Annotated in this window: 59 protein-coding genes and 1 rRNA gene (1 of these 60 running past the window's edge); 38 read left to right on the top strand and 22 right to left on the bottom strand. The window is 72.1% G+C overall.

Annotation, left to right across the window (positions count from 1 at the left end; all coding sequences use genetic code 11):
* The 3 genes from ACH427_RS00300 to ACH427_RS00290 form a co-directional block, all read left to right on the top strand.
* Nucleotides 1-508 carry the 3' portion of a class II aldolase/adducin family protein gene (locus ACH427_RS00300; RefSeq protein WP_398867098.1) on the top strand. 188 nt of this gene lie to the left of the window's left edge, so only the last 508 of its 696 coding nucleotides appear in the window; its start codon lies beyond the left edge, outside the window; the stop codon is at nucleotides 506-508.
* 200 nt (nucleotides 509-708) lie between these two features.
* Nucleotides 709-1,836, top strand: a complete 1,128-nt coding sequence (locus ACH427_RS00295; protein WP_398867097.1) for an alpha/beta hydrolase — start codon at nucleotides 709-711, stop codon at nucleotides 1,834-1,836.
* A gap of 111 nt (nucleotides 1,837-1,947) precedes the next feature.
* Nucleotides 1,948-3,369 (top strand): hypothetical protein, encoded by a 1,422-nt coding sequence (locus ACH427_RS00290; protein ID WP_398867096.1) that lies wholly within the window; start codon nucleotides 1,948-1,950, stop codon nucleotides 3,367-3,369.
* A 145-nt stretch (nucleotides 3,370-3,514) separates the two neighbouring features.
* Here the strand turns inward: ACH427_RS00290 and ACH427_RS00285 are convergent, their stop codons facing one another.
* On the bottom strand, nucleotides 3,515-4,402 hold the full coding sequence (locus ACH427_RS00285; protein ID WP_398867095.1) for a neutral zinc metallopeptidase: 888 nt from the start codon (nucleotides 4,400-4,402) through the stop codon (nucleotides 3,515-3,517).
* Nucleotides 4,403-4,714: 312 nt separating this feature from the next.
* Here ACH427_RS00285 and ACH427_RS00280 point away from each other — a divergent pair, with 312 nt between their 5' ends.
* The 3 genes from ACH427_RS00280 (at nucleotide 4,715) to ACH427_RS00270 (ending at nucleotide 7,866) form a co-directional block, all read left to right on the top strand.
* Nucleotides 4,715-6,313: an ABC-F family ATP-binding cassette domain-containing protein gene (locus ACH427_RS00280; protein WP_398867094.1), complete on the top strand. Its 1,599-nt coding sequence runs from the start codon at nucleotides 4,715-4,717 to the stop codon at nucleotides 6,311-6,313.
* Between the two features lie 409 nt (nucleotides 6,314-6,722).
* Nucleotides 6,723-6,944: a helix-turn-helix domain-containing protein gene (locus tag ACH427_RS00275; RefSeq protein WP_030366669.1), complete on the top strand. Its 222-nt coding sequence runs from the start codon at nucleotides 6,723-6,725 to the stop codon at nucleotides 6,942-6,944.
* A gap of 130 nt (nucleotides 6,945-7,074) precedes the next feature.
* Nucleotides 7,075-7,866, top strand: a complete 792-nt coding sequence (locus ACH427_RS00270; protein WP_398867093.1) for an enoyl-CoA hydratase/isomerase family protein — start codon at nucleotides 7,075-7,077, stop codon at nucleotides 7,864-7,866.
* Between the two features lie 33 nt (nucleotides 7,867-7,899).
* Here the strand turns inward: ACH427_RS00270 and ACH427_RS00265 are convergent, their stop codons facing one another.
* A complete protein-coding gene (locus tag ACH427_RS00265; protein WP_398867092.1) occupies nucleotides 7,900-8,565 on the bottom strand; it encodes a hypothetical protein in 666 nt (221 codons plus the stop codon).
* A 195-nt stretch (nucleotides 8,566-8,760) separates the two neighbouring features.
* Entirely contained in the window at nucleotides 8,761-9,510 is a 750-nt protein-coding gene (locus tag ACH427_RS00260) for a hypothetical protein (protein WP_398867091.1), read from the bottom strand.
* A 186-nt stretch (nucleotides 9,511-9,696) separates the two neighbouring features.
* Between ACH427_RS00260 and ACH427_RS00255 the strand changes: the two genes are divergently transcribed.
* From ACH427_RS00255 to amaP, 5 genes are read left to right on the top strand one after another with little or no spacing between them, the layout of a single operon-like run.
* A complete protein-coding gene (locus tag ACH427_RS00255; protein ID WP_398867090.1) occupies nucleotides 9,697-10,119 on the top strand; it encodes an Asp23/Gls24 family envelope stress response protein in 423 nt (140 codons plus the stop codon).
* A 10-nt stretch (nucleotides 10,120-10,129) separates the two neighbouring features.
* The gene (locus tag ACH427_RS00250; RefSeq protein WP_366008410.1) at nucleotides 10,130-10,321 is read left to right on the top strand and encodes a hypothetical protein; all 192 of its coding nucleotides are present in this window, start codon (nucleotides 10,130-10,132) and stop codon (nucleotides 10,319-10,321) included.
* A gap of 41 nt (nucleotides 10,322-10,362) precedes the next feature.
* A complete protein-coding gene (locus ACH427_RS00245; protein WP_398867089.1) occupies nucleotides 10,363-10,719 on the top strand; it encodes an Asp23/Gls24 family envelope stress response protein in 357 nt (118 codons plus the stop codon).
* Nucleotides 10,716-11,330: a DUF6286 domain-containing protein gene (locus tag ACH427_RS00240; protein WP_398867088.1), complete on the top strand. Its 615-nt coding sequence runs from the start codon at nucleotides 10,716-10,718 to the stop codon at nucleotides 11,328-11,330. Before ACH427_RS00245 ends, ACH427_RS00240 begins: the two co-directional genes overlap by 4 nt.
* 7 nt (nucleotides 11,331-11,337) lie before the next feature.
* On the top strand, nucleotides 11,338-11,934 hold the full coding sequence (gene amaP / locus ACH427_RS00235; RefSeq protein WP_398867087.1) for an alkaline shock response membrane anchor protein AmaP: 597 nt from the start codon (nucleotides 11,338-11,340) through the stop codon (nucleotides 11,932-11,934).
* 319 nt (nucleotides 11,935-12,253) lie between these two features.
* Here amaP and ACH427_RS00230 read toward each other — a convergent pair whose 3' ends face one another.
* The 3 genes from ACH427_RS00230 to ACH427_RS00220 are packed head-to-tail and all read right to left on the bottom strand — an operon-like array spanning nucleotide 12,254 to nucleotide 14,915.
* On the bottom strand, nucleotides 12,254-13,003 hold the full coding sequence (locus tag ACH427_RS00230; protein WP_398867086.1) for an SDR family oxidoreductase: 750 nt from the start codon (nucleotides 13,001-13,003) through the stop codon (nucleotides 12,254-12,256).
* Nucleotides 13,004-13,057: 54 nt separating this feature from the next.
* Entirely contained in the window at nucleotides 13,058-13,876 is an 819-nt protein-coding gene (locus ACH427_RS00225; protein ID WP_398867085.1) for an SURF1 family protein, read from the bottom strand.
* Between the two features lie 46 nt (nucleotides 13,877-13,922).
* On the bottom strand, nucleotides 13,923-14,915 hold the full coding sequence (locus tag ACH427_RS00220; protein WP_398867084.1) for a DEDDh family exonuclease: 993 nt from the start codon (nucleotides 14,913-14,915) through the stop codon (nucleotides 13,923-13,925).
* 233 nt (nucleotides 14,916-15,148) lie between these two features.
* On the opposite strand from ACH427_RS00220, the gene ACH427_RS00215 reads away from it, so the two are divergent.
* From ACH427_RS00215 to ACH427_RS00205, 3 genes are read left to right on the top strand one after another with little or no spacing between them, the layout of a single operon-like run.
* Nucleotides 15,149-16,042, top strand: a complete 894-nt coding sequence (locus ACH427_RS00215; protein WP_398867083.1) for a sterol desaturase family protein — start codon at nucleotides 15,149-15,151, stop codon at nucleotides 16,040-16,042.
* Nucleotides 16,039-16,719, top strand: a complete 681-nt coding sequence (locus ACH427_RS00210; protein WP_398867082.1) for a lysoplasmalogenase family protein — start codon at nucleotides 16,039-16,041, stop codon at nucleotides 16,717-16,719. The genes ACH427_RS00215 and ACH427_RS00210 overlap by 4 nt, the downstream gene beginning before the upstream one ends.
* Before the next feature lie 33 nt (nucleotides 16,720-16,752).
* Entirely contained in the window at nucleotides 16,753-17,811 is a 1,059-nt protein-coding gene (locus tag ACH427_RS00205) for a zinc-dependent alcohol dehydrogenase family protein (protein WP_398867081.1), read from the top strand.
* Between the two features lie 206 nt (nucleotides 17,812-18,017).
* Here ACH427_RS00205 and ACH427_RS00200 read toward each other — a convergent pair whose 3' ends face one another.
* Both ACH427_RS00200 and ACH427_RS00195 read right to left on the bottom strand, forming a co-directional pair.
* The gene (locus ACH427_RS00200) at nucleotides 18,018-19,523 is read right to left on the bottom strand and encodes a S8 family peptidase (protein ID WP_398867080.1); all 1,506 of its coding nucleotides are present in this window, start codon (nucleotides 19,521-19,523) and stop codon (nucleotides 18,018-18,020) included.
* Nucleotides 19,524-19,674: 151 nt separating this feature from the next.
* On the bottom strand, nucleotides 19,675-19,815 hold the full coding sequence (locus ACH427_RS00195; protein ID WP_398867079.1) for a hypothetical protein: 141 nt from the start codon (nucleotides 19,813-19,815) through the stop codon (nucleotides 19,675-19,677).
* Between the two features lie 322 nt (nucleotides 19,816-20,137).
* Here ACH427_RS00195 and ACH427_RS00190 point away from each other — a divergent pair, with 322 nt between their 5' ends.
* The 3 genes from ACH427_RS00190 to moaA all read left to right on the top strand — a co-directional run bounded on the left by ACH427_RS00190 (nucleotide 20,138) and on the right by moaA (nucleotide 23,176).
* The gene (locus ACH427_RS00190) at nucleotides 20,138-20,425 is read left to right on the top strand and encodes a DUF485 domain-containing protein (RefSeq protein WP_398867475.1); all 288 of its coding nucleotides are present in this window, start codon (nucleotides 20,138-20,140) and stop codon (nucleotides 20,423-20,425) included.
* Nucleotides 20,422-22,038: a cation acetate symporter gene (locus ACH427_RS00185; protein WP_398867078.1), complete on the top strand. Its 1,617-nt coding sequence runs from the start codon at nucleotides 20,422-20,424 to the stop codon at nucleotides 22,036-22,038. The genes ACH427_RS00190 and ACH427_RS00185 overlap by 4 nt, the downstream gene beginning before the upstream one ends.
* A 148-nt stretch (nucleotides 22,039-22,186) precedes the next feature.
* On the top strand, nucleotides 22,187-23,176 hold the full coding sequence (gene moaA, locus ACH427_RS00180; protein WP_398867077.1) for a GTP 3',8-cyclase MoaA: 990 nt from the start codon (nucleotides 22,187-22,189) through the stop codon (nucleotides 23,174-23,176).
* On the opposite strand, the gene ACH427_RS00175 is transcribed toward moaA, so the two are convergent.
* Nucleotides 23,159-23,383 carry a hypothetical protein gene (locus ACH427_RS00175; protein WP_398867076.1) on the bottom strand — a complete coding sequence of 75 codons (225 nt, stop codon included), beginning with the start codon at nucleotides 23,381-23,383 and terminating at the stop codon, nucleotides 23,159-23,161. The two genes, moaA and ACH427_RS00175, sit on opposite strands and share 18 nt — an antisense overlap.
* Nucleotides 23,384-23,614: 231 nt before the next feature.
* Nucleotides 23,615-24,133, bottom strand: a complete 519-nt coding sequence (locus tag ACH427_RS00170) for a DUF3099 domain-containing protein (protein ID WP_398867075.1) — start codon at nucleotides 24,131-24,133, stop codon at nucleotides 23,615-23,617.
* A gap of 93 nt (nucleotides 24,134-24,226) precedes the next feature.
* On the opposite strand from ACH427_RS00170, the gene ACH427_RS00165 reads away from it, so the two are divergent.
* Nucleotides 24,227-24,505 carry a GlsB/YeaQ/YmgE family stress response membrane protein gene (locus ACH427_RS00165; RefSeq protein WP_398867074.1) on the top strand — a complete coding sequence of 93 codons (279 nt, stop codon included), beginning with the start codon at nucleotides 24,227-24,229 and terminating at the stop codon, nucleotides 24,503-24,505.
* A 57-nt stretch (nucleotides 24,506-24,562) separates the two neighbouring features.
* Here ACH427_RS00165 and tyrS read toward each other — a convergent pair whose 3' ends face one another.
* From tyrS to ACH427_RS00150, 3 genes are all read right to left on the bottom strand, one after another.
* Nucleotides 24,563-25,975, bottom strand: a complete 1,413-nt coding sequence (tyrS, locus tag ACH427_RS00160; protein ID WP_398867073.1) for a tyrosine--tRNA ligase — start codon at nucleotides 25,973-25,975, stop codon at nucleotides 24,563-24,565.
* 139 nt (nucleotides 25,976-26,114) lie between these two features.
* A complete protein-coding gene (locus ACH427_RS00155) occupies nucleotides 26,115-27,512 on the bottom strand; it encodes a metallopeptidase TldD-related protein (RefSeq protein ID WP_398867072.1) in 1,398 nt (465 codons plus the stop codon).
* Nucleotides 27,513-27,680: 168 nt separating this feature from the next.
* A complete protein-coding gene (locus tag ACH427_RS00150; protein WP_398867071.1) occupies nucleotides 27,681-29,216 on the bottom strand; it encodes a TldD/PmbA family protein in 1,536 nt (511 codons plus the stop codon).
* Between the two features lie 223 nt (nucleotides 29,217-29,439).
* On the opposite strand from ACH427_RS00150, the gene fabG reads away from it, so the two are divergent.
* From fabG to ACH427_RS00135, 3 genes are all read left to right on the top strand, one after another.
* On the top strand, nucleotides 29,440-30,159 hold the full coding sequence (fabG, locus tag ACH427_RS00145; protein WP_366007512.1) for a 3-oxoacyl-[acyl-carrier-protein] reductase: 720 nt from the start codon (nucleotides 29,440-29,442) through the stop codon (nucleotides 30,157-30,159).
* 5 nt (nucleotides 30,160-30,164) lie between these two features.
* A complete protein-coding gene (fabI, locus tag ACH427_RS00140) occupies nucleotides 30,165-30,935 on the top strand; it encodes an enoyl-ACP reductase FabI (protein WP_398867070.1) in 771 nt (256 codons plus the stop codon).
* A 147-nt stretch (nucleotides 30,936-31,082) separates the two neighbouring features.
* A complete protein-coding gene (locus ACH427_RS00135; RefSeq protein WP_398867069.1) occupies nucleotides 31,083-31,415 on the top strand; it encodes a hypothetical protein in 333 nt (110 codons plus the stop codon).
* A 3-nt stretch (nucleotides 31,416-31,418) separates the two neighbouring features.
* On the opposite strand, the gene ACH427_RS00130 is transcribed toward ACH427_RS00135, so the two are convergent.
* Nucleotides 31,419-32,090, bottom strand: a complete 672-nt coding sequence (locus ACH427_RS00130; protein ID WP_398867068.1) for a FadR/GntR family transcriptional regulator — start codon at nucleotides 32,088-32,090, stop codon at nucleotides 31,419-31,421.
* Between the two features lie 39 nt (nucleotides 32,091-32,129).
* Here ACH427_RS00130 and ACH427_RS00125 point away from each other — a divergent pair, with 39 nt between their 5' ends.
* From ACH427_RS00125 to ACH427_RS00110, 4 genes are all read left to right on the top strand, one after another.
* Nucleotides 32,130-33,422: a CynX/NimT family MFS transporter gene (locus ACH427_RS00125; RefSeq protein WP_398867067.1), complete on the top strand. Its 1,293-nt coding sequence runs from the start codon at nucleotides 32,130-32,132 to the stop codon at nucleotides 33,420-33,422.
* A 41-nt stretch (nucleotides 33,423-33,463) separates the two neighbouring features.
* Nucleotides 33,464-33,586, top strand: a complete 123-nt coding sequence (locus ACH427_RS00120) for an SGM_5486 family transporter-associated protein (RefSeq protein ID WP_361528238.1) — start codon at nucleotides 33,464-33,466, stop codon at nucleotides 33,584-33,586.
* 165 nt (nucleotides 33,587-33,751) lie between these two features.
* The gene (locus ACH427_RS00115) at nucleotides 33,752-33,955 is read left to right on the top strand and encodes a hypothetical protein (RefSeq protein ID WP_398867066.1); all 204 of its coding nucleotides are present in this window, start codon (nucleotides 33,752-33,754) and stop codon (nucleotides 33,953-33,955) included.
* A 78-nt stretch (nucleotides 33,956-34,033) separates the two neighbouring features.
* A complete protein-coding gene (locus ACH427_RS00110) occupies nucleotides 34,034-34,552 on the top strand; it encodes a SixA phosphatase family protein (protein ID WP_398867065.1) in 519 nt (172 codons plus the stop codon).
* A 289-nt stretch (nucleotides 34,553-34,841) separates the two neighbouring features.
* On the opposite strand, the gene serB is transcribed toward ACH427_RS00110, so the two are convergent.
* Nucleotides 34,842-36,074 carry a phosphoserine phosphatase SerB gene (gene serB / locus ACH427_RS00105; RefSeq protein WP_398867064.1) on the bottom strand — a complete coding sequence of 411 codons (1,233 nt, stop codon included), beginning with the start codon at nucleotides 36,072-36,074 and terminating at the stop codon, nucleotides 34,842-34,844.
* A gap of 83 nt (nucleotides 36,075-36,157) precedes the next feature.
* On the bottom strand, nucleotides 36,158-37,819 hold the full coding sequence (locus ACH427_RS00100; RefSeq protein ID WP_398867063.1) for a streptophobe family protein: 1,662 nt from the start codon (nucleotides 37,817-37,819) through the stop codon (nucleotides 36,158-36,160).
* 220 nt (nucleotides 37,820-38,039) lie between these two features.
* On the opposite strand from ACH427_RS00100, the gene ACH427_RS00095 reads away from it, so the two are divergent.
* Nucleotides 38,040-40,640, top strand: coding sequence for an FHA domain-containing protein (locus ACH427_RS00095; RefSeq protein WP_398867062.1), 2,601 nt, complete (start codon nucleotides 38,040-38,042; stop codon nucleotides 40,638-40,640).
* 79 nt (nucleotides 40,641-40,719) lie between these two features.
* Here the strand turns inward: ACH427_RS00095 and ACH427_RS00090 are convergent, their stop codons facing one another.
* Nucleotides 40,720-41,433 (bottom strand): transglycosylase SLT domain-containing protein, encoded by a 714-nt coding sequence (locus ACH427_RS00090; protein WP_398867061.1) that lies wholly within the window; start codon nucleotides 41,431-41,433, stop codon nucleotides 40,720-40,722.
* A 343-nt stretch (nucleotides 41,434-41,776) separates the two neighbouring features.
* Nucleotides 41,777-42,478 (bottom strand): nitroreductase family protein, encoded by a 702-nt coding sequence (locus ACH427_RS00085; RefSeq protein WP_398867060.1) that lies wholly within the window; start codon nucleotides 42,476-42,478, stop codon nucleotides 41,777-41,779.
* Between the two features lie 204 nt (nucleotides 42,479-42,682).
* Between ACH427_RS00085 and ACH427_RS00080 the strand changes: the two genes are divergently transcribed.
* From ACH427_RS00080 to ACH427_RS00065, 4 genes are all read left to right on the top strand, one after another.
* Nucleotides 42,683-43,828 (top strand): GAF domain-containing sensor histidine kinase, encoded by a 1,146-nt coding sequence (locus ACH427_RS00080; RefSeq protein ID WP_398867059.1) that lies wholly within the window; start codon nucleotides 42,683-42,685, stop codon nucleotides 43,826-43,828.
* Nucleotides 43,821-44,474 carry a response regulator gene (locus ACH427_RS00075; protein WP_398867058.1) on the top strand — a complete coding sequence of 218 codons (654 nt, stop codon included), beginning with the start codon at nucleotides 43,821-43,823 and terminating at the stop codon, nucleotides 44,472-44,474. The genes ACH427_RS00080 and ACH427_RS00075 overlap by 8 nt, the downstream gene beginning before the upstream one ends.
* 152 nt (nucleotides 44,475-44,626) lie before the next feature.
* Nucleotides 44,627-44,863: a chaplin gene (locus ACH427_RS00070; RefSeq protein ID WP_398867057.1), complete on the top strand. Its 237-nt coding sequence runs from the start codon at nucleotides 44,627-44,629 to the stop codon at nucleotides 44,861-44,863.
* A 179-nt stretch (nucleotides 44,864-45,042) separates the two neighbouring features.
* Complete coding sequence (locus tag ACH427_RS00065) at nucleotides 45,043-45,297, top strand: chaplin (protein ID WP_398867056.1); 255 nt, start codon at nucleotides 45,043-45,045, stop codon at nucleotides 45,295-45,297.
* Between the two features lie 74 nt (nucleotides 45,298-45,371).
* Here ACH427_RS00065 and ACH427_RS00060 read toward each other — a convergent pair whose 3' ends face one another.
* Nucleotides 45,372-46,166, bottom strand: coding sequence for a hypothetical protein (locus ACH427_RS00060; protein ID WP_398867055.1), 795 nt, complete (start codon nucleotides 46,164-46,166; stop codon nucleotides 45,372-45,374).
* A 123-nt stretch (nucleotides 46,167-46,289) separates the two neighbouring features.
* Between ACH427_RS00060 and ACH427_RS00055 the strand changes: the two genes are divergently transcribed.
* The 4 genes from ACH427_RS00055 (at nucleotide 46,290) to ACH427_RS00040 (ending at nucleotide 49,573) form a co-directional block, all read left to right on the top strand.
* Entirely contained in the window at nucleotides 46,290-47,081 is a 792-nt protein-coding gene (locus tag ACH427_RS00055) for an ABC transporter ATP-binding protein (protein WP_366007904.1), read from the top strand.
* A gap of 69 nt (nucleotides 47,082-47,150) precedes the next feature.
* Nucleotides 47,151-47,573, top strand: coding sequence for an NfeD family protein (locus tag ACH427_RS00050; protein ID WP_398867054.1), 423 nt, complete (start codon nucleotides 47,151-47,153; stop codon nucleotides 47,571-47,573).
* A 147-nt stretch (nucleotides 47,574-47,720) separates the two neighbouring features.
* On the top strand, nucleotides 47,721-48,677 hold the full coding sequence (locus tag ACH427_RS00045) for an SPFH domain-containing protein (RefSeq protein WP_398867053.1): 957 nt from the start codon (nucleotides 47,721-47,723) through the stop codon (nucleotides 48,675-48,677).
* Nucleotides 48,678-48,799: 122 nt separating this feature from the next.
* Nucleotides 48,800-49,573 carry a sulfite exporter TauE/SafE family protein gene (locus tag ACH427_RS00040; protein ID WP_398867052.1) on the top strand — a complete coding sequence of 258 codons (774 nt, stop codon included), beginning with the start codon at nucleotides 48,800-48,802 and terminating at the stop codon, nucleotides 49,571-49,573.
* 50 nt (nucleotides 49,574-49,623) lie between these two features.
* On the opposite strand, the gene ACH427_RS00035 is transcribed toward ACH427_RS00040, so the two are convergent.
* Together ACH427_RS00035 and ACH427_RS00030 are read right to left on the bottom strand one after the other, a co-directional pair.
* The gene (locus ACH427_RS00035; RefSeq protein ID WP_398867051.1) at nucleotides 49,624-50,133 is read right to left on the bottom strand and encodes an HNH endonuclease; all 510 of its coding nucleotides are present in this window, start codon (nucleotides 50,131-50,133) and stop codon (nucleotides 49,624-49,626) included.
* A gap of 361 nt (nucleotides 50,134-50,494) precedes the next feature.
* Nucleotides 50,495-51,034, bottom strand: a complete 540-nt coding sequence (locus ACH427_RS00030) for a YbhB/YbcL family Raf kinase inhibitor-like protein (protein ID WP_398867050.1) — start codon at nucleotides 51,032-51,034, stop codon at nucleotides 50,495-50,497.
* An 82-nt stretch (nucleotides 51,035-51,116) separates the two neighbouring features.
* On the opposite strand from ACH427_RS00030, the gene ACH427_RS00025 reads away from it, so the two are divergent.
* On the top strand, nucleotides 51,117-51,596 hold the full coding sequence (locus ACH427_RS00025) for a ribonuclease domain-containing protein (protein WP_398867049.1): 480 nt from the start codon (nucleotides 51,117-51,119) through the stop codon (nucleotides 51,594-51,596).
* Nucleotides 51,593-52,024, top strand: coding sequence for a barstar family protein (locus ACH427_RS00020; RefSeq protein ID WP_398867048.1), 432 nt, complete (start codon nucleotides 51,593-51,595; stop codon nucleotides 52,022-52,024). Before ACH427_RS00025 ends, ACH427_RS00020 begins: the two co-directional genes overlap by 4 nt.
* A 62-nt stretch (nucleotides 52,025-52,086) precedes the next feature.
* Here ACH427_RS00020 and ACH427_RS00015 read toward each other — a convergent pair whose 3' ends face one another.
* Nucleotides 52,087-52,869, bottom strand: coding sequence for a sporulation protein (locus ACH427_RS00015; protein ID WP_398867047.1), 783 nt, complete (start codon nucleotides 52,867-52,869; stop codon nucleotides 52,087-52,089).
* 62 nt (nucleotides 52,870-52,931) lie between these two features.
* Here ACH427_RS00015 and ACH427_RS00010 point away from each other — a divergent pair, with 62 nt between their 5' ends.
* A complete protein-coding gene (locus tag ACH427_RS00010) occupies nucleotides 52,932-53,582 on the top strand; it encodes a DNA-3-methyladenine glycosylase (RefSeq protein ID WP_398867046.1) in 651 nt (216 codons plus the stop codon).
* A 589-nt stretch (nucleotides 53,583-54,171) separates the two neighbouring features.
* Nucleotides 54,172-54,263, top strand: a 16S ribosomal RNA gene (locus tag ACH427_RS00005); the annotation flags it as partial.

The following is a 54,263-nucleotide window of genomic DNA, read 5'->3' as shown; positions in this document are numbered from 1 at the left end:
GTACGACCGGCTCCGCCCCGAGGACGCGGTCGGCGTCGACCTCGACGGCCGCCAGGTCCTCGGCGAGCTGACCCCCACCAGCGAGCTCCCCATGCACCTGGCCGTCTACCGCTCCACCGGCGCGGCGGCCGTCGTGCACACCCACGCCGTCCACGCGACGGCGGCCGCGGGCCTGGTCGACGAGCTGCCGCTGGTCCACTACATGGCGGGGGCGCTGGGCGGTCCGGTGAGGGTCGCCGACTACGCGCTCTACGGCACGGACGAACTCGCCCGCAACATGCTCCGGGCCCTGGAGGGCCGCACGGGCTGCCTCCTGCGGAACCACGGCACGGTCGTCCACGGCGCGACCCTCGACGAGGCGTACGACCGGACCGCTCAGCTGGAGTGGATGTGCCGGGTGTGGCTGACGTCGGCGGCGGTGCCGGGGGGTGGGCCGGCGCTGCTGACTCTCCCGCAACTCGACGAGGCGATGGGGAAGCTCCGGGGGTACGGGCAGGGGAAGGGGTAAGTCCTCGGGCGGGTGGGCCGGCGCCCGCGACGGGGCTTTCTCCCCTACCCGCCTACCCGCCTACCCGCCCCTTCCCGGCCGCACATCCGATGCGGCCGGGAAGGGGCGGGGCTGGGGAAAAAGCGCCGCAGGCACAAAAAGGGGCCGCCGGGCGGAGCCCCCCACTGGCCAGAGCCTCACCGCGCGCTCACACTGAAGACGTGCACCCTGCGAGAGCGGCGGCCCTGGCCGCCACGACCGTACTAGGTGCCGGAGCGGCCGCCATAGCGGCCGGACGGTACGCCTCCGACGCTGCGCTCAAACCCCGCCCGGGCAGCCCCCCGCCGGACGCGCCGGAGCTCGTCGTCCACGCCGTCGGCAACGACACCGTCACCCTGACCCGCAGCGTCGAGGCGCAGCGCCCGGGGGTGTACGGCCTCGGCGCACCCGGTGTGCACGCCGTCGTCGGAGGGCCCGTCGCGGGCGAGCCGCACCCCGCCGACTGCGTCGTACGCCGCCTGGAGCGCGTGACGCACGGCGTGCTGGAGCCCGGGGCGCGCGTGCGGCTCACGCCGCAGGTGTACGTGGGCAACCCCCGCGACGCCCTCGGTCTCGACCACGCCGACGTCGAGGTGCCGGGGGAACTCGGCCCGCTGCCCGCCTGGTTCGTGCCGGGCGACCGCGCCACCTGGGTGATCGCGGTGCACGGCCTCGGCGCGACCCGCGAGCACCCCATGGTCGTCATGCCGTTCCTCGGCCGGATGCGGCTGCCCGTCCTCGCCCTCGGCTACCGCGGTGACCCCGGCGCCCCCCGCCCAACGGAAGGCATCAGCCATTTCGGCGCCGCGGAATGGCGTGATCTCGACGCCGCGATCCGCTACGCCGTGCGCTACGGGGCCCGCAGGATCGTCCTGCACGGCTGGTCCACGGGCGCCACCATGGCGCTCCTCGCCGCCCTCGACTCGGCGCTGTCGCAGCGCGTCGCGGGCGTGGTCATGGACTCCCCGGTCCTCGACTGGCAGGCCCTCGTCCGCGCCTGCGCCGCCTGCCGCCGCACACCGGCCGCACTGCTTCCGCTTGCGGTCCGGGCCGCGGAGGGGCGGACGGGGCTGGGCGCCGGCACCCTCTTCGCCGCCACCGACCCCGCCCGGCTGACCGTTCCCGTATTGCTCCTGCACGGCCCCGACGACACCCTCGCGCCCTGGGCGCACTCCCGTGAACTCGTCGCGCGGCGACCGGAACTGATACACCTGCGCGCCGTCCGGCACGCCCCGCACGCCGGGATGTGGAACGCCAATCCAGCGGCTTACGAAGAGGCTCTCCGCCGCTTCCTCACGCCCCTGATGTGAGCGGTTCCACCGGTCGTTACCGGCCCTTTCCGAACGCCTTGCGGCGCTGGTCCGAAGGTGGACAGTTGATTCCGATTGGGTTTTCGGAGCGTCAACGGCAAGACTGCTCCTGTGACGTCCCGTACTCCGCGCGACTCCCGGCTCAGACTGGTCCCCCGACAGCCGATCGCCGCTGCCCGCCGGGCCGTGGCGAACCGAGGCTCCCGCCCGGCGCCCCGCCCGCCCGCGGGCACTCCGGCACCGGCGGAACTCGCCCAGCAGGCGAGAGGCAGCCTCACGGGCGCGGTCCGCGTCGCCCGCTGGGCGGCCGACGAGCGCGGCCGCGGCACGACCCTGCGCCCGGCCACGGCCGGGGGCCTCGCGGAGAGGGCGGCCGAGCGGGCCGCCGACGCGCTGCGGCTGACGGCCCACCAGGTGCGCACCGACTGGGACCGCGCCCGCCTCGCCGGGCTCATCGAGCTGCACGGCGACACCGCGCGTCCGGGCTGGCGCCTCCAGGCGTGGGACCGTGACGACGGCGCCGTGCTGCGCGGCTGGGTCGCCCTCTTCGACGCGTGGTCGCTCGCCCACCCGGTGCCCGCGGGCACGGACGCGACGATCGCCGCCGAGGTCGTGGAGGCCGCCCCGCAGCTGCTGTCCGTGATGCATCTCTCGGCGGGGCCCGTCTCCGTGGCGATGCTCCTGGACCTCCTCCAGCAGCGCGTCGCCGAGATCCGCGCCGAGCGCTGCGAGATCCCGTACGACGGCCCGGAACCGGCCGCCGGACCCGCCGCGCCCCCCGCCCCGGGCGGTGGCGACCCGCTCGCCGGGCTGCTCGACTGGGCGCTCGAAGGGCTCGCCGCCGTCGGCGCGCTCGTCATGCGGGAGGGCGCCAGCGACAGCCCGGAGGCCGTCCTGACCCCGCTCGGCAACTGGGCGGTCTGGGTCAAGCTCGAACAGATCTGTGTGGCCGCGCAGAGCCCGGCCGGGCACATCGAGCTGTCCGCCGAGGCGATGCTGCGCGGCTGCGCCGACCTCACACCGGGCCCGGCCCGCGCCGAGTACCGCGCCTGGCTCGCCGCCCGGTCCACGCGCAGCGCCCTCAGCGAGCTCCTCGACGCCGCGCGCGGTGACGACGCCCTCGTCCGCGGCCTGGCCTTCGAGGCCCTGCGCGCGGTGGGCGCCCCCGCCGAGCCCGCGGTGCGGGCTGCCGCCGAGGAACCGTGCCTGCGTCCGTACGCCCTGCTGTGGCTCGCCGAGCACGAGGGCCGGGACCCGGAGCAGGCGGCCGAGGTCCTCACCCGCGAGGAGGCGACCTGGCTGTGGGTCGACACGGCCGCGGCCGTCGCCGACCACGGCGAGAGCCGCCTGCTGGTCCGCCACCTGGACTCGGCGGTCCAGGGCACGGTCCCGGGCCTCCTGGAGGAGGTACGGGCGGTGGGCCACCCCCGCACGGTCCAGGTCCTGGTGGCCCTGGCAGCGGCCCACCCGGACCCGGCCTTGGCGAAGGCGATGCGCAGAGCGGCCTTCCAGGTCCATGTGGGAGGGGCGTGACGGTGTCCGCCAATCGCCGGACGGGCTGGATGTGCGGGCTACGGTCCGCGAAATCCAGCCCGTCCGGCGATCGAGGACGCGGCCGCAGGCCGCTCCCGCCGCAGGCGGCGACAGAGCCGCACCCGGAATTCGGCCAGGCTCGCGGCTAGCGGAACGTGTCGCAGCGCGCCATATCGCCCGTGCTGTACCCCGTCGTGAACCACTGCTGCCGCTGCGCCGCGGACCCATGCGTCCAGCTCTCCGGCGTGACCCGCCCCTGGAACTTCTCCTGGATCCGGTCGTCGCCGACGGCGGCCGCCGCGGAGAGCCCGTCGTCGATGTCCGTCTTCGTCAGCCGGGTGAGCAGCGGGCGCCCGGTGGACTTCTCGGGCGTCGTGGTGGCGTGCTTGGCCCACACCCCGGCGTAGCAGTCGGCCTGGAGCTCGACCTTGACGGAGTTGCTCCCCGCGCCTGTCTTGCGGTCCTGCGCGCGGCCGAGCGTGCCCAGCAGGTTCTGGATGTGGTGCCCGTACTCGTGTGCGACGACGTACGCCTGGGCGAAGGGCCCGCCGCTGGCCCCGAACTTGCTGTGCAGCTCGTTGAAGAAGCCCAGGTCGAGATAGACCTTGTGGTCGCCGGGGCAGTAGAACGGGCCGACCGCCGAGGTCGCGGCCCCGCAGGCGGTGTCGGTCCGGCCGGTGAAGAAGACGGTCGACGCCGGGGTGTAGGTGCGCGAGCGGCGGGCGAGCTCCTGGGTCCAGAAGGACTGGGCGCTGTTGACCACGGCGACGATCCGGCAGTCCTCCTTGGTGTTGGCGTCGCGCCCGGTGCGGCAGTGCTGGGAGACCTGCTCGCCGGTGCTCGAACTCGCCGACGCCGACGGCCCGGAGGAGAGCCCGAGCTCCTGCGGGCCGATGCCGAAGAAGAGCCCCAGCACCAGGGCGATCAGCCCCACGATCCCGCCGCCGATGGTCAGGCCGCCGCCCGGGATGCCACCGCCCCGGGAGTCCTGCACCTGGGACGTGTCCAGGTCCGCGTCGTCGTCGAACTGCATGCGGTTACCGCCTCTCCACCCCGAGTATCCGTGCGCCGTCCGTTGTGTGCCCTTCCGGGGTGGCGTCGTGGGCACCGGCGGCCGGTCGCGCCCATGCCTACCCCGACGGCCCGCCGGACCGCCACGGGCACACCGGGAAACCTGCTTGCGCGCCCCCGTTAGACTGGTCCGTATGGCATTCCTCCTCGTGCATTAGACGGCGCCGGTCCCCGCCCCGCCGCCCGGCCCCGCGCATGACCGCGCGGGCGAGCTCGCGTGTGGGTGTGTTCACCCCCGTCCCCACCGCCGTCCCTTCCGCCCAGGAGTAATCCCGTGATCACCGCTTCCGGCATCGAGCTGCGCGCCGGCGCCCGCGTCCTCATCGAGTCCGCTTCCTTCCGCATCGCCCGTGGCGACCGCATCGGCCTCGTCGGCCGCAACGGCGCGGGCAAGACGACCCTCACCAAGTGCCTCGCCGGCGAGGGCATGCCGGCCGGCGGCACCATCACCCGCTCGGGTGAGGTCGGCTATCTGCCGCAGGACCCGCGCACCGGCGACCTCGACGTCCTCGCCCGTGACCGGATCCTCTCCGCCCGCGGCCTCGACTCCGTCCTGCGCAAGATGCGGGAGAACGAGGAGCGCATGGCCAACGGCAAGGGGGCCACGCGCGAGAAGGCGATGAAGAAGTACGAGCGCCTGGAGACCGAGTTCCTCACCAAGGGCGGGTACGCCGCCGAGGCGGAGGCCGCGACCATCGCCGCCAGCCTCGGCCTGCCCGACCGGATCCTCGGCCAGCCGCTGCACACGCTCTCCGGCGGTCAGCGCCGCCGCGTGGAGCTGGCCCGGATCCTCTTCTCGGACGCCGACATCCTGCTCCTCGACGAGCCCACCAACCACCTCGACGCCGACTCGATCGCCTGGCTGCGGGACTACCTCAAGACCTACCGCGGCGGCTTCATCGTGATCTCCCACGACGTCGACCTGGTCGAGACGGTCGTCAACAAGGTCTTCTACCTCGACGCGAACCGCTCCCAGATCGACGTCTACAACATGGGCTGGAAGCTCTACCAGCAGCAGCGCGAGGCCGACGAGAAGCGCCGCAAGCGCGAGCGGCAGAACGCTGAGAAGAAGGCCGCGGCCCTCAACTCGCAGGCCGACAAGATGCGCGCCAAGGCCACCAAGACGGTCGCCGCGCAGAACATGGCCAAGCGCGCCGAGAGGCTGCTCTCGGGCCTGGAGGCGGTGCGCGCCTCCGACAAGGTCGCCAAGCTCCGCTTCCCGGAGCCCGCGCCCTGCGGCAAGACCCCGCTCACCGCCGAGGGCCTGTCGAAGTCCTACGGCTCGCTGGAGATCTTCACCGACGTCGATCTGGCCATCGACAAGGGCTCCCGCGTGGTCATCCTGGGCCTCAACGGCGCGGGCAAGACCACGCTGCTCCGGCTGCTCGCCGGTGCCGAGAAGGCCGACACCGGCCAGGTCACCCCCGGCCACGGCCTCAAGCTCGGCTACTACGCCCAGGAGCACGAGACGCTCGACCCGGACCGCACGGTCCTGGAGAACATGCGTTCCTCCGCCCCCGACCTCGATCTCGTCGAGGTCCGCAAGACGCTGGGCTCCTTCCTCTTCTCCGGCGACGACGTCGACAAGCCCGCCGGCGTGCTCTCCGGCGGTGAGAAGACCCGCCTGGCCCTGGCCACCCTGGTCGTCTCCTCCGCCAACGTCCTCCTGCTGGACGAGCCCACCAACAACCTCGACCCGGCCAGCCGCGAGGAGATCCTGGGCGCGCTGCGCACCTACAAGGGCGCCGTGGTCCTGGTGACCCACGACGAGGGCGCCGTCGAGGCACTGGAGCCGGAGCGGATCATCCTGCTCCCGGACGGCGTCGAGGACCTCTGGGGCCCGGACTACGCGGACCTCGTCGCCCTCGCCTGACCCGCGTCCGACCCGAGCCGGACCCGGTCGGCCCCGCCCCGGCGGGGCCCCGCCGGGCGCTTGATCGGCGTCCGCTCGGTGCTGTCCCGATCATTCGGCCGACAGGTGATCCATCATCTGAGTGAGTAGGGCTCGTACCGCGGTGCCGTCGAGCGCTCCGGCGCACGCCCAGTGCCGTGCGCCGGGGTGTTCGCACCACGGAACGCGGGTGCCCCGCCTGACCTGCCGCTTCGTTCAGCCACCCGTACGGCCGTACGACCAGGACTCTTCGGAATCACCTGTTCCAAGCCCTGTCGCGGCCCGAAAACGGGGAAACCTCATCTCATGGACCTTGTCGAATGGGTGGCCAGGAGGCCGCGTAGGGGTGATCATGAGAGTCAAGAGGCGCATCTCCCATGAGGAGGCACGGGTGGCCGAGACTCTGAAGAAGGGCAGCCGGGTAACCGGCGCCGCGCGCGAGAAGCTCGCGGCAGACCTGAAGAAGAAGTACGACTCCGGTGCGAGCATCAGGGCGCTGGCCGAAGAGACCGGCCGCTCCTACGGCTTCGTCCACCGGATGCTCAGCGAATCCGGCGTGATCCTTCGCGGTCGCGGCGGAGCGACGCGCGGCAAGAAGGCCGCCTCGGCCTGACGTCGCGCACCCCAAGGGCACCGTCGGTGTGGGCAGTGCCACCCGGTCGGTCGAGCAGTCGACCGGGTGGTTACTGTGCAGTCAACATAGCGCGAACCGCTGCGCGACTGCTGCCGATTCGGAGGCCCCGATGACCGCCCCCAAGACCCTGCTCGACCAGGACGGCATACAGCTCACCGTGGATGACGCGGTGGCCACCGTCACTCTCACCAACCCCGCCAAGCGCAACGCTCAGTCGCCCGCGCTGTGGCGGGGGCTGGCCGAGGCCGGACGGCTGCTGCCGGGGAGCGTGCGGGTCGTGCTGCTGCGCGCGGAAGGCAAGTCCTTCTCCGCGGGCCTCGACCGGCAGGCGTTCACCCCCGAGGGCTTCGACGGTGAGCCGTCCTTCCTCGATCTCGCGCGCGGCTCCGACGAGGCGCTCGACGCCGAGATCGCCACCTACCAGGAGGCGTTCACCTGGTGGCGGCGGAACGACATCGTCTCCATCGCCGCCGTGCAGGGCCACGCCATCGGCGCGGGCTTCCAGCTCGCCCTCGCCTGTGACCTGCGGGTCTGTGCGGACGACGTCCAGTTCGCCATGCGCGAGACCAGCCTGGGCCTGGTGCCGGACCTCACCGGCACCCACCCGTTGCTGTCGCTGGTGGGCTACGCCCGCGCCCTGGAGATCTGCGCCACGGGCCGCTTCGTCCACGCCGAGGAGGCCGAGCGCACGGGCCTCGCCAACCTCGTCGTCCCGGCCGCCGAGCTCGACGCCGCCGCCTCGGACCTGGCCGCGGCCCTGCTGGCCGCGCCCCGCGACGCCGTCGTCGAGACCAAGGCCCTGCTGCGCGACGCCGCCGGCCGTACATACGAGGCGCAGCGCGCCGCCGAGCGCCAGGCCCAGGCCCGGCGGCTGCGGGACCTCGCCGGGCTGGGGGAGTGAACCCGAGCGTGCGGGGGCCCGGCCCCCGCACGCTCAGCCCCGGACGCGTACCCCGTAGCGCGTCCGCAGATGGTGCAGCTCCCAGCAGGAGACGGCCGTGACCGACAGCGGTCCGCCGAGGAACGCGGCGATCTTCACCAGTAGCGGCCCGTTCGGCAGCCCGTCGCCCAGCGAGACCAGATTGAGCACCCAGACCAGCACCACGGTCAGCACGGCCGGGAGGGCCGCGTGCACATCGGCGGTGTTGAAGGCGTACCGCGCGGCCGCGCCGGACGAGAAGAAGAGGAACGCCGCCATCCACAGCAGGACCGGCAGCAGCACGAGCGGTACCACCGCCGCGCCCAGCATTCCGGCGGTGCCGCCCAGCATCGCCATGTAACGGCCGCTCTGGCTGACGGTGCAGAGGCAGGCCACGGAGGCGGCCACCGCGCCCATGTACCAGCAGACGGCTTTCAGCGGATGGCGCAGCCGGGAGCGCAGCAGCGGGCGGTGCTCGGCCGGGGCGTAGCGGATGAAGCCCACGATCACGAGCGGCCCCACCAGAATGAGGATCAGCGGGGCCAGGAAGAGCTTGCTGACGCCGTCCTTGAAGACGCCGCTCCAGCCGCCGTCTATGCCGTACGTCCAGATCAGCAGGAACGAGGCCACGGTGCCGGCGATGGCGCGTCCCTTCTGCACCCTGTCGATCGTCGGGTCCATGACACGACCGGGGCCGGAGGCGGTGAAGATCGAATCGGCCTTGACCCGTGCGGACCGGAGAAAGGCACCGAGGCAGCCGCTCCGGCGGTTCGGCACCCGGGGCATCGGCGGAGAGCTCGGCCCCCACTGCGGCTGACGTGGACGCGGCCGGCTTCTCGCCATCGGTAACCCCCCTTGATCAACAACCCGGGAAGTTTATCCGCGGAAAGGACCACCACGTCCGGCGTTCGAGGGCCGGGAGGACCGGGCGGGGAGCACCCCCGTGACCACCGCGGCCACCGTCACCGGGCCGGACGTACGCCCCGCCAGCACCCCGGCCACGGCCGCCCGCACCTCACGCACCGTCTCCAGCGCGCGGCGCCCCTCCGTCACGGCGAACTGCGCCTGCGCGTGGCACTTCCCCTCGCCGTCGTCGATCCGCACCGCCCGCCCGAAGAGCGGCACCAGGCCCGCCACGCCCGGCACGGAAAGCACGGCCCGGACGACCCCCGCGTCCCCCTCGGGTTCGGGAGGCTCTTCCTCCGGAACGGCCGTTCCGGCCGTCAGGCCCTCCAGCAGCTCCGTCGCCCGCAGGTCGACCGACTCGACCACCGCCCCGAGCGTCCCCGAGGCCGCGGTCCGTACCGCCCTGCGCAGCTCGTCCGCGACCACCGGCAGCGGCCGGTCGGGCGCGGCCGCGAAGTCCGCCACCACGCGCAGCGGTCCCACCGCGAGGGCGCTCGGCGGGGGCGGTACGGCGGGCCCGGCCGCCGACGCCGGGTCGGCGAGCGAGAGCCGGAGCGTGTCGAGGCGGGCGTCCGGCACGGCCGTGGCCGCCGCCCGGCGCAGCGCGCCCGCCGCGGCGGACTCCACGATCCAGGCGCCGTCCGCGACGCCGCCGAGCGGCAGCAGTCTGCCGGGCGCGAGCTGCCCGCGTACGGCCTGTGTCCATCGGTCCGCGTCCACCGTCACCTCTCAGCCGTCAGGTGAGCCAACGGATCCAGCCTGCCGTACGCCGCGGCGCCCGCCCGTACGACTCACTCGGGCGGCAGCTTCCCCGGATCTCCCGAGCGCGACGGGTGAACCCCACCTATGGTGGCAAAAGGACCCGTGGACCGTGATGTCCTCCCCCCGGGAGAGAGGCGATCGACGATGACCGACACCACACCGAAGGAGCCGCTGGGCGCACCGGCCGACCGGGGCCGTACGACCATCGCCGACGGAGTCGTGGAGAAGATCGCCGGGCTCGCGGCCCGTGACGTGGTCGGTGTCCACGCGATGGGCGGCGGCCTCGCGCGCACCTTCGGCGCCGTGCGGGACCGGGTGCCGGGCGGCGCGAAGTCCGTGGCCCGGGGGGTGAAGGCGGAGGTCGGTGAGGTGCAGACCGCGCTCGATCTGGAGATCGTCGTGGATTACGGGGTCGCCATCGCGGATGTCACCCGCGCTGTGCGGGAAAACGTCATCTCGGCGGTGGAGCGCATGACCGGCCTGGAGGTCGTCGAGGTCAACATCGCCGTGAGCGACGTCAAGCTGCCCGATGAGGAAGACGACGAGCCGGAGCCGAGGCTCCAGTAAGGAGCGCACGATGAGCATGGCCGTGGTGGGCATGATCGCCGGCATGGCGCTCGCATTCGCCGGGTACTTCGGTGGGTTCGGGGCGTTCCTTCTGGTGGCGGCCCTGGGCGCGATCGGTTTCGTGGTGGGCCGCTTCCTGGACGGCGATCTGGACCCCGGCGACCTCTTCCGTTCGCGGGAGCGGGACGACCGGCGGCGGTGAGGGGCCCGTGGACCGGGCGAGGGGTGCGGTGAGGACACGTGGTGGAAGCTGCTGAGCGCGGTGCGACCCATATCGCCGACCGCGTCGTCGCGAAGATCGCTTCGCAGGCGGCGCGCGAGGCGCTGCACGGCACGGGACCGGGGGCAAAGGACCCGGAGGGGGAGGACCGCAGGCCGCCGTACGCCACGGTGGCCGTGCGCGACGACTCCGCGCGCGTACGGGTCTCGGTGGAGCTCGGCTATCCCTCGGACATCCGCGCGCAGTGCGGTGCGGTACGCCGCCGGATCGCCGAGCGGCTGGGGGAGCTGGCGGGCATGGACGTGCCCGAGGTGGCCGTCACCGTCGAGCGGCTGCACTCGGCGCACACGCGGCGCGCGGGGCGGGAGAGGGTGCTGTGAGCGGGGACGGACTCGGCACCGAGGGCAGCGCGCCGGCGGTCGAAGCCGCGGAGGCACAAGGCGACGCCGCCCGCGCCGGACGGTTCTGGTCCACCCGGCGGCTGCCCGCCGCGCTGGTCGCCGCGGTGGTGCTGGCCGCCGCCGGGCTCTTCCTCTACGACGTGGCCGCCGTCCGCGCCCACCGCCCCGCGATGGGCTGGCGCCGGCGGCTCGCCCACGAGCTGGCCACCCGGCAGCTCGGGAACGCCTGGGTCGTCGCCTGCGCGGCCGTCGCCGTGCTCGCCGGGCTGTGGCTGATCGCGCTCGCCGCCACCCCGGGCCTGCGCGGCGTGCTGCCCATGCGCCGCGGCACCCCTGACGTGCGGGCCGGGCTCGACCGCCGGGCGGCGGCGCTGGCGCTCCGGGACCGCGCGATGGAGATCTCCGGCGTGCAGTCCGTACGCGTCGACGTCGGCCGCCGCCGGGTGCGGGCCCGCGCCGTCTCCCACTTCCGCGACCTGGACGACGTACGCGAGGACCTCGGCACCGTACTGGCCGACGGCGTACGTCAGTTGGGCCTCGCCCGGAGCCCCGGGCTCTCGGTGCACGTGCGACGACCGGTGAAGAGGTGAACCCGCGGTGTTGAGGACCGTCAACCGGGTGCTGGTGGGGCTGGCCGGGGTCGTGCTCGTCGCCCTCGGCGCCGCCGTGCTCGTCGGCTCCCTGGACCTGCAACGGCACTGGCACTTCTCCCTGCCGTCCGCCTGGCCCTTCGACGGGCCGCACGACGTGCTGCTCGGCGAGTCCGCGCGGCGGAAGTGGCGGGGGGAGGGCTGGTGGTGGCCCGCGGTGATCGCCGTGCTGGGCGTGGTGGTACTGCTGGCCCTGTGGTGGCTGCTGGCGCAGCTGCGGCGGCGCCGGCTGCGCGAGGTGCTGGTGGACAGCGGCGGGGGTGAGGCGGCGGTCGTACGCGGCCGGGCGCTGGAGGAGGCGCTCGCCGCGGAGGCGGAGTCCCTGCCCGGCGTCGACCGGGCCCTGGTCCTCCTCTCCGGCCGCCGCTCGGCACCGGAGGCGACGGTCTCCCTGACCCTCGCTCCTCACGCGTCACCGTCGGCGGCGCTGCTCGCGCTGGACGACGAGGTGCTGGCGCATGCGCGCGCTTCGACGGGCCTGGAACGGCTGCCGGCGCGGATCCGCTTGGGGGCGGTGCGGCACCGGGCTGAGCGGGTGGAGTAGGGGGACGAGCCGGGGCGCGTGCCCCGGCCCTCCGGCTGCGGCGGCCTGTTTCCCCGGTCCCGCCCCTTCGCGGCCGCGTCTGATGTGCGGCTCCGCCGCGTGGGGGCCGCGCCCCAGACCCAGCGACACGGCTTCGCCGCGTTGTCCTCGAACTCCCCCGGCTGGCACCCCCACGGGCTGGATTCGGCTGATGTGGGTGCGCAATTCAGCCCGTCCGGCGTTTGAGGACGCCCCCCAGACTTCGTCCGGGGGCCCCCAAGGGCGCTCCCGCCGCAGGCGGCAAACGCACCCGCACCCAGATGAAAGGGGCAGCGGCCTGCTAAGGAAGCACGCCGCCATCCACCGGAATCATCGCCCCCGTCACATACGACGCCGCAGGCGACAGCAGAAACGCCGCCGCCCTCCCGAACTCCTCCGGCGCCCCGTACCGCCGCAGCGGAATCGTCGCCTCACTGGCCGCCCGCACACCTTCCGCATCACCCGAGAGCGCGTCGAGTTCACGCACGCGGTCCGTCTCGACGCGCCCGGGGAGCAAGCCGATCACGCGGATGCCGCGCGGGCCCACCTCCTGGGAGAGGGACTTGGCGAAGCCGGCGAGGCCCGGGCGGAGGCCGTTGGAGATGGTCAGGCCGGGGATGGGGGTGCGGACCGAGCCGGAGAGGACGAAGCCGATCACGCCGCCGTCGGAGAGTTCGGCCGCGGCCGTGCGGGCCGTGCGGACGGCGCCGAGGAAGACGGATTCGAAGGCGGCCCGCCACTGCTCGTCGGTGTTGTCCGCCGCGGACCCGGGCGGCGGGCCGCCCACGCTGATGAGGATGCCGTCGAAGCGGCCGAACCGCTCGCGCGCGGTGGCGATGAGGCGGGCGGCGGCCCCGGGGTCCGCGTTGTCCGCGGCGACGCCGAGCGCGCGGGGCCCCAGTTCCTCCGCGGCGGCCGTCACGGACTTCTCGTCCCGCCCGGTGATCACCACCTTCGCACCGTCGGCGACGAGTTCCCGGGCCGTGGCGTTGCCCAGGCCGCGGCTCGCGCCGGTGAGTACGTACACCCGGTCCTGCAGTCCAAGATCCATGCGCTCAGTCTGCCCTGCGGGGCCCCGGAAGGGCGAGGGCGGGGCGAGAGGTGACTACTCGGCGGCGGTCGCCGTCCGGGCCGCCTCGGGGTCCGGGCCGTCCGCCGACTGCGCGGCCTTGGCGGCCTCCGCGTCCCGGTCCTTGCGCTCGCGGCGGACCAGGATCACCCAGCCGACGGGCACGAACGCGGAGAACAGCCACCACTGCACGGCGTAGGCCATGTGCGGCCCGATGCTGTCGTGGTCGGGCTCGGGCACGAGCTGGGGGCCCTTGTCGCCCGGGTCGGGGGCGGTGAGCTCGACGTAGCCGCCGAGCACCGGCCGGCCGAGGGCCTGCGCCTGGGTCTGGCTGTTGATGCGCATGACCTGGCGGGGCGGCAGGCCCCTGGTGTTCTTGATGCCGCTGGAGTCCGTCTCGTCGGCCTTGAGGCGGCCCGTGACGGAGACCTTGCCGGACGGCGGCGCGGGGACGGGGGGGAACTTCGTCAGGTCGTCACCCGCCGGGATCCACCCGCGGTTGACGATGAGCGTCTGTCCGGCGTCGGTCACCAGGGGGGTGAGGACGTAGTAGCCCTGCCGCTGCCCGTCCTTGTCGGTCCGCTGCCGGACCACGACCTCGCCCTTGGCGTCGTACGTCCCGTGGGCCGTGACCCGCCGCCATACGTCGTCGCCCGGCACGGGCCGGCCGGGCTTCGTCAGCTCGGTGACGGGGACCGGCTCGGCGGCCAGGCTGCGGGCCACCAGGTCGTTGTGCGCGACCCGGTTCTCATGGCGGTGGAACTGCCAGAAGCCCAGTTTGATCATCACCGGGATGAGGACGAGCCCCACGAGTGTGAGGATCACCCACTGCCGGGACAGCAGGAAGCGGTACACGCATTTGACGGTACCTGGCGGGGTTCGCCCCCCGGGCATCGGGTGCTTATTTGCTCTCGCGCGCCGGGACCACATGCAGCAGGAGCTGCATGAACGCCGCCTCGTCGATCACCGGGGTGCCGAAGGAACGCGCCTTGGCGGTCTTGGAGGTGGGCGAGCCGGGGTCATTGGTCACCAGCAGGCTGGTCAGCCGGGACACGCTGGTGGCGATGTGCAGCCCCGCCTCGATGGCCCGGTCCTCCAGCAGCTCGCGGTCGATGGAGGTGTCACCCGAGATCGCCACCCGCATGCCCTGAATGAGCTGTTCGCCCTCTTTGTACCTGCCGGGGTTGGGATACGGGCACGCCGGGCGCTTGCGGCTGGCCCGCCAGGTGCCGGAGCGGTACGAAGGCTGGTAGCCGATGCCGGCGGAGCGCGTGGGGGCGGGCGCGTCGGACCACTCGGTCAGCGGCTGGCAGGCCAGCAGCGGCAGCCGCAACCCGGTCTCGGCGGCGAGCTCCAGGCTCGGGCGGAAGGTCTCGGCGAGCACGCGCGCGTCGTCGAGGGCGTGGTGGGCGCGCTGCTGCACGACGCCGTAGTGCGCGGCGAGCGACTCCAGCTTGTGATTGGGCAGCGGCAGCCCCAGCTCCTTGGAGAGCGCGATGGTGCACAGCCGCTGCCGCACGGGAGCGGTGACCTTCGCCCGCGCGTACTCCCGGGCGAGCATCGACCAGTCGAACGCGGCGTTGTGCGCGACGAGCACCCGTCCGTCCAGCCGCTTCGCCAGCTCGTCGGCGATCTCCGGGAAGAGCGGCGCGTCCGCGAGGACTTCGGTCGTGAGCCCGTGGATCCACACCGGCCCGGGATCGCGCTGCGGGTTGACCAGCGTGTACCACTGGTCCTCCACCTGCCCCCGCCCGTCCAGCTGATAGACGGCGGCCGACACTATCCGGTCGTCACGGGCGAGCCCGGTGGTCTCCACGTCGACGACCGCATACCCCTCGGGATACGCGGCCGGCCACGGGGTCGGCGATTCGTCGGCGGCAGGGTCTACGAGCATGGTCACAGAGAATACGGGGCCGCACTGACAGCGTGGGTGGAGTGGGGCGGGAATGGGGCGGGTTGGGAGTCGCGAGGGTGATTTGGGTCACCCGGAAGAGAGTTGGCGAGTGCTGAGGGCCGCTCGCCCCACCCCCGCCCTTCCCGGCCGGCGGAACCCCCGGTAACAGTCAGGAGTAACCCGTGGGTAACAACCCCTAGCGCCCCGCCCGGCGGCGCGTTTATCGTGCGGCCATGCCGCACCTTCCCGATGTCGTGCTGTGGTCCATACCCGCCTTCCTCCTGCTCACCGCGCTGGAGTTGGTGAGCTATCGCCTGCACCCGGCCGAGGAGAGCGGAGCCGCGGGGTACGAGGCCAAGGACGCGGTCACCAGCGTCGGCATGGGGCTCGGCAGCCTCGTCTTCGACGCGCTGTGGAAGATCCCGATCGTCGCCGTCTACACCGCCCTCTACGAGCTCACCCCGCTGCGCGTGCCCGTGCTCTGGTGGACGCTGCCGCTGATGCTGCTCGTCCAGGACTTCTTCTACTACTGGTCCCACCGCGGGCACCACGTCGTGCGGATCCTCTGGGCGTGCCACGTGGTGCACCACTCCAGCCGGAAGTTCAACCTCACCACCGCGCTGCGCCAGCCGTGGACCACGCTCACCGTGTGGCCGTTCTACCTGCCGATGATCGCGCTAGGAGTGCACCCGGCGGCGCTGGCGTTCTGCTCGTCGGCCAACCTCGTCTATCAGTTCTGGGTGCACACCGAGCGCGTACGGAAGCTGCCGCGGCCCTTCGAGTACGTCCTCAACACGGCCTCCCACCACCGTGTGCACCACGCCTCGCAAGGCGGCTATCTCGACCGCAACTTCGGCGGCATCCTCATCGTCTGGGACCGGCTCTTCGGCTCCTTCGTGCCGGAGGCCGAACCCCCGGTCTACGGGCTGACCAAGAACATCGACACCTACAACCCGCTGCGCGTGGCCACCCACGAATACGCGGCCATCCTGCGCGACCTGCGGGCCGCGAGGAGCTGGCGGGAGCGGGCCGGGCGGGTGTTCGCGGGGCCCGGCTGGCAGCCGGAGCCGGCCGTGTCCGAGCGGCCGTCCGGGACGCCGGCCCGCGCCCACGAGCGGGCCGCGTGAGCGGCGGCCGCGGAGCCCGCGCGCTCCAGGCCGCCTTCTTCGCCGTCGCCGCCGCCCATCTCTGCGCGCTGCTCGCCGGTTCCGTCGTCGCGTCCCTCACCAAGCCCGCGCTCATGCCGCTCCTCGCCGCGGCCGTGCTCGCGCGCGGCGGGCCGCGGCTCCTCGCCGCGGCGCTGCTGTTCGGCTGCGGTGGTGACACCCTGCTGGGCGTCGGCGGTGACACCGTCTTCCTGCTCGGCATGGCGTCCTTCGCCGCCGGGCACGTCTGCTACCTCGCGCTCTGGGCCCGGCACGGGAACCCGCGCGGCGGGCGGACGTACGCGCTGGCCGGTGCGTACGGCGCGGCCTGGCTCGGCACGGTGGCGCTGCTGTGGCCCGATCTGGAGGCGCGGCTGCGGATCCCCGTCGCGCTCTACAGCCTGCTGCTGACCGCGATGGCGCTCGGCGCGACCCGCGCCCGCGCGGCGGCCGCGGCGGGCGGGCTGCTGTTCCTGCTGTCGGACACGCTCCTCGCCACCGGCCTGGCCGACTGGCCACAGGCGCCCGTGCCCCAGTTCTGGGTCATGCTGACCTACCTCGCCGCGCAGTTCCTGCTGGCGGAGGGGCTCCTGAGGGCGGTGCCCGCGTCCGCGTCGCGGGAGGCTCCCGCGTACCGTGAGATGCGTACGACCTCCTGAGCACCACGACTTGAGCCGGCAAGGACGAGCACCATGCGCGCGACGACCATCCACGCTCCCCACGACATCCGGGTCGAGGACGTCCCGGACCCCCGGATCCAGCGGCCCGGGGACGCGATCGTGCGGGTGATGCGGGCCTGCATCTGCGGCAGCGACCTGTGGGCCTACCGCGGTGAGGCGGCCCGGGAGCCCGGGCAGCGCATCGGCCACGAGTTCCTCGGCATGGTCATGGAGACCGGGTCCGAGGTGACCTCGCTCAAGGCCGGGGAGCTCGTCGTGGCGCCCTTCATGTGGTCGGACGGCGTGTGCGACTTCTGCGTCGAGGGGCTGACGACCTCCTGCGAGCACGGCGGCTTCTGGGGCGCGCCGGGCTCCGACGGCGGCCAGGGCGAGGCGGTCCGCGTGCCGTTCGCCGAGGCCACGCTGGTCCGGATCCCCGCCGGACTGGCCCCCGACACCCCGTACGGCGACAGCCGGCTGCTGGACGCGGTCCTCACGCTGTCGGATGTGATGGGCACCGGCCACCACGCGGCGCTGGGCGCGGGCGTGCGCCCCGGGGCCACGGTCGCCGTGGTCGGTGACGGCGCGGTCGGCCTCTGCGGGGTGCTGGCCGCCAAGCGGCTCGGCGCGGAGCGGATCATCGCGCTCGGCCGGCACGAGGCGCGGACGGCCATCGCGCGGAAGTTCGGCGCCACCGACGTGGTCGCGGAGCGCGGCGAGGCGGCGGTGGCCGCGGTACGGGAGCTGACGCGCGGCCAGGGCGCGCACGCCGTGATCGAGGCGGTCGGCACCGAGCAGTCGATGCGGACGGCGCTGGGCATCACCCGGCCCGGCGGGGCCGTCGGTTACGTCGGCGTCCCGCACGGCAGCGGCGGCGGCCTCGACCTCCGGCTGATGTTCGACAACAACATCGCCGTCCGCGGCGGCGTCGCGCCCGTCCGCAGCTACATCCCCGAGCTGCTCCCGGACGTCCTGGACGGCACGATCGACCCGTCCCCGGTCTTCGATCTGACGGTGGACCTCGACGGCGTGCCGGACGGCTACCGCGCGATGGAGGACCGTACGGCCCTGAAGGTCCTGATCAAGCCGTGACGCTGCCCGCTGTGGGGTGACCGGCCTTCCGGGGCCTGCCCCGGCCCCCGGCTGTTGCGCTGCTGCCTCCCCCGGACCGAGTCCGGGGGAGGCAGCCAAGGGAGTTCGCGGACAACGCGGCGGAGCCGTGTCGCGGGGTCCGGGCGCGGCCTCTCACGCGGCGGAGCCGCACATCGGACGCGGCCGGGGACGGACCGGCCCGGGGATCAGTCCTGGACCGCGGCGAGCGCGTCGACGATGCCGTAGCCGTAGAAGCCGTTCACCCGCGGCGTACCCGCGCAGCCCGCGTCAGCGGCCCCGCAGCCGGGGTTGTGCGCCTGTGCCTTGAGGATCCACTGGATCTCCTGCGGCGTCGACCGGGGGTGCGTGCTCTTCAGCAGCGCTGCCACGCCCGCCACGTGCGGACCGGCCATCGACGTGCCCTGGAGGAAGCCGTAGTCGCCGCCGGGCAGCGTGGAGAGGATGCGGCCGTCCTTTCCGGGCAGTTCGGGCAGCTGGTACTTGTCACCACCGGGGGCCGCCACGTCGATCTGGCCCAGGCCGTAGTTGGAGTAGTACGCCTTGGCCGACTTCGCGCCGGTCGCGGCGACCGTGACGACACCGGGGAGCTGCGCGGGGACGTCGAGGCAGACCGAGGGGTCGATCTTGCGGGTCAGCGGTGACGTGGCGTCGTTGGGGCTGGACGCGTCGGTGAGCTCCTTGGCCGCCAGGTCGAAGCCCGAGTTGCCCGCGGAGGCGACGTTGACCGTGCCCTTGCTCTCGGCGTACTTCGTGGCGCGGCCGATGGACTCGGCTATGGCCTTCTGGTCGGGATCGTCCGTGCAGTTGAACATCCACGGGTCGACGTAATAGCTGTTGTTCGTCACCGCGATGCCGTGCTCCGCGGCGAAGACGAACGCGCAGACCACGCTCTCCGCGTAGAAGGAACTGGTCTTCGGCTGCGAGACCTTGATGGCCGAGACCCGCACGCCCGGCGCGACGCCGGCCACGCCGATGCCGTTGCGGGCGGCGGCTATCGTGCCCGCCACGTGCGTGCCGTGGTAGTCCTTCGCCGGGTCGGAGGGGCGCCAGGCGCCGGGGCTGGTGTCGGCCTTGCCGGTGACGCAGCTCGCGGACTGGCTCCTGGAGAAGTTGGGGGCGAGGTCGGGGTGGGTGTCGTCCACGCCGGTGTCGATGACCCCGACGGTGACCTTCCGGCTGCCGCCGTCGACCTTCGCCGCCTCGTCCGCCTTGATGGCGGGCAGGTCCCACTGGAGGCCCTCCAGGGGCTCCTTGCCGGAGGCGAGCGAGCGGGAGGCGCTCAGGGCGTTGCTCTTCGGGGCCTGGACCTTCTCGGGCGGGCCGACATCGGTGGTGGCGGCCGGGACGATCGGCGCGGTGCGGGTGGCGCCCGCGGACCGCACGCCCGGTACGGCCCGAAGTGCCGCGGCGAAGCCGGGGTTCGCGGAGTGGGCGACGATCACGCCGATGCGCTCGTAGGAGGTCAGCACGCTGCCCCCGGCCGTGGTGACCGCCTTGCGCACCCGGGCGACGGTGGCCCGGTCGGCGGTGGTGTTGACGACGTACGACAGCACGGGCCCGTCCGTGGTGACGGGGGTCCTCGACGGTGGGGCGGCCGAGGCCGTGCCGGGGAGGAAGCCGAGCGAGGCGGTGAGGGCGAGCCCGGCGGGGAGGGCCAGCAGGCGGTGACGTCTGGAACGCGGGTGGGCCATGGGGTCTCCACATCATCCGAAAACCGCCGTGCGCCTGCCGCGCACGGACGGGTACATGACGAGTGAAGCTAGCGCCGACCCCGGCCCCGGGCAATGAACCGCCCGCACAACGCCCTGATGATGCCGCTCTCCGACGGCATATGACGCTCCGTCAGGGCGGGGGCGGCAGGCTCGGGTCGCGCAGCCCGTCATAGCTCAGCGGAGGCAGCGGCACCCGCGGCCCGTACCAGCGGCCCGCGCGCGGGACCGTGGCCGACCGCCCGGTCGGCACCGCCGCTATGGGGGCCGTCAACCTGACGATCCCGAACGGTCGTCGGCCCGGGGGCCGCGGGGGAGGAAGTGGCTCATCGCTCACACCAGGGTCAACGAGGGTGCGGGCGGCCGGTGTCGCACCGCGCGCCCGCCCGCCCCGAATTTGCCGACGCTCCCCCTGTCGCATACTTCGACCTGCCTCTACGATGCGTGATCCAGATCACAGGCCAACGGTTCGCGCCTTCGTGTCACCCCCATCAGGAGAGACCGTGGATACCGCACCCACCACCGCCCAGGAACCGGAAGAGCCCGGCAGTCCCGACCTCGCCGTCGCCTCCGCCGAGCCCGACCCCTATCTCGCGATGCAGGCGAGCCCGGAATTCGGTGAACTGCGCCGCGCCCAGCGCTCGTTCGCCTTCCCCCTCACCATCGCCTTCATCACCTGGTACCTGCTCTACGTGCTGCTCTCCAACTACGCGGGCGGCTTCATGGGCACCCAGGTCGTCGGCAACATCAACATCGCCTTCGTCTTCGGCCTCGCCCAGTTCCTCACCACCTTCCTGATCGCCTGGTGGTACTCCCGGCACGCCGCCGAGAAGCTCGACCCCCGCTCCGAGGCCCTGCGCACGCGACTGGAGGCCGGGGAATGACCCTCACTCTCGCCGCGGGCGCGGCAAGCGACCACCGCACGCTGATCATCACGCTCTTCTCGGTCTTCGTCGCCGCGACCCTCGGCATCACCGTCTGGGCCGGCCGGCAGACCAAGGACGCCACCGATTTCTACGCGGGCGGCCGCTCCTTCACCGGCTTCCAGAACGGCCTGGCCATCTCCGGTGACTACATGTCCGCCGCGTCCTTCCTCGGCATCGCCGGCGCCATCGCGCTCTTCGGCTACGACGGCTTCCTCTACTCCATCGGCTTCCTCGTCGCCTGGCTGGTCGCCCTGCTGCTGGTCGCCGAACCGCTGCGCAACTCCGGCCGCTTCACCATGGCCGACGTGCTCGCCCACCGCCTGGCGCAGCGGCCCGTGCGCACCGCCGCGGGCACCTCCACCATCGTCGTCTCGATCTTCTACCTGCTGGCCCAGATGGTCGGGGCGGGCGCCCTGGTCGCCCTGCTCCTCGGCGCCACCGGCGAGGGCTCGCGCCGCTGGATCATCGGCCTGGTCGGCCTCGTCATGGTGCTCTACGTGACCATCGGCGGCATGAAGGGCACCACCTGGGTGCAGATCGTCAAGGCGGTCATGCTCATCGCGGGCACGCTGCTCATCACCGTCCTGGTGCTGAACAAGTTCGGCTGGAACGTCTCCACCCTCCTCGGCGAGGCCGCCAAGGAGAGCGGCAAGGGCAAGGCGTTCCTGGAGCCGGGCCTGCAGTACGGCAAGGACGGCACCTCCAAGCTGAACTTCATCTCGCTCGGCCTCGCCCTCGTCCTCGGCACCGCCGGGCTCCCGCACATCCTGATCCGCTTCTACACCGTGCCCACCGCCAAGGCCGCCCGGAAGTCCGTGAACTGGGCCATCGGCATCATCGGCGCCTTCTATCTGATGACCATCGCGCTGGGCTTCGGCGCCGCGGCCCTGGTCGGCCCCAAGGCGATCATCGCGTCCAACGAGTCCGGCAACACCGCGGCCCCGCTGCTCGCCCAGGAGATCGGCGGCGGCGCGGGATCCACCGGCGGCGCGGTCCTCCTCGCCGTCATCTCGGCCGTCGCCTTCGCGACCATCCTCGCCGTGGTCGCGGGCCTGACCCTCGCCTCCTCGGCCTCCTTCGCCCACGACCTGTGGGCCAACGTCATCCGCAAGGGCCGCACCAGCGAGAAGGAGGAGATCCTCACCGCCAAGTGCGCGGCCGTCGTCATCGGCGCGATCTCCATCGTCCTCGGCATCTTCGCCCACCGCCTCAACGCGGCCGCGCTCGTCGCCCTGGCCTTCGCCGTCGCCGCGTCCGCCAACCTCCCCACAATCCTCTACAGCCTCTTCTGGAAGCGCTTCACCACGCAGGGCGCCCTGTGGTCGATCTATGGCGGCCTGGTCTCCTCGGTCACCCTGGTGATCATCTCGCCGGTGGTCTCGGGCAACCCCAAGGCGCTCTTCCCCGGGATGAGCTTCGACTACTTCCCGCTCGGCAACCCCGGCCTCGTCTCAATCCCGCTGGGCTTCCTGCTCGGCTGGCTGGGCTCGCTGCTGTCCAAGGAGCGGCCGGACCCGGGGAAGTACGCGGAGCTGGAGGTCCGCGCCCTCACCGGATACGGCGCGCACTGACGGCCTGGACCCGCCCGACGGCCCCTCGTCCCGCCAGGGACCGTACGCCGCCTCCCGGAGTTCAACGAACTGTTGAACGTCAGTGGCATCGCGTACGCTGCGGAACACCGAACGAATACCGTTCCAGTCCGCGGGAGGGGCCGCAACCGTGCTCATCGACACCTACGGTCGCGCCGCCACCGATCTGCGCGTCTCCCTCACCGACCGCTGCAACCTCCGGTGCACCTACTGCATGCCCGAAGAGGGCCTCCAGTGGCTCGCCAAGCCCGACCTCCTCACCGACGACGAGATCGTCCGCCTCGTGCGCACGGCCGTCACGGCACTCGGTGTCACCGAGGTCCGCTTCACCGGCGGGGAACCCCTGCTGCGGCCCGGCCTCGTCTCCATCGTCGAGCGCTGCGCGGAGCTCCTGCCGCGCCCCCGGCTCTCCCTCACCACCAACGGCATCGGCCTCGCCCGCACGGCCGGCGCCCTGAAGGCCGCCGGGCTCGACCGCGTCAACGTCTCCCTCGACACCCTGCGCCCCGACGTCTTCCACGCGCTGACCCGGCGCAAGCGGCACCAGGACGTCCTCGACGGCCTCGCCGCCGCCCGCGCGGCCGGCCTCACGCCGGTGAAGGTCAACGCCGTCCTGATGCCCGGCCTCAACGACGACGAGGCCCCCGAGCTCCTCGCCTGGGCCGTCGGATGTGGCTATGAGCTCCGCTTCATCGAGCAGATGCCCCTTGACGCCCAACACGGCTGGAAACGCGAGGGGATGATCACCGCGGAGGACATCCTCGCGAGCCTCCGCACGCGCTTCCGCCTCACCCCGGAGGACGACGCCGAGCGCGGCTCGGCACCCGCCGAGCGCTGGGTCGTCGACGGCGGGCCCGCCCGCGTCGGAGTGATCGCCTCCGTCACCCGCCCCTTCTGCGCGGCCTGCGACCGCACCCGGCTCACGGCCGACGGGCAGATCCGTACGTGCCTGTTCGCGCGCGAGGAGTCCGATCTGCGGGGCGTGCTGCGCTCCGGCGCGCCGGACGAGGAGATAGCCGAGTTCTGGCGGCGCGCGATGTGGGGCAAGAAGGCGGGCTCGGGGCTGGACGACCCGTCCTTCCTCCAGCCCCGGCGCCCCATGTCAGCGATCGGCGGCTGACTCCCACTCCCGCAGGGGCACCACGTCCTTGAGGAAGCCGCGCAGATCAAGGAAGTTGGACAGGTGCTCACGGTGCTCGTCGCACGCGAGCCACGTCTTGCGCCGGTCGGGCGTGTGCAGCTTGGGGTTGTTCCACGCGAGCACCCACACGGCATCGGCGCGGCAGCCCTTGGCGGAACAGATCACAGCGGTATCGGGGGAGTTCACACCCCAGACTCTACGTGCCACGGCGCGGCCGGGAGCCACCTGGACACGGCGACGCCGGGCAGCCACGGGGGGAGCCGCCCGGCGTCGGTCTGTCGCTCCGACGGGGGATGCGGAGCGCTTAGGAAGTATGTCACGGGGTGACCGGCGCGCGGCACTGAAACCACATGATTGATCTGAGGTTTTCTTGAGCTTGGCGGCGCGTGCACCGGCCCGCGAGCCCACTCCCGCACATCAGTTGTGGTCACGCCCTTGATCGCCGGACAGCGGCCGGCCGTCACCGCGGTCCGCTTCCGCCGCGGGTTCCGCCGGACCGGCCATGGGAGGGGGCATCAGCACCGGCCGGGTCGGCGCGGGGACGAAGGTGCCGGGCAGCGAAGGGGCGTTCTCCCGGCCCGCGTTGGCGATCACGACGGCGACATAGGGGAGCAGCGCCCCCAGGATCAGGGTGCCGATGGCCACATAGCGCTCGACGTTCCACAGCACCACGGTCAGCACCACCGAGAGGGTGCGGACGAGCATCGAGAAGACGTACCGTCGCTGCCGGCCGCGCACGTCCTCGGCCAGACCCCGTCGGGCCCCGGTGATCCTGATGACCTCCGGCCCGCCCAGCTTCCGCATCACGTTCCACCACCCGCTCGCCGCCGGGACGTGCCATTCGTCCAGGACGTATTCAACGTTACGCCGCGCCCCGCCCGCGTACGAGACCGGGGCACCCCGTCCGGCCCCCGCCCCGACCTGCATCTCTCTCATGCACGCGGCGTAGGGGCCGGTCCGAAATGCGCCGTACCCCGGGCGGCCCCAGAATGGCGGGGCACGCCATATCGCGCCGCATGAGGAGGCGACATGAGCTGGTTGTGGGCCATCATCGTCGGTCTGGTGCTGGGCCTGATCGCCAAGGCGATCCTGCCGGGCAAGCAGCAGATCCCCCTCTGGCTGACGATCATCCTCGGCATGATCGGCAGCCTGCTCGGCAACTGGGCGGCCACGGGCCTCGGCATCAACGACACCAAGGGCATCGACTGGGGCCGTCATCTGCTCCAGCTGGCCGGAGCGGTGCTGGTGGTCGGCGTCGGGGACCGCCTGTGGGTGGCGGTGCGGGGCGACCGCAAGGCCCGGGCATGAAGGAGGCCGGGCGGGCCGGATGAACCGGCCCGCCCGGCGCTCGCTGGCGACCGGGGCCTACAGGCCGCGGATCTCCGCGACCTTGCGGCCGGCCTTGAGATACACCCCGGACGCCGCGGTGCCGAGCTTCGCCACGGCCTCCCCGACGACCTCGCCCAGCGGACGGATCGCCTCGGACTCCGGGAGCACGACCGCCTCCTGGCCGCCGGAGTGCTCGACGATCAGCCGCAGACCGTTCTGCTTCGCCACCCGCCGCGCCGCGGAGGCGCTCGGCTGGAAGCCCAGCACCTGGCTGAGCACGGTCGTGGCCGCCTCGCCGCCGTGCTCGCCGAGCTCCACCACCGGCAGGCTCTCGACGTCGGTGAAGCTCTTCTTCGAGAACTGCGCGATGAAGCCGGCCCGCGCCGCCATCGCCGCCTCGACGCCGTACAGCGCGGTCACGACCTCGCCCGCCAGGACCTTCTTGAGGTCCATCGGGTGCAGCGACCGCTCCGCCACGCGGGCCAGGACGAGCGCGACCTCCTCGTCGGACCACTCCGTCCACGCCTTGAGGTACGGCTCCATCAGCCGGTCCGGCACCGACATGATCTTGCCGAAGACATCGTCGGCGGGCGCGGTCAGACCGACGTAGTTGCCCTTGGACTTGGACATCTTCGCGCCGGTGCCGTCCGTGCCCTCGATCAGCGGCATGGTCACCACGAGCTGCGGGCGCTGACCGCGCAGCTCCATGAGCTTGCGGCCCATCTGGAGGTTGAGCAGCTGGTCGGCGCCGCCCAGCTCCACGTCGCAGTCCAGCGCCACGGAGTCCAGGCCCTGCGCGATCGGGTAGAGCAGCTCCGACATGGTCAGACCGGAACCGGCGGCCAGCCGCGTGCGGAAGTCCTCGCGCTGGAGCAGCTGCGAGACCGGCACCTGCGAGAGCAGACCCAGCAGCTCGGGGAAGGTGTACGGCGCCAGCCACTCGCTGTTCTGGCGGAACCTGACCTTCTCGAAGTCGAAGAACGGCCGGACCTGCTCGCGGTAGCCGGCCAGGTTCCGCGCGATGTCGTCGTCGGTGAGCGGCGGGCGCTCGGCCGTACGGCCCGTCGGGTCGCCGATCTTGGCGGTGAAGTCACCGATCAGCAGGGTGACGTCGTGCCCCATGCGCTGGAAGCGGTTGAGGATGATCATCGGCACGGCATGGCCGAGGTGCACATCGGTGCCGGTCGGGTCGATGCCCAGCTTGATGCTCAGGCCCTTGCCCGCGGCCCGGCGCTCGTCGATGCGCGCGGCGAGCTTGTCCACGCCCGGCAGCACCTCGACCGTACGGGCCGCGATCAGCTCGGCCTGCTCCTTCGCCGACAGATCCGTCAGGTCGAGATAGCGCCGCGAGCCCGTCTCCGTGAGCAGCCGCTGGACGGTCTGGTCGGAGGAGAGGTCCTGCGCGAGGAGCTCGCTGGCGCGGGCGACGGATTCGCCGAGGCGTGTCATGACGTTCCTGGGGATCGAGAGGACGGATGAAGGAGATGAAGGAAGGAGAGAAGCGGAGGACGGGAGGGAGGGGGTGGACGGACGCGCCCAGTCTATTCGGCCCGGCGGCGCGCCCCGGCTGTCCCACCCCCGCCCGCGCTCACACCCCCTGGCTGACCGAGCTCATGTTGAAGTCGGGCACCCGCAGCGCGGGCATCGCCGCCCGGCTGAAGTAGTCGCCCCACTCGCGGGGCAGCGTCGGCTCGGTGCGGCCCGCCTCCGTCGCCCGGGAGAGCACGGAGACCGGGGACTCGTTGAAGCGGAAGTTGTTCACCTCGCCGACGACCTCGCCCTTCTCCACGAGATAGACGCCGTCCCGGGTGAGCCCGGTGAGCAGCAGCGACGCCGGGTCGACCTCGCGGATGTACCACAGGGAGGTCAGCAGCAGACCGCGCTCGGTGTCGGCCACCATCTCGTCCAGGGAGCGGTCGCCGCCCCCGTCCAGGATGAGGTTGTCGATGCCCGGGGCCACGGGGAGGTCCGTCAGGCCGGCGGTGTGGCGGGTCGTGATCAGCCGCTCCAGCACGCCCCCGCGGATCCAGTCCGTGGCGGCGAGCGGCAGCCCGTTGTCGAAGACCGAGGAGTCCTCGCCGGAGCTGCTCGTGAGCACGAACGGCGCGCACTGCAGGCCGGGGTGGGCCGGGTCGCTGCGCAGTGAGAGCGGCAGCGCGGTCAGCTTCTCCCCGAGCCGGGTACCGCCGCCGGCCTTGGAGAAGACCGTACGTCCCTCCGCCGCCTCCCGGGCCGTCGCCGACCACGTCTGGTGGATCATCAGGTCCGCGACGGCGGTCGGCGGGAGCAGCGTCTCGTAGCGACCGGCGGGCAGCTCGATCTTCGTACGGGCCCAGGCGAGCCGCCGGGCCAGCTCGGCGTCCAGCGCCGCCGGGTCCACGTCCGTGAAGTCACGCGTGGCGCGGCCCGCCCACGCGGAGCGCGTGCGGTCCGGGGACTTGGCGTTGAGCTCCAGGGTGCCGGTGGGCTGGTCGTGCCGGAGCCGCAGCCCGGCGGAGGAGCCCATGTAGTGGGAGTCCACCTGGTGCAGGGCGAAGCCGTAGAGCTCGCGGCCCTCGGCGCGGGCGCGGGCGAAGGACTCGCCGAGCGCGGGCGCGAAGGCGTCGAAGACCGCGGGGGAGGTCTCGGCGGGCGCGTCGGTGAAGTCGGGGGAGTGCGGGACGCCCGTCACCAGCGGCTGGGCGTCCTCGGCCGGGCCCGCCTCCCGGGCCGCCGCCTCGGCGGCCCGGACCAGCGGCTCCAGCTCGTCCGCGGTCACCGCCGAGCGGGAGACGACCCCGGAGGCCGTGCCCTCGGCGCCGTCGACGGTCGCGATCACGGTGACGGTGCGGCCGCGGGTGACGCCGTTGGTGGTGAGCGCGTTGCCCGCCCAGCGGAGATTGGCGGTGGAGTCCTCGCTCGCGATCACGACACAGCCGTCGGCACGCGACAGCTCCAGGGCGCGCTCGACGATCTCGTGCGGCTTGTTCCGGTTACGAGGGCTCACTGACCTGCCTCCTGCGTCGTGTTGAGACTGTGCTGGCCCGGGGTGCGCCCCCCGGACCCCCGGCCGGATCCGTGGTGCGCGCTCACTGACCCGCCTCCCGCGTCGTGTTGAGACTGTGCTGGCCCGGGGTGCGCCCCCCGGACCCCCGGCCGGATCCGTGGTGCGCGCTCACTGACCCGCCTCCTGCGTCGTATTGAGGATGTTGACGCCCTTGAAGAGCGCGGACGGGCAGCCGTGGGAGACCGCGGCGATCTGGCCCGGCTGGGCCTTGCCGCAGTTGAACGCGCCGCCCAGCACATATGTCCGCGGCCCGCCGACCGCCGCCATAGAGCCCCAGAAGTCCGTCGTCGTCGCCTGGTAGGCGAAGTCCCTGACCTGCCCGTCGAGGCGGCCGCCGCGGATCGCGTACGCCCGCTGCCCGGTGAACTGGAAGTTGTAGCGCTGCATGTCGATCGACCACGACCGGTCACCCACGATGTAGATGCCGTCCTCCACGCCCGCGATCAGCTCCTCCGTCGAGGGGCCGTCGGGCGCCGGCTGGAGGGAGACGTTCGCCATCCGCTGCACGGGCACATGCGCGGGGGAGTCGGCGAACGCGCAGCCGTTGGACCGCTCGAAGCCCGTGAGCTTCGCGATCCGGCGGTCGAGCTGGTAGCCGGTCAGGACGCCGTCCTTGACGAGGTCCCAGGACTGGGCCGCCACGCCCTCGTCGTCGTAGCCGATGGTCGCCAGGCCGTGCTCGGCTGTCCGGTCGCCCGTCACGTTCATGATCTTCGAGCCGTAGCGGAGGCTGCCCAGCTTGTCGAAGGTCGCGAACGACGTGCCCGCGTACGCCGCCTCGTAGCCCAGCGCCCGGTCCAGCTCGGTGGCGTGGCCGATCGACTCGTGGATCGTCAGCCACAGGTTGGAAGGGTCGATCACCAGGTCGTACGCCCCGGGCCGGACGCTCGGCGCGCGCATCTTCTCCGCCAGCAGCTCCGGCATCTCCGCCAGCTCCGCGTCCCAGTCCCAGCCGGTGCCCGTCAGGTACTCCCAGCCCCGGCCGACGGGCGGCGCGAGGGTGCGCATCGTGTCGAAGCCGCCGGTCGCCGGGTCCACCGCGGTCGCCGTCAGCTGCGGGTGCACGCGGACGCGCTGCTGGGTGGTCGTGGTGCCCGCCGAGTCCGCGTAGAACTTGTTCTCCTGCACGGTCATCAGCGTGGCCTCGGTGTGCGAGACCCCGTCCGCGGCCAGCAGCCCGCTGCTCCACTCCGCGAGCAGGGCGGTCTTCTCGGCGTCCGGCACCTCGAAGGGGCTGATCTCGTACGAGGAGACCCATGTGCGGTCCGCGTGCACCGGCTCGTCCGCCAGCTCCACCCGCTCGTCGGACCCGGCCGCCGCGATCACCTTGGCCGACAGCTTCGCCATCGCGACGGCCTGCCCGGCCACCCGCGCGGCCGCGTCCATCGTCAGCTCGACGCCCGCGGCGAACCCCCAGCTCCCGCCGTGCACCACGCGCACCGCGTAGCCCAGGTCGGTGGCGTCCGACGAGCCCGCGGGCCGGGCGTCGCGCAGCCGCCAGGAGGCGCTGCGCACGCGCTCCAGACGGAAGTCGGCGTGCTCGGCACCGAGCGCGCGGGCGCGGGCGAGGGCGGCGTCGGCGAGCGGCCGCAGCGGCAGCGCGAGGAATGACTCGTCGATGGAATGGGGCGTGGAACGGGGCACAGGGTCCTCCCGGAGGTCGTCCTGTGAATCATGCCGCCTCCCGGGTGGCCCACGCACCGCGTTTCCGCTCGTCGGGCCGGGCCCGGGGAGCACCGCTTCTGTAGAGATCCAACAGTGTGCGCGGCGAGCCCCTGTCGCAGGTCGATTCCCTCTTCGATGACCACTACCGATACGTTTCGGTGTAGTCAGCAGCACCCATGGATGAAAACGGAAGGGTGATCCCTTGAGCCGCTCGGTTCTCGTCACCGGAGGAAACCGGGGCATCGGCCTCGCCATCGCCCGCGCGTTCGCGGAAGCGGGCGACAAGGTCGCCATCACCTACCGCTCCGGTGAGCCGCCGGAGGCGCTCGTGGAGCTGGGCTGCCTCGCCGTGAAGTGCGACATTACGGACCCGGAGCAGGTCGAGCAGGCTTACAAGGAGATCGAGGAGAAGCAGGGCGCGGTCGAGGTGCTGGTGGCCAACGCCGGCATCACCCGCGACCAGCTGCTGCTGCGGATGTCCGAGGAGGACTTCACCTCGGTGGTGGACACCAACCTCACCGGCACCTTCCGGGTCGTCAAGCGCGCCTCGAAGGCCATGCTGCGGGCCCGCAAGGGCCGCGTGGTGCTGATCTCCTCCGTCGTCGGCCTCATGGGCTCGGCGGGGCAGGCCAACTACGCCGCCTCCAAGGCCGGCCTGGTCGGCTTCGCCCGCTCGCTCGGCCGCGAGCTGGGCTCCCGCAACATCACGGTCAACGTCGTCGCGCCCGGCTTCGTGGACACCGACATGACCCGTGTGCTCAGCGACGAGCAGCGGGCGAACATCGTGAAGCAGGTGCCGCTCGCGCGCTACGCGCAGCCCGAGGAGATCGCCGCCTCGGTCCGCTTCCTCGCCTCCGACGAGGCCGCATACATCACTGGAGCCGTCATTCCTGTCGACGGCGGATTGGGCATGGGTCACTGAACGTCATGAGTGGAATCCTTGCAGGCAAGCGCATCCTGGTCACCGGCGTCCTCACCGAGGCGTCGATCGCCTTCCAGGCCGCGAAGGTCGCCCAGAACGAGGGCGCCGAGGTCATCCTCACCGGCTTCGGCCGTCTCTCCCTGGTCGAGCGCATCGCGAAGCGGCTGCCGAAGCCCGCTCCGGTGATCGAGCTCGACGTCAGCAACCAGGAGCACCTCGACGGCCTGGCCGACAAGGTGCGCGAGCACCTCGGCGAGGGCGTGGCCCTCGACGGCATCGTGCACTCCATCGCCTTCGGCCCGCAGGGCGCCTTCAACTTCCTCGAGGGCACCTGGGAGGACGTCTCCACGGCCGTCCAGGTCTCGGCGTACTCCTACAAGTCGCTGGCCATGGCCCTGCTCCCGCTGATGCGCGAGGGCTCCTCCATCGTGGGCCTGACCTTCGACGCCCAGATCGCCTGGCCGAAGTACGACTGGATGGGCGTGGCCAAGGCCGCCCTGGAGTCCACCAACCGCTACCTCGCCCGCGACCTCGGCCCCAAGGGCATCCGCTGCAACCTGGTCTCGGCCGGTCCGCTCAAGTCGATGGCCGCCAAGTCCATCCCGGGCTTCGAGGAGCTCGCGGACGTCTGGAACCACCGCGCCCCGATCGGCTGGGACCTGGCCGACCCGGAGCCGGCGGGCCGTGGCGTCGTCGGTCTGCTGTCGGACTTCTTCCCGCGCACCACGGGTGAGATCGTCCACGTCGACGGCGGCGTGCACATGATGGGCGCCTGAGCCAGGGCCCCAAGGCGTACGAAGGCCGCGCGGCCGTCCGGTGGACAGCCGCGCGGCCTTCGCGTATGCGCATACGGGGAGCGACCGCCCGAGTCGAGAACCTCGCCCGTCGCCCGCACACTGTTGGGGACGGGAGGAGGTACGGAGATGAACTCCCCGCTCCGCCGGACGGCGGCCCTGCTGTTCGCCGGCGCCGCCCTGGCCGGTGCCGTGTGCCCGCCCGCCCTCGCGGCGCCCGCGCCGGTCGTGACGAGGGAGGCCGAGTGCGGCATCCGGATCCGGGGCTCGCACGCCACGGCCCACTGCTTCAACGGCAACTCCACCATCGATCGTGTACAGCTGCACATCGAGTGCCTCCGCTGGTGGGACCCGGACATGGACACCGCGCCCGTCGAGGTCACCCCGGCCCGCCACATCTCCCTCACCCAGCGCTGCTGGCTGGGCATACGCCACGCCTGGGTGACGCACGACCCCGGCTGACCCTCAGCGCACGCCCCGGCAGCCGTACGGATAGCGGCCCGCCTCCTCCTCCGCCGTCCGCTCGTCACCGTCCCTGATCGCGGCCACCAGCCTGCCGTGATCGGCCAGCCCCTCGGGCTTCATGTCGGTGCCGACGTCCGCGCGCAGGAACTGGCGGAGCACCCCGCCGAGATCCGCGTACACCTCCGCCAGCACCTCGTTGTGCGCCGCCGAGACCACCGCCGTGTGCAGCGTGGCATCGGCCTCCACGAACCGCTCCGCGTCCCGGGAGCGCCACGCCTCCTCGCGCCGTTCCAGCAGCGCCGTCAGCTGCGCGAGGTCCTGCTCGGTGCGCCTGCGGGCCGCCAGCCGGGCCGCCTGGGTCTCCAGGGCGCAGCGCAGCTCCGCCACATGCAGCGGATCCGCCTGCGCGAAGCGGCGGTTCATCACCCCGGCGAGCTCGCTGGTGGCGAGGACATAGGTGCCCGAGCCCTGGCGGATGTCCAGCAGGCCGTTGTGCGCCAGGGCGCGCACGGCCTCCCGCACGGTGTTGCGGGCCACGCCCAGCTGCTCCACGAGCGCGGGCTCGGTCGGGATGCGCGAGCCGACCGGCCACTCGCCGGACGTGATCTGGTTGCGCAGCTCCGCGATCACCTGGTCGACGAGCGGGGAGCGGCGAGGAGAGGTCAACGGCATTGTCGTGCTCCATTCATCCCATGATTCTATGATGCCGCTATGGCACACACGGCAGACGAAGAAGTCACGACGGCGGGCACCGCCGCACCGACCCCGGCCCCCGACACCCCCGAGCCTGCCCCGGCTGCCGGGCGCGCCCCCGCCGGCTGGCACGCCAGGCTCCTCGCGGCCGGCCTCGTCATCGCCGCACTCAACCTCCGCCCCGCCGTCACCAGCCTCGGCGCCCTGATGAAGGAGGTCCGGGCCGGGCTCGGCATGGGCGGCGCGCTCGCCGGGCTGCTCACGTCCGTGCCCGCGCTGTGCTTCGCCCTCTTCGGCCTCGCCGCGCCCCGGCTGGCCAGGCGCTGGGGGCCGGCCGCGGTGGTCTGCGCCGGGATGACGGCCATCGCCGCCGGACTGGTGCTGCGGCCCTTCCTCGGCGGGGTCCCCGGCTTCCTCGTCCTGAGCGCCCTCGCGCTCGCGGGCATAGCTGTGAGCAACGTCCTCATGCCGGTCGTCGTCAAGCGCTGGTTCCCCGACCGGGTGGGGACGATGACCGGCCTCTACTCCATGGCCGTCGCGGGCGGCGCGGGCATCGCCGGGGCCGTCACCGTGCCGCTGACCCACGCGCTGGGCGGCAGCTGGCGGCTCGGCCTCCTCTCCTGGGCCGTGCTCGCCGCCGTCGCGGCGCTGACCTGGCTGGCGATCAGTGCCCGCGGGCGTACGGGCGAGGACGCCGCTCCCGCGCCCGGCGCCGCGCCCGCCGCCGTCGGCACGAGCATCACCCGCAGCCCCACCGCCTGGGCGCTGGGCATCTTCTTCGGCCTCCAGGCCACCGGCGCCTACATCGTCATGGGCTGGCTCCCGGCGATCTTCCGGGACGCCGGGGTCTCCGCCTCCACCGCCGGTCTGATCTCCGCCCTGACGATGGTCGTGGGCGTACCGCTGTCCTTCATCCTCCCGCGCGTCGCCGCCCGCCTCTCCCACCAGGGGGTCCTGGTCGTCGTCCTCGCCGTGTTCGGGCTGTCCGGCTACACGGGCCTGTGGCTGGCCCCGGCGGGCGGGGCATGGGTGTGGGCGGTGCTGCTGGGCATCTCCAACAGCGCCTTCCCGCTGGCCCTCACCATGATCGGCATGCGGGCGCGCACCGGCGCGGGCGTCGTACGGCTGTCGGCCTTCGCCCAGAGCGTCGGCTATCTCATCTCCATCCCCGGGCCCCTGCTCGTGGGCTGGCTCAACGGCGCCACCGGTGGCTGGAACTGGCCGATCGCCCTGATGGCATCGCTGATGGTGCCTCAGATCGTGGCGGGTGTGCTGGCGGGCCGCGACCGCACGGTGGAGGACGAGATCTGACCCGGCCGAAAGCCGCCGGGCGGGGGTGCGACACTGGTGGAATGCAGCAGCCCGTGCTCGACCCGAATCCCAAGAACGGCCAGAAGACGCTTCTCGCCATCCTCGGCGCGATGCTCGCGATCACCGTCGTCATCGCGGTGATCGCGACCCTCGCCTCGCCCTGACCCCGCGGTCTCCCGCGGGAGAGGGGGGCTAACCCCCGTCCCCTAGGGGGGCCTGCTCAGGGGTAAGTGGGTGGTTCACCGGATGGGAGCGGGACGCCGTTCTCCGTAGGTTCGTAGGACACCGCGAGGCGCGGTGACCCACGGACCTACGCGGAGGAGAATCCCATGTCCGCCGGCACGAAGCACCGGACGCACGGCCCCGTGCAGACCAAACTGCCGTGGTGGGGCCTCCTGCTCCCGGCAGTGGCCTTCGTGGCCCTCTTCCTCGTGCTGGCCTCGCCCGCGTCGTCGGAGGCCCACGAGACGAGCGGCGCGATGGCCTCGGTCGCTCGCGTCGCCGACTTCGTCCAGCGCACGCTCGGCGGGTAGCTCGCACGTGCCACCGAGGGGGGAACGGCCTCCCAACACCCCGCGCCTCGCCGCTCTTTTCATGCGAAGCTGGAAAGCATGAGCGCCGAACCGACTCGCAGGATCGTCCTTCTCCGCCACGCCAAGGCCGACTGGCCTGACGTCGACGACCACGACCGCCCGCTGGCGGACCGCGGCCGCCAGGACGCCCCGATCGCCGGCCGCCGGCTCGCCTCCGCCGGCATCATCCCCGACCTGGTCCTCTGCTCCACCGCCGCCCGCACCCGCGAGACATGGAAGCTCGCCGTCCACGAGCTGCCGCAGCGTCCGCGCACGGTCTACGAGGACCGGCTGTACGAGGCGTCGGTCGGCGAGCTCATCGCCGTGATCAACGAGACGCCGGACGATGTGGCGGATCTGCTGCTCGTGGGCCACAACCCCGGCATGCACGGCCTGGCGGACGCGCTCGCGGGAAGCGCGGAGGGTGACGCGCTCGCGCGCCTGAACCGGACGGCGTTCCCGACGGCGTCGATCGCGGTACTCACGCTCACGGGCTCGTGGAAGTCGGTCGAACTCGGTGCGTGCCGCTTGACGGATTTCTGGCCGCCGCATACGTAGTGGGTGAGGGCGCGCTGCCGCCTGCGGCGCTTGTCCCCCTGCCCCGCCCCTTCCCGAAACCGGGGGAGACCCCCGGAACCCCAGCGCCCTTCGGGCGCGTCCTCAATCGCCGGACGGGCTGAGTGTGCCGGCTACGGTCCGCACATCCAGCCCCTCCGGCCTTTGAGGGCAACGCGGCGAAGCCGTGTTGCTGGGCGTCCGGGGCGCGTAGCCCAGGTTTCGGGAAGGGGCGGGGCTGCGGAAAAAGCCCGCCGCAGGCGCCACAGACCCGCACCCCCCAACCGCACCATCACTCGTGCGTGTTCGCCGCCTCAACCTCTTCCCGCGTCACGCCCAACAGATAAAGCACCGTGTCCAGGAACGGCACATTCACCGCCGTATGCGCAGCCTCCCGCACCACCGGCTTCGCGTTGAAGGCCACCCCCAGCCCCGCCGCGTTCAGCATGTCCAGATCGTTCGCACCGTCACCGATCGCCACCGTCTGCGCGAGCGGAACCCCTGCTTCCGCGGCGAAGCGGCGCAGGAGGCGGGCCTTGCCGGCGCGGTCCACGATCTCGCCGGTGACCCGGCCGGTCAGGCGGCCGTCGACGACCTCAAGGGTGTTCGCCGAGGCGAAGTCCAGGCCGAGCCGCTCCCGCAGATCGTCCGTGACCTGGGTGAACCCGCCGGAGACCACGCCCACCTGATAGCCGAGCCGCTTGAGCGTACGGATCAGGGTGCGGGCGCCGGGGGTGAGCCGGACCTCGGCCCGTACCTTGTCCACCACGGACTCGTCGAGCCCGGCCAGCAGCGCCACCCGGGCGTGCAGCGACTGCTCGAAGTCCAGCTCGCCGCGCATCGCCTGCGCGGTCACCTCCGCGACCTCCGCCTCGCACCCGGCGTGCGCCGCGAAAAGCTCGATGACCTCGTCCTGGATCAGCGTCGAGTCGACGTCCATCACGATCAGGCGCTGCGCCCGCCGCTGGAGCCCGGCCGCCACGACCGCCACATCCACCCCACGCGCCGCGGCCTCCATGGCCAGCGCGGTCCGCAGGGACTCGGTCTCCGCGCCGGAGACGGCGAACTCGACTGCCGTGACGGGGTACTTGGCGAGCCGGAAGATGCGGTCGATGTTGCCGCCCGTGCCGGTGATCCGGGCCGCGATCGCGGCCGTCGACTCCGCGGTCAGCGGGTGGCCGAGCACCGTGACATGGGAACGCCCCATGCCACGCGGCCTGTTGTCGCCCCGGCCCGAGATGATCTCCGCCTGGAGGTGCAGCGAATCCGCCCAACTGTGCACCGTCGCCCGCAGCTCACCCTCCATCGGCCCCCCGCCCGACGGGGCGGTGACCAGCGCGCAGAGGGTGATGCGCCCCCGGGTGACGACCTGCTCGATGTCGACGACGTCGACGGCGAACGCGGCGAGCGTGTCGAACAGCCCGGCGGTGATGCCCGGCCGGTCCTTCCCGAAGATCTTGACGAGGAGGGTGGGTTCGTCATCGCCGGTGACGGCGGTGGCAGGCGAGGTCTGCGATGCGCTCATGGTGCTCCCACCGTATCCGGCCCCGCGGGGGATCCGTACACCTGTCCCGCCGACCGGACGGCGAAGAACGGGACTACGGCGCGTTAACTCTTTCCGTCCGGCCGCCCGGGCGGGGCGCCGGGCGGCCGTCCCGGAGGCGGCGGGCCCTCTCCGGGGGCGGGCGCACCGTAGCCGTACCCCCGGCGCGGCCGAGGCGGTGGCTTGGGCATCGCCGGCTGCGTCGGCGCGGTGTAGGGGCTGTCGGCCTGGGGATTCCCTGGCTCCCGCTGGTACGGATTCGTTTCGTCCCGCGCGGGCCGGTGGACCGGCGAAGGGTGGTAAGGGCCCGGCAGGTAAGCCAGGTCAGGGTACGTACGAGCGCTCGCGCGCCCGCTGCCGCCGGGCCGCACCGCGCGCCGTCCCGCCGCCCCCACCGCGCAGGCCAGCAGGCCCCCGGCCGCCCCGGCGGCCGTGCCCCACAGCGCGCCCAGGCCCAGGGCCATCGGAGCGTTGCCCGTCAGCTCCAGGCCCGCCCCGGCGGCGTCGAAGCCCAGGACCGACAGCCCGGCGTCCGCCCTGACGCGGGTCGCCAGCACCAGCAGCGGCAGCGCGAGCGCGGTCGCCACGCCCAGTGACACCGCGCAGCGCCCCGCGAAGGCCAGGAGGCCCAGCTCGCCCCGGGGCGTGCGGACCGCGGTGAGCACCCCCGCCGCGAGGATCAGCAGCGCGCAGGCGAACCCCAGCAGCCACACCCGGCTGTCGAGCTCCGCGAGCCGCCCGAGGTTCACCGGCTCGTCGGCCTTGGCGTTGAGCAGGTCGTCCAGCGGCGACGGCAGCACCTGCACGAGCGCGCCGGTGGCCGTGCCCCGCCAGGAGACCAGGAGCCCCAGCGGCACCCCGAGCCACACCCCGTTCGGCGTCCCGAGCAGCGCCGCGCCCAGCACCCGCCCGGCGTGGGCGTCGACCGTCGCCGCGTAGACCGCCGCCGCCAGCCCCGCGCCGACCGCGAGGACCAGCACCGTGCACAGCGCCGAGACCGCCGGGCGCACGCCCCGGTGCAGCACTTCCCAGCGGCGCGGCAGCGGTGCGCGCCGGGCGGCCAGCACGGTGATCAGCAGGACGCCGAGCACCCACACCGCCCCGCCGAGCAGCGAGGGGCCGGTCCGCACGGAGAAGCCCACCGACGCCTTGGCCCGCGCCAGCCCGGCGAGCCGGTCCGGCAGCCCGCCGCCGATGTTCCCGATGTCCCCGAGCCCCGGGATCACCAGGCCACCACCGCCGTTCGTGCCACCGAGGCCGAGCCCGCTGCCGTCGATCGTGACCGTGTCCGAGCCCACCCAGGCCAGCCCGCCGAGCAGCAGCAGGAAGAGCACCGCCACCGTGCCCGCCCGCAGGGCGAGTTCGCGCGGCGGCACCGTGGCACCGGCGGTGCGCAGCGACCGCGCGAAGACCAGGCCCAGCAGGAGCGCGCCCGCCAGGCTCACGCCCAGTGGCGCGATTTCGATGGCGCTGTGCGCCGCCGCGCCCTTCAGACCGAAGGCTTCGAGATCGCCCGAAGGAGTGACGGAGCCGCCCACCGCGAGTACGACGGCGGCCGCGGTCATCGGACCCAATGCACCCGCCGTATCCGCACCGAGTAAATGCAGCCCGAGTGCCGCAATTCCCGCCATAGCGAGAAAAGCCCAGCTCACAGTGGCTATTGAGGTAAGAATCAGTTCCGCCGCGGAGAGAGGGCCGATCCTGCGCCCACGCCTTTTCCCGATCATCACGGACCCCCCGATCCCGCCGCGCTGCCCGGATCCGCATGATCCGTGCGTATCCGTGGTGGTAACCACTCTCAGGGTGTGTTTCGGGTCCGTCAACGGCGCTCGTCGAGGGGTCGCGCCCGTCCCCGACTTTCGGTTCGGGGACTGTGCCTGAAATAGTTCCTCCCGATGTTCGCCATCCCTAGACTCCCTGTGCAGGGGGCTCATCGGGGGACAAGTAGTGGGGCATGGAGTGCCGGAACTCGTACTGGAATTGAATGGACAGACCTGGACGCTCGATCCGTCCCGGTCGTACACCTTGGGGCGCGATCCGCAGGGTGACATGGTCTTGCAGGACGCTCGCGTCTCATGGAGGCACGCCACGGTGCGGTGGGGCGGGCGCGGCTGGGTCATCGAGGACCACGGCAGCACCAACGGCACATACGTGCAGGGGCAGCGGATCCACCAGATGGAAATCGGCCCAGGTTCGACCGTGCACCTGGGCAACGCGACGGACGGCCCGCGGCTGAATCTCGCCGCCGCCGGTGCCGGTGCCGGTGTCGGAGCTCCCGCCCCGGATCTCTACAGCGCGCAGACCGCGATGGCCGCCCCGCAGGCTCCGGCGCATCACCAGCCGCCGCATCACCAGCAGCCCGGGGCCGGCTGGCAGCAGCCCCCCTACCAGCAGCAAGGGCAGGACGCCTGGCAGCAGCACCAGCAGCAGGCGCACCACCAGCAGCAGGCGTACATCCCGCAGCAGGCGCCGGAGCCCGCGCAGCAGCCGCCGGCGCACGGTGGCACCCCGCCGCAGGGCGGCGGTAACCCGCCGGTCTACGGCGACCGCAGCCCGACCAGCTTCCACCAGATGGCCGTCGGCCGCGGTGTGATGCGCATCGGCCGTGCCCTGGAGAACGAGCTGGTCGTCTCCGACCTCCAGGTCTCCCGGCACCACGCCGAGTTCCGGGCCACCGGTGACGGCCGCTTCGAGATCGTCGACCTCGGCAGCCACAACGGCACCTATGTCAACGGCCAGCCGGTCAGCCGGCAGCTCATCGGCCCCCACGACATCGTCGGTGTCGGCCACTCCACCTTCCGCCTGGTCGGCGACCGGCTGGAGGAGTTCGTCGACACCGGCGACGTCTCCTTCTCCGCCCGCCATCTGACGGTCACGGTCGACGGCGGCAAGCAGATCCTCAAGGACGTCTCCTTCGGCGTCCCCGAGAAGTCCCTGATCGCCGTCATCGGCCCGTCCGGCTCCGGCAAGTCCACCCTGCTCAAGGCGCTCACCGGCTACCGCCCGGCCAACGAGGGCGACGTCCTCTACGACAACCGCAATCTCTACAAGCAGTTCGCCGAGCTGCGCCAGCGCATCGGTCTGGTCCCGCAGGACGACATCCTGCACAAGGAACTCACCGTCCGTAAGGCGCTGCGCTACGCGGCCAAGCTCCGCTTCCCCGGCGACACCGCGGCCTCCGAGCGCGAGGCCCGGATAGGCGAGGTGCTGACCGAGCTCAAGCTCGACATCCACGCGGAGAAGAAGGTCACCTCCCTCTCCGGCGGTCAGCGCAAGCGCGTCTCCGTCGCCCTGGAGCTGCTCACCAAGCCGTCACTGATCTTCCTGGACGAGCCCACTTCCGGCCTCGACCCGGGCATGGACCGCGATGTGATGCAGCTGCTCCGCGGCCTCGCCGACGACGGCCGCACGGTCCTGGTGGTCACCCACTCCGTCGCCGAACTCGCCATCTGCGACAAGCTGCTGGTCATGGCGCCGGGCGGCTCCGTCGCCTACTTTGGGCCGCCCGAGGAGGCGCTCAACTTCTTCGGCTACGACACCTGGGCGGACGTCTTCTCCGCCTTCGAGAACTACCGCGACTACGACTGGTCGGGCCGCTGGCGCGGCTCGCAGCACTACCAGATGTACGCCGCGGACATCGACGCCGTCGCCCCGCAGTCCGTACACGTCCAGCCGCAGATGGTCCGCCCGCCCAAGCCGCAGAGCTGGGGCTCCCAGCTGTGGACCCTGATGCGCCGGTATATCTCGGTCATCGCCTCGGACCGCGGCTTCATGGGCCTGATGCTGGTCCTGCCCGCGGTGCTCGGCGGGGTGAGCTGTGTGATCCCCGCCGACTACGGCCTCGCGCCCCCGGACAAGGGCCACTTCAACCAGGACGCCGGCACGATCATCCTGATCCTCGCGGTCGGCATGTGCTTCTCCGGAGCCGCCAACTCCGTGCGCGAGCTGATCAAGGAACGGGTCATCTACGAACGGGAACGCGCTGTCGGCCTGTCCCGCTCCGCGTATCTGATGTCCAAGGTCGTCGTCCTCGGCGCGATCACCGCGGTGCAGGCCGTCCTCATCTGCGCCATCGGCTTCTCGGTCCGCAAGCTGCCCGAGCAGGGCCTGATCCTCACATCCGTGCCCGCGGTCGAGCTCTGCCTCGTGATCACCGCGCTCGGCTTCACCTGCATGATGATCGGCCTCGTGATCTCCTCCCTGGTGAAGACCAGCGAGAAGACCATGCCGCTGCTGGTGATGTTCGCGATCGTCCAGGTCGTCTTCACCGGCATCATGTTCAAGATCTACGATTCGCCCGGCATCGAGCAGTTCGCCTGGCTGATGCCGGCCCGCTGGGCCATCGGCGGCCTCGCCGCGACGCTGGACCTGTCGCACATCATGGCGCCGATGGACAAGAACGACCGCAACAACGTCGACCCGCTGTGGGCGCACACCGCGAGCCAGTGGGGCATCGACGTCGTCGTCCTCATCGCCCTCGGCGTCCTCTGCGGCTTCGCGGTCGTCCGGCTGTTGCGCCGCCACGAGCCCGAGGTCATGCGCAAGTAACGCCACCTCCACGAACGCCGAAGGGCGGCACCCGGACCGGGTGCCGCCCTTCGGCGTTCGTGCTGTCCGTCGAGGCCGCTCAGTAGGCGGAGTTGACGTTGTCCATCGAGCCGTACACCTTGGCCGCGTAGTTGCAGGCGGCGGTGATGTTGGCGACCGGGTCGTAGATGTCCCAGGAGGTGCCGTCGACGTGGTACGCCTTGAAGGTCGGGTCGATCACCTGGAGCAGACCCTTGGAGGGGATGCCCGCGGCGGCGTTGGAGTCCCAGTTGTTGATCGCCTGGGGGTTGCCCGTCGACTCGCGCATGATGTTGCGCTTGATGCCGTCGTAGGTGCCGGGGATGCCCTTGGCGCGCATGATGTCGAGCGCCTCGGTGATCCAGCCGTCGAGGTTGTTCGCGTAGGTCTTCTTCGCGGGGGCCGGGGCCGGGGCGGGGGCGGCCTGGACCGGCTTGCGCTCCTCGGAGCGGCTCGCGGCCTCCTTGTCGGCCCGCTCCTTGTCGGCCTTCGCCTTGGCGTCGGCCTCGGCCTTCTGCTTGGCCTCGGCCTCGCTCTTCGCCAGCTTGGCGGCGTTGTCCGACTGCTTGCCGAGCTGCTCCTGCTGGTCCTGCACGCCGAGGGCGGAGGCGCTCCACGCGACGGGCTTGACCGCGATCGACTGGGTGTCGGCGTCGGCCTTGCCGCCGGGGACGGCCGCGAACGCCAGGGCTGCGACACCCGCTGCGGCGATGCCGGCGGCGGAGAACTTGTGGACCTTCGTCAGACGGCTATAGCCGGAGATGGGGGAGCGCATGCTGAGCTGAACCTCTTCCAATCGCTTGAGTCGCAGTGGCCCGGATCGGCGCGTTCGAATGAGCGCCGCGTCTCGATCGACGGCGCCCTGCGACTGGGCAATTGTTAGCGGCCGCAAAATGCTGTGGCAAAGGTGTGACGTACTACCCGGCTTCGTTGCGGAGGGGCTCGCGCGGGGGTGCCGGAACAGGGCGGAATCGCCCCGGCTACCCGCTTACGGCGGCCTTACACATCCACTAGTCCGGGTCGTAGGTGATCTGCGTCCTATGCCGGGGCTCACACCGGGGGCAGTCGCGCCTCACCCGGTGTGAGCACCCTGGAGCTTTGCGTATGTGATCGTTTGCTCAGATCTCCACCAGCACCTGGTCCAGGCTCTTGCGGACCAGGTCCGGCACTTCGCAGTCCGTGGCCGGATACCCGACCGGAATCACCGCAAACGCCTTCTCGTTCACCGGCCGCCCCAGCACCTCGGACAGGAACCGCATCGGGCTCGGCGTGTGCACCAGGGCCGCCAGCCCCGACAGGTGCAGCGCCGACAGCAGCATCCCGACCGCGATGCCCACCGACTCGTCCACGTAGTAGTGCTTGCGCTTGTCACCGTCCGCGCCCAGCCAGTACCGCTGCTGGAAGACGACGATCAGGGCGGGCGCGTCCGTCAGGTGCGGCTTGACCTCGTCCGTGCCCAGCGGCCGCAGCGCCGCCAGCCACTCCTCGCCCAGCCGCCCGTCGTAGGAGATCCGTTCCTCCTCCTCGGCGGCCGCGCGGATCCGCCGCCGCACCTCGGGGTCCTTCACCAGGACGAACGTCCACGGCTGCTGGTGCGCCCCGGAGGGCGCCGTGGCCGCGCACGCGATCGCGTCCCTGACCACCTGCTCCGGCACCGGGTCCGTGGAGAACTGCCGTACGGTCCTGCGCCCGTCCATCCGCTCGCGCAGCTCGGCGGCGCGGGCCAGGGACTCGGCGGCGGGCATCCGCTCGGGGCGATAGGGCACCGGCCGGTAGGGATCGCCGTGGGTCGGTGTCCACTGTGTCGTTGGTATAGACATGCTCCGAGTCTGGTCCGGGACGGCGGCCGTGCGGGGCGGATCGCGGAAATCGCCCGCCGCCCTCTCCGTGTCCACCGGGCCGGATCAGGGGCCGGCCAGGGCGGATCGGGGGCGGCCCGGGACCTCCGACTTAGGCCGCGGGTCCGGGGCCCGGGCCTCCGAGGGTCCGATACGCCCCCTGACCCACCTCGGTACCGTGACCACATGACCACCGGCCCACGCTCCGGCCTCACCGCCGTGAGTACCGCACTCCTCGCCATGAGCAGGCACCTCCAGGTGCGCGACGTCCTCAAGACGATCGTCGTCTCCGCCCGCGAACTCCTGGACGCCGAGTACGCCGCGCTCGGCGTGCCGGACGACCACGGCGGCTTCGCCCAGTTCGTCGTCGACGGCGTCAGCGAGGAGCAGTGGAAGGCCATCGGGCCACTGCCCCGGCAGCACGGCATCCTCGCCGCGATGCTCCACGACGCCACCCCGCAGCGCCTCGGCGACGTCCGCGAGGACCCCCGCTTCGAGGGCTGGCCCGAGGCCCACCCCGACATGAGCGACTTCATCGGCATGCCCGTCGCCGACGGCGAGGAGATCCTCGGCGCCCTCTTCCTCGCCAACAAGAGGTGTCCCAAGCCGGCCGGCGGCTGCGCCTTCACCACGGAGGACGAGGAGCTCCTCGGGGTCCTCGCGCAGCACGCCGCCATAGCCCTCACCAACGCCCGGCTCTACGAACGCAGCCGCGAGCTCACCATCGCCGGGGAGCGCGCCCGCCTCGCCCACGAGCTGCACGACGCCGTGGCCCAGAAGCTCTTCTCCCTGCGCCTGACCGCCCAGGCCGCCACCGCGCTCGTCGACCGCGACCCCGCACGTGCCAAGGACGAGCTGCACGAGGTGGCCCGGCTCGCCGCCGAGGCCGCCGACGAGCTGCGCGCCGCCGTGGTGGAGCTGCGCCCCGCGGGCCTCGACGAGGACGGGCTCGTCGCCACCCTGCGCACCCAGGTCCAGGTCCTGGACCGGGCCCACACGGCCCGCGTCACCTTCGCCGCCCACGGCGTACGGGCCCTGCCGGCCGCCCAGGAGGAGGCCCTGCTGCGCGTCGCCCAGGAGGCCCTGCACAACGCCCTGCGGCACTCCGGCGCCGAGCATGTGGACGTCACCCTCACCCGGGTCGGCCAGGGCGCCGGGCTGTGCGTCACCGACGACGGGCGCGGCTTCGAGCCCGGCGCCGTCCGCCGGGCGGGCCGCCACCTCGGACTCGTGTCCATGCGCGACCGGGCGGCCGGTGTCGGCGGCAGTCTGACCGTTACCTCGGCGCCCGGGAAGGGCACCGCGATCGAGATGGAGGTGCCAGGTGGCTGAGGAAAGAGTGATCCGGATCCGGGTGCTGCTGGTCGACGACCACCAGGTGGTCCGCCGGGGCCTGCGGACGTTCCTGGAGGTCCAGGACGACATCGAGGTGGTCGGGGAGGCCGCCGACGGCGCCGAGGGCGTGGAGCGGGCCGAGGAGCTGCGCCCCGACGTCGTCCTCATGGACGTGAAGATGCCCGGCACCGACGGCATCGAGGCGCTCCGCAGGCTCCGGGAGCTCGACAACCCCGCCCGGGTGCTGATCGTCACCAGCTTCACCGAGCAGCGGACCGTGATCCCCGCCCTGCGGGCCGGCGCGGCGGGCTATGTCTACAAGGACGTGGACCCCGAGGCCCTCGCCGGTGCGATCAGGTCCGTGCACGCCGGGCACGTCCTGCTGCAGCCCGAGGTGGCGGGCGCCCTGCTGTCCCAGGAGGAAGCGGGCAACGGCCAGGGGAGAGGCAACGCGCTCACCGAGCGCGAGCGGGAGGTGCTCGCCCTGATCGCCGACGGCCGGTCCAACCGCGAGATCGCCCGCGCCCTCGTCCTGTCCGAGAAGACTGTCAAGACCCACGTGTCGAACATCCTGATGAAGCTGGACCTCGCCGACCGCACCCAGGCGGCCCTGTGGGCGGTCCGGCATGGCATCGGAGCCTGATCGCGGGTAACCGGAACGTCGTCTTCAGATCAGAGATTCATACGGTCGTGTGGTGGTCCACCTGGTCCCGCAACCTGACCGTCCGTGACCCGTTTTCCATGGCGTACCGCGGCGGCTGGCCGTGGCAACGTTTCAGGAAGGTCATCAGAAGAGTGAAGAACATGAAGAAGGTCGCTGCCGTCACGATCGCCCTCGGCGGTCTCGCCTTCGCGGGCGCCGGTGCGGCCTCCGCCAACCAGGCCCACGGCGAGGCGAAGGACTCCCCCGGTGTCGTCGCCGGCAACGTCATCCAGGCGCCGGTCGGCGTGGACGCCAACGTGTGCGGTGACACCGTCAACGTGGTGGGCTTCCTCAACCCGGCGTCCGGGAACCTCTGCGTCAACAAGTAATCGACGTATCGTCTGCCCGGATCCGCGCGGCTGCGGGCCCGGGCAGACGGGGGCGATCACTCGTCCGAATGAGGGCAAACACCGCCGATGGCCGTGCCATCGGCGGTGCGCTGGCGTTCATATCTACGCGACCCCGCGGCTGGGGTCGTCAAGGACATCAGCAGAAGGAAGACCCCTCCATGAACAGTGCCAAGAAGGTTGCCCTCGTCCTGGCCGCGACGGGCATGGCGCTCGGCGCCTCCGTCGGCGCCGCCGGCGCCCACGACTTCGACGGCTCCTTCGCCGACGGCGTCGCCAAGGGCTCGCCCGGCATCGTCTCCGGCAATGTCATCCAGATCCCGGTGCAGGTGCCGCTCAACGTCTGCGGCAACTCCATCGACATCCTGCTCGCGATCCTGAACCCGACGTTCGGCAACACCTGCGTCAACTCCTGATCCGACGCGCGCCGACTCAGGGCCGGAGAGGCCCCGCGATCCTCGCGGGGCCTCTCCGCTGTCCTCAGGGTCTTTCAGACCCGCCGCTCGACCATCGCGTTGTACGCCGCCACCTGTGCCCGCCGGGCGACCCGCTCCACCGGGCGCAGCGCCTGTGCCCGCGCCGTCATCTCCGACGCGCTGACCGCGCCGCCGTGCTCACGGCCCCCGCCGTCCCCCGGCGCGTACGCGATCGAGATCAGCGCGCCCACCCGCTGCGCCAGCTCCAGCACCCGCACCGCGCGCGGCGGATATCCGGGAGCGAGCACCTCGCGGCCCCGCTCGGCCCGTGCGCGATACGCCTCCAACGCCGCCTGGGCCACCGGGCCCGAGCCCGCCACATCCAGCCGGGTGAGCGCCTCGGTCGCGTCGCGCAGCGCCTCCGCCAGCTCCCGCTCGGCCTCGCCCAGCGAGGGCACGTCCGCGGGCGGGGCCTCGCGCACGGGCAGGCAGTGCCACACCACCTCCACGTGCACATCACCGGCCGGGCCCGCCTCGTGGACCTCCGGCACCAGGCCCAGGGCGGCACCGCAGGCGATGACGGCCTCCTCGGCCTCCAGGGCCCGTGCGTTGAACTCCGGCGGCCCGCTGAGGCCCAGCGGATGGCCGGGCACCGGCAGCGCGAGGCGCAGCCCCGTCGCCCCGAGCGCGCGGAGCCGGCCGAGAGCCAGGGTCAGACCGACCGGCCCGGACTCCCCGGGCAGACCGGTGACGCGGTGCACGGCGTCGTCACCCGTGATCCGGTGCGCGGCGTCATCGGGAGAGGTGAATCCGGCAATGAGGGCATTTCCCCACGCAGTGAGCCGTCCTGAACGGTGTTCGTCGAGCATGGCCCCAGCCTAAGGACCGGCACCGACAACGGGTGGCGTAAGTTCTTCCCTGGGGGCTGTCCCTGGGGGCTTGGCCTTACAGGCGCAAGCGACGACGACACTGCAATGGGAGACAACGCGCTCATGAGCGAAGTGCTGGAACTGGTGGACGTATCCGTGGTCCGCGAGGGCCGGGCTCTGGTGGACCAGGTCTCCTGGTCGGTCAAGGAAGGGGAGCGCTGGGTCATCCTCGGCCCCAACGGCGCCGGCAAGACCACCCTCCTCAATGTCGCCTCCAGCTATCTCTTCCCCACCACGGGCACCGTCAAGGTCCTGGGGGAGAAGCTCGGCGCGGTCGACGTCTTCGAGCTCCGCCCCCGCATCGGCGTGGCCGGTATCGCCCTCGCCGACAAGCTGCCGCGCAGCCAGACCGTCCTGCAGACGGTCCTCACCGCCGCCTACGGCATGACGGCCACCTGGCAGGAGGACTACGAGGAGGTCGACGAGCAGCGCGCCCGCGCCTTCCTCGACGTCCTCGGCATGACGGAGTATCTGGACCGGAAGTTCGGCACCCTCTCCGAGGGCGAGCGCAAGCGCACCCTCATCGCCCGCGCGATGATGACCGACCCCGAGCTGCTGCTCCTCGACGAGCCCGCCGCGGGCCTCGACCTGGGCGGCCGCGAGGACCTCGTGCGCCGCCTCGGCCGCCTCGCCCGCGACCCCCTCGCGCCCTCGATGCTCATGGTCACCCACCACGTCGAGGAGATCCCGCCGGGCTTCACCCACGTCCTGATGATCCGTCAGGGCAAGGTGCTCGCCGCGGGCCCCGTCGAGCTCGAGCTCACCTCCCGCAATCTCTCCCACTGCTTCGGCCTCCCCCTGGTCGTCGAGCGTCAGGGACAGCGCTGGACGGCCCAGGGTCTGCCCCTCTCCTGACCCCCCGTCCCACCGCGCGCCCGTCCCCGCGCACTGTCCGGCGGCCGCCGCCACGCCTACCATGAACACGTGGACACATGGGTGTGGTGGCTGGTCGCCGCCGTCGGACTGGGCATTCCGCTCGTCGTCACCGCGATGCCCGAGTTCGGCATGCTCGCCGTCGGAGCCGTGGCCGCCGCCGTCACCGACCGGCTCGGGGGCGGTGCCGTCAGCCAGTTTGTCGTCTTCGCCGTCGTCTCGGTCGCCCTCATCGCCGTCGTCCGCCCGATCGCCAACCGCCACCGCTCCCAGCGCCCCGCTCTGGAGACCGGCGTCGACGCCCTGAAGGGTCGCCAGGCGATCGTCCTGGAGCGGGTCGACGGCAACGGCGGCCGCATCAAGCTCGCCGGCGAGATCTGGTCCGCGCGCTCCTACGACGCCGAGCGCAGCTACGAGGCGGGCCAGCAGGTGGACGTCGTCGAGATCGACGGCGCGACGGCCCTCGTGCTGTGACCGCCGCCGACCGCCCCCGCGCGACGGCGGGGCACACCCGGAAACGAGCCGCGCACGGCTTGATATGCCCTCATTACCTGCACGGCGCCGCCGCGTTCTGAAAGACTTCACCGGAGAGATCAACACCGACAGGCACGGGGAGCCACGATGGAACCGATCATCATCGTCCTGATCATCTTGGTGGTGCTCGTCTTCATCGCCCTCATGAAGACGGTCCAGGTGATCCCACAGGCCAGCGCCGCGATCGTCGAGCGCTTCGGCCGCTACACCCGGACCCTCAACGCCGGTCTGAACATCGTCGTCCCCTTCATCGACTCCATCCGCAACCGCATCGACCTCCGCGAGCAGGTCGTGCCGTTCCCGCCGCAGCCGGTGATCACCCAGGACAACCTCGTCGTCAACATCGACACCGTCATCTACTACCAGGTGACCGACGCGCGCGCCGCGACGTACGAGGTCTCCAGCTTCATCCAGGCCATCGAGCAGCTCACCGTCACCACCCTGCGCAACATCATCGGTGGCATGGACCTGGAGCGGACCCTGACCTCCCGTGAGGAGATCAACGCGGCTCTGCGCGGCGTGCTCGACGAAGCCACCGGCAAGTGGGGCATCCGCGTCAACCGAGTCGAGCTCAAGGCGATCGAGCCGCCCACCTCCATCCAGGACTCGATGGAGAAGCAGATGCGCGCCGACCGTGACAAGCGCGCCGCGATCCTCACCGCCGAGGGCATCCGGCAGTCCCAGATCCTGACCGCCGAGGGAGAGAAGCAGTCCGCGATCCTGCGTGCCGAGGGTGAGGCCAAGGCCGCCGCCCTGCGTGCCGAGGGTGAGGCCCAGGCGATCCGCACGGTCTTCGAGTCCATCCACGCCGGCGACCCCGACGAGAAGCTCCTCTCCTACCAGTACCTCCAGATGCTGCCGAAGATCGCCGAAGGCGACGCCAACAAGCTCTGGATCGTGCCCAGCGAGATCGGCGACGCGCTCAAGGGCCTGAGCGGCGCCGTCGGGAACTTCGGCCCCATGGGTCCCTCGCGCTCCGGCGGCGGCCAGGGCCCGAAGGTCACCAAGGAGACCCCCCGCCGGGAGCAGCCGCCCATCGACTGACGCCCGGATCCGCGCCAGGTCAGCGACCCTCGACGGACGCCGGACCCTTCCTGCATGATCAGTAAGGCCCCTCGACCCCCTCAGGGCGGGGAGGCGACACACTGACCATGAAGGAGATGGCCTTGTCCATCTGGGAAGCACTCGCGATCTTCGCCGCGGGCATCGGCGCGGGCACCATCAACACCATCGTCGGCTCCGGCACCCTCTTCACCTTCCCGGTGCTCCTCGCCGCCGGACTCCCCCCGATCACCGCGAACGTCTCCAACACCCTCGGCCTCGTCAGCGGCAATGTCAGCGGCGCCATCGGCTACCGCCGCGAACTGCGCGGCCAGCGCCGCCGCGTCCTGCGCTTCGGTCTCACCGCCCTGATCGGCGGCCTCGCCGGAGCGATCCTGCTGCTCGCGCTCCCCTCCAGGGCCTTCGACACGATCGTGCCCGCCCTCATCGGCCTCGCACTGATCCTCGTCGTCCTCCAGCCCCGGCTCGCCCGGGCGCTCGCCCGCCGCCGCGAACGCAACGGCACCGCCGACGCCCCCACCGAGGGCGGCGTCGCCCTCCTCCTCGGCCTCCTGCTGGCCAGCGCCTACGGCGGCTACTTCGGCGCGGCCCAGGGCGTCCTCTACCTCTCCCTGATGGGCCTGCTGCTCCGCGACGACCTCCAGCGCGTCAACGCCCTCAAGAACGTCCTCGCCGTCGTCGTCAACGGCGTCGCCGCGCTCTTCTTCCTCTTCGTCGCCGACTTCGACTGGACCGCCGTGCTCCTCATCGCCGTCGGCTCCACCCTCGGCGGCCAGCTGGGCGCCAGGATCGGGCGCCGCCTGCCGCCCACCGCGCTGCGCGGCGTCATCGTCGTGGTCGGCGTCGTGGCCATCGTGCAGATGCTGCTGAAGCACTGACGAAAACGGTGCGGGGCCGGGGGGACAATCCCCCCCCGGCCCCGCACCGCTCAGACGGACACCGCCACCCGGCCCGCCAGCCACTCCGGCAACCCCTCCCGCGCGCCCAGCGCGAGCACGAGCGCGTCCGCCGGGGTCGGCTCGAACGGCGCGGCCAGCAACCGCATCCCCGCCTGCTCCGGCGTACGGTCCGCCTTGCGGTGGTTGTCCTCCGCGCACGCCGCGACCGTGTTCAGCCAGCTGTCCTCGCCCCCGCGCGAGCGCGGCACCACGTGGTCCACCGTCGTCGCCCGCCGGCCGCAGTACGCGCACCGGTGCCCGTCCCGCACCAGCACCCCGCGCCGCGACCACGGAGCCCGTCTTCGGAACGGGACCCGTACGTACCGGCACAGCCTGATCACCTGAGGCACCGGCACCTCGACCGCCGACGCCCGGACCCGCCGTCCTGGCCGCGCCTGCTCGACCACGGCCTTGCCCTGGAGCACGAGCACCACCGCACGCCGCAGCGACACCGTCGCCAACGGCTCGAAACTCGCATTGAGCACCAACGTCTCCCGCATCGCACACCTCCCGGCCCGTCCCCGCCCCAGCGGCAAAGATGGCTCAACTGTGCCCCTGGACAGATCGGGAGACAACGTAATTTCGGTGCGGTGAAAGGGAGTTGAAGCGCGAGGGAAAAGGGGGGAACGCTCCGGACCCTTCCCCCGTGTGTCACAGGGCCCGGAGCGTACGACAGCGGACGCGGCCGCCCGGCGCGATGCCGGACTCCGGCAGGCGGCCGGCGCACGCGCGCCCCGCCGCCCCCGCCACTGCGGTGTCCACTGCCCGACGGCCATGCGGAGCCGTCAGCCATGCACCACTGTGCGAGCCGGGGCGGCGGGGCGCAACGGATTTTCCGGTCGGTCCCCGCCGGTACGGGCCTCAGCCGGCGGCCGGCGCCTCGTACTCCCCGATCAACTGCGCCCGGCCCAGGGTGTGGAAGCGCAGGTTGAAGCCCACGACCGCGGGCGACGCGTCGGCGTCCGGGCCCAGCTTCTCCTTGTCCACCGCGTAGACCGTGAACACGTAGCGGTGCGAGCCGTCGCCGGGCGGCGGAGCGGCACCGCCGAAGTCCCGCGTGCCGTAGTCGTTGCGCGCGTGGACGGCGCCCTCGGGCAGCCCCTTCAGCTCACCGCTCCCCGCCCCGGCGGGCAGCTCCGTCACCGACACCGGAAGGTCGAACAGCACCCAGTGCCAGAAGCCGCTGCCGGTCGGCGCGTCCGGGTCGAAGCACGTCACGGCGAAGCTCTTCGTGCCTTCCGGAAACCCCTCCCAGCGCAGCTGCGGCGAGAGATTGCCCCCGGAGAAGACCTGGGCGTCGCCCAGCGTCCCACCGGGCGTCAGATCATCGCTCACCACCGTGAACGAGGCCACCGGCGGGTGGAATTCATGGGGGAGCGGCGGTCGCTTCTGCTCGGGCACTTCGGTGCCTCCTTGTACGCGCGGACGATGAAGCCGCCAGCCTAACCAGGCACGGCCCGCGCGGGCTGCGACCATACGGAGTGTGCTCCGACAGCTTCTTCTCCCCCGCCGACGACCGGCCGGGCGCGCCCTGCGCGCGCTGACCGCCCTCCTCGCCGCTCTGCCCCTGCTCCTGCTGCCCGCCTGCTCGTCCGGCGGCCACAAGAGCGGGAAGACGACCTCGACCGCGAGCCCGGCGCGTGACACCCCGGGCTCCGCCGGGGCCCCCGCCTGGGCGAAGGGCATGCGGACGATCACCCCGGACCGGTTGCCCGCCGAGGCCCGCAAGACCCTCGAACTCATCGACAAGGGCGGCCCCTTCCCGTACGACAAGGACGGCACCGTCTTCGGCAACTACGAGAACCGGCTGCCGAAGCAGGCCCGCGGCTACTACCACGAGTACACCGTCCCCACCCCCGGCTCCCGCACCCGCGGCGCGCGCCGCATCATCACCGGGAACCACGCCGAGCGCTTCTACACCGGCGACCACTACGAGACCTTCGAAGCGGTGGTAAAACCATGACCGGCCCACTGCCCGCACCCGGCCTCACCGGCCTCTTCATCGGCACCGTCCCGCCGGGGCTCTACCGGCTGCCGCCCACCGAGACCGCTTCCCGCGTCATCTCGCTCGCCGCCGAGGCCGACTGGCGGATGGCCACCGTGCCGCTGGGGGGAGTGACGGGCAAGGCCGGTTTCCTCGACCGCTGCGCGACCGCCCTCGACTTCCCCCAGTGGTTCGGCCACAACTGGGACGCCCTCGCCGACTGCCTCACCGACCTCTCCTGGTGGCGCGACGAGAGCAAGGCCCGCGGCTACCTCCTCCTCGTGGAGGGCTGGGACGCCTTCCGCGAGGCGGCCCCCAAGGACGCCCGCACGGCGGAGGCGGTCCTCGGCGACGCCGTCGACTACTGGGCCGACGGCGAGTCACCCCTGGCGGTCCTGCTCGGCTGACCTCGCACCCGCCGTACGGACCGCTCTCCTTCCGGCCCGTACGGCGCGGGCGGCGGCCCTGGTCAGAACCAGTTGCGCCGGCCGCCGACCTCCGCGAGCCACTGGTGGAGGTAGGCGGCCCAGTCCGTCTGTCCGTACGACGACAGGTCGACGGTGAACGAGCGGTACGTGTCACTGCCCTCGCTGAACAGCCCGGACTTCTTGTCCATCTCCAGCACCACATCCATCTCGCGGTCGTCCGCGACGAACGACAGCTCGACCTCCTCCAGACCGCGGTACTGCGACGGCACCCGGAACTCGATCTCCTGATAGAAGGGCAGCCGTTGCCGCGTCCCGGAGAGGTGGCCCTGCTCCAGATCCGCGCTCTTGAACGCGAAGCCCAGCCGGCCGAACGCGTCGAGGATCGCCTGCTGAGCGGGGAGCGGATGCACGTGCACCGGATCCAGGTCGCTGGAGTCCACGGCCCGGGCGATCGCCAGATGAGTGGTGACACCGACCCGCATACCGGTCAGATGCCGCCCCAGGAAGGTCGTCACCGGCGTCTCCCAGGGCACCTCCAGCCCGAACGGCACCACGTGCACCGCACCGGCCTGCACCTCGAAGGCGCCACCCAGCCGCACACGGGTGAATTCGACGTCCTTCTCGTGCTCCTCCTCGCCACCCTCGACCTCCACCCGGGCCTGGAGCCCCACGGACAGCCCCTGGATCCGCTGCGCGACCGAACCGCCCTCGATCCGCACCTCGCCCTGGACGACCCCGCCGGGGAGGACGTTCTCCTCGAACAGCACCGTCTCGACCGAAGCACCCCCGGCCCCCAGACTCGCCAGCAGCTTCTTGAACCCCATGCCCCTCTTCTTCCTCCCCGAGCCCGCCCGTGTCACGGGCCCTTCCAGTACGCTCGATCAGCATGATCGCCGCGCCTGACCGTATGCCGATCGCCCGGCACTTCTTCGACCGTCCCGTGCTGGAGGTCGCCCCTGACCTGCTCGGCCGCACCCTCGTACGGACCAGCCCAGCCGGATCGATCGAGCTCCGCATCACGGAGGTCGAGGCATACGCGGGCCAGGCGGACCCCGGCTCGCACGCCTACCGCGGCCGTACCGAGCGGAACGCCGCGATGTTCGGACCCCCGGGTCATGCGTACGTCTACTTCATCTACGGCATGTGGTTCAGCCTGAACCTCGTCTGCGGCCCGGAGGGCACGGCGAGCGGAGTGCTGCTGCGGGCCGGCGAGGTGCTCAAGGGCGCGGAGCTCGCCCGCGAGCGACGCCCGAAGGCACGGAAGGACCGCGAACTCGCCCAGGGCCCGGCACGCCTGGCCACGGCGCTCGACGTCGACCGCAGCCTCAACGGCGCCGATCTCTGCGCGGGCCCCGACGCACCGCTGGCCCTCCTCACAGGCCACCCGATCCACCCCGGCCGGCTGCGCAGCGGCCCCCGGACGGGAGTGGGCGGCGAAGGCGCGACCCACCCGTGGCGCTTCTGGGCGGACGGCGACCCGACGGTCAGTCCCTACCGCGCACATGTGCCGCGCCACCGGGGCAAGAGGGACACATAGGAACGGTGCTTGACTCCGGGCCGCGGAAGACCTAACGTAGCCCGAGCCGCTTGAGACGGACGGCGCCTTGTGCGCGGACCGGTGGGCGGCACCACCACTACTGACGAGGATCACCCCGGATCGGGGTCTTATTTCGCTGTGCCGAAATAAGACTCGATCGGCTCGATTAGGAGCCGCACGGGAAAGCCGCTAAAGTAGTGGACACGCCGGAAGGCGAAACCCCGCTCCAACAGGGGGCCGGAAATGAATTCCGAACCGGGAACGGAACGGAAAACGGATCTGGTAAGGTTGGAAACACGAAATACCGAAGGGAAGCGCCCGGAGGAAAGCCCGAGAGGGTGAGTACAAAGGAAGCGTCCGTTCCTTGAGAACTCAACAGCGTGCCAAAAGTCAACGCCAGACTATAAAACACCCCGTCCCTGGCCTTCGTGGCCGGGACGCGGTTCCTTTGAAAGTCCTGCTGGTCCTTCGGGGCTGACAGGCAACAACACAGCGAGGACGCTGTGCATGGCCGGGCTTATTCCGCCTGGCTGTGCCGCTCAACGCGAGTGTGACCGGCAGTTTTTAATTAAACGCAGCCCGGTAGGCATTCACGGAGAGTTTGATCCTGGCTCAGGACGAACGCTGGCGGCGTGCTTAACACATGCAAGTCGAACGATGAAGCCGCTTCGGTGGTGGATT

The sequence above is a fragment of the Streptomyces sp. NPDC020379 genome, from assembly GCF_044387105.1.
Taxonomy (GTDB): Bacteria; Actinomycetota; Actinomycetes; order Streptomycetales; family Streptomycetaceae; genus Streptomyces.
Note: the sequence above shows the minus strand (reverse complement) of the source record. Positions and strands in the feature narration are given on the sequence as shown.

What these genes read in the sequence shown, in the direction of transcription:
- ACH427_RS00015 (WP_398867047.1), bottom strand. Translation starts at nt 52,869, where the DNA reads ATGGGGTTCAAGAAGCTGCTGGCGAGTCTGGGGGCCGGGGGTGCTTCG.
- ACH427_RS00020 (WP_398867048.1), top strand. Translation starts at nt 51,593, where the DNA reads ATGACCGGCCCACTGCCCGCACCCGGCCTCACCGGCCTCTTCATCGGC.
- ACH427_RS00125 (WP_398867067.1), top strand. Translation starts at nt 32,130, where the DNA reads ATGGCACACACGGCAGACGAAGAAGTCACGACGGCGGGCACCGCCGCA.
- ACH427_RS00100 (WP_398867063.1), bottom strand. Translation starts at nt 37,819, where the DNA reads ATGATCGGGAAAAGGCGTGGGCGCAGGATCGGCCCTCTCTCCGCGGCG.
- ACH427_RS00230 (WP_398867086.1), bottom strand. Translation starts at nt 13,003, where the DNA reads ATGGATCTTGGACTGCAGGACCGGGTGTACGTACTCACCGGCGCGAGC.
- ACH427_RS00135 (WP_398867069.1), top strand. Translation starts at nt 31,083, where the DNA reads ATGAACTCCCCGCTCCGCCGGACGGCGGCCCTGCTGTTCGCCGGCGCC.
- ACH427_RS00200 (WP_398867080.1), bottom strand. Translation starts at nt 19,523, where the DNA reads ATGGCCCACCCGCGTTCCAGACGTCACCGCCTGCTGGCCCTCCCCGCC.
- ACH427_RS00065 (WP_398867056.1), top strand. Translation starts at nt 45,043, where the DNA reads ATGAACAGTGCCAAGAAGGTTGCCCTCGTCCTGGCCGCGACGGGCATG.
- ACH427_RS00110 (WP_398867065.1), top strand. Translation starts at nt 34,034, where the DNA reads ATGAGCGCCGAACCGACTCGCAGGATCGTCCTTCTCCGCCACGCCAAG.
- fabI (WP_398867070.1), top strand. Translation starts at nt 30,165, where the DNA reads ATGAGTGGAATCCTTGCAGGCAAGCGCATCCTGGTCACCGGCGTCCTC.
- ACH427_RS00165 (WP_398867074.1), top strand. Translation starts at nt 24,227, where the DNA reads ATGAGCTGGTTGTGGGCCATCATCGTCGGTCTGGTGCTGGGCCTGATC.
- ACH427_RS00060 (WP_398867055.1), bottom strand. Translation starts at nt 46,166, where the DNA reads ATGCTCGACGAACACCGTTCAGGACGGCTCACTGCGTGGGGAAATGCC.
- ACH427_RS00055 (WP_366007904.1), top strand. Translation starts at nt 46,290, where the DNA reads ATGAGCGAAGTGCTGGAACTGGTGGACGTATCCGTGGTCCGCGAGGGC.
- serB (WP_398867064.1), bottom strand. Translation starts at nt 36,074, where the DNA reads ATGAGCGCATCGCAGACCTCGCCTGCCACCGCCGTCACCGGCGATGAC.
- ACH427_RS00265 (WP_398867092.1), bottom strand. Translation starts at nt 8,565, where the DNA reads ATGGACCCGACGATCGACAGGGTGCAGAAGGGACGCGCCATCGCCGGC.
- ACH427_RS00130 (WP_398867068.1), bottom strand. Translation starts at nt 32,090, where the DNA reads ATGCCGTTGACCTCTCCTCGCCGCTCCCCGCTCGTCGACCAGGTGATC.
- ACH427_RS00185 (WP_398867078.1), top strand. Translation starts at nt 20,422, where the DNA reads ATGACCCTCACTCTCGCCGCGGGCGCGGCAAGCGACCACCGCACGCTG.
- ACH427_RS00090 (WP_398867061.1), bottom strand. Translation starts at nt 41,433, where the DNA reads ATGCGCTCCCCCATCTCCGGCTATAGCCGTCTGACGAAGGTCCACAAG.
- ACH427_RS00215 (WP_398867083.1), top strand. Translation starts at nt 15,149, where the DNA reads ATGCCGCACCTTCCCGATGTCGTGCTGTGGTCCATACCCGCCTTCCTC.
- ACH427_RS00115 (WP_398867066.1), top strand. Translation starts at nt 33,752, where the DNA reads ATGTCCGCCGGCACGAAGCACCGGACGCACGGCCCCGTGCAGACCAAA.
- ACH427_RS00285 (WP_398867095.1), bottom strand. Translation starts at nt 4,402, where the DNA reads ATGCAGTTCGACGACGACGCGGACCTGGACACGTCCCAGGTGCAGGAC.
- ACH427_RS00220 (WP_398867084.1), bottom strand. Translation starts at nt 14,915, where the DNA reads ATGCTCGTAGACCCTGCCGCCGACGAATCGCCGACCCCGTGGCCGGCC.
- ACH427_RS00270 (WP_398867093.1), top strand. Translation starts at nt 7,075, where the DNA reads ATGACCGCCCCCAAGACCCTGCTCGACCAGGACGGCATACAGCTCACC.
- ACH427_RS00045 (WP_398867053.1), top strand. Translation starts at nt 47,721, where the DNA reads ATGGAACCGATCATCATCGTCCTGATCATCTTGGTGGTGCTCGTCTTC.
- ACH427_RS00190 (WP_398867475.1), top strand. Translation starts at nt 20,138, where the DNA reads ATGCAGGCGAGCCCGGAATTCGGTGAACTGCGCCGCGCCCAGCGCTCG.
- ACH427_RS00170 (WP_398867075.1), bottom strand. Translation starts at nt 24,133, where the DNA reads ATGAGAGAGATGCAGGTCGGGGCGGGGGCCGGACGGGGTGCCCCGGTC.
- ACH427_RS00080 (WP_398867059.1), top strand. Translation starts at nt 42,683, where the DNA reads ATGACCACCGGCCCACGCTCCGGCCTCACCGCCGTGAGTACCGCACTC.
- ACH427_RS00120 (WP_361528238.1), top strand. Translation starts at nt 33,464, where the DNA reads ATGCAGCAGCCCGTGCTCGACCCGAATCCCAAGAACGGCCAGAAGACG.
- ACH427_RS00205 (WP_398867081.1), top strand. Translation starts at nt 16,753, where the DNA reads ATGCGCGCGACGACCATCCACGCTCCCCACGACATCCGGGTCGAGGAC.
- ACH427_RS00010 (WP_398867046.1), top strand. Translation starts at nt 52,932, where the DNA reads ATGATCGCCGCGCCTGACCGTATGCCGATCGCCCGGCACTTCTTCGAC.
- ACH427_RS00250 (WP_366008410.1), top strand. Translation starts at nt 10,130, where the DNA reads ATGAGCATGGCCGTGGTGGGCATGATCGCCGGCATGGCGCTCGCATTC.
- ACH427_RS00035 (WP_398867051.1), bottom strand. Translation starts at nt 50,133, where the DNA reads ATGCGGGAGACGTTGGTGCTCAATGCGAGTTTCGAGCCGTTGGCGACG.
- ACH427_RS00255 (WP_398867090.1), top strand. Translation starts at nt 9,697, where the DNA reads ATGACCGACACCACACCGAAGGAGCCGCTGGGCGCACCGGCCGACCGG.
- tyrS (WP_398867073.1), bottom strand. Translation starts at nt 25,975, where the DNA reads ATGACACGCCTCGGCGAATCCGTCGCCCGCGCCAGCGAGCTCCTCGCG.
- ACH427_RS00085 (WP_398867060.1), bottom strand. Translation starts at nt 42,478, where the DNA reads ATGTCTATACCAACGACACAGTGGACACCGACCCACGGCGATCCCTAC.